Annotated in this window: 55 protein-coding genes (1 of these 55 cut by a window edge); 25 read left to right on the top strand and 30 right to left on the bottom strand. The window is 62.4% G+C overall.

From position 1 onward, the window contains the following. Positions 1 to 503, top strand: the 3' portion of a protein-coding gene (locus tag ACEK02_RS18010) for an ABC-F family ATP-binding cassette domain-containing protein (RefSeq protein ID WP_371422944.1). Its footprint begins 1360 nt before the window's first position; the window shows 503 of its 1863 coding nt (coding positions 1361-1863); the start codon falls outside the window, past its left edge; it ends in the stop codon at positions 501 to 503. A gap of 38 nt (positions 504 to 541) precedes the next feature. On the opposite strand, the gene ACEK02_RS18005 is transcribed toward ACEK02_RS18010, so the two are convergent. The 3 genes from ACEK02_RS18005 to ACEK02_RS17995 form a co-directional block, all read right to left on the bottom strand. Beyond that, positions 542 to 1051 carry a hypothetical protein gene (locus tag ACEK02_RS18005; RefSeq protein ID WP_371422943.1) on the bottom strand — a complete coding sequence of 170 codons (510 nt, stop codon included), beginning with the start codon at positions 1049 to 1051 and terminating at the stop codon, positions 542 to 544. A 167-nt stretch (positions 1052 to 1218) separates the two neighbouring features. Further along, complete coding sequence (locus ACEK02_RS18000; RefSeq protein WP_371422942.1) at positions 1219 to 1671, bottom strand: DNA polymerase III subunit chi; 453 nt, start codon at positions 1669 to 1671, stop codon at positions 1219 to 1221. A 9-nt stretch (positions 1672 to 1680) separates the two neighbouring features. After that, a complete protein-coding gene (locus tag ACEK02_RS17995; RefSeq protein ID WP_371422941.1) occupies positions 1681 to 3183 on the bottom strand; it encodes a leucyl aminopeptidase in 1503 nt (500 codons plus the stop codon). 516 nt (positions 3184 to 3699) lie between these two features. Between ACEK02_RS17995 and lptF the strand changes: the two genes are divergently transcribed. From lptF to rsmA, 6 genes are all read left to right on the top strand, one after another. Further along, a complete protein-coding gene (lptF, locus tag ACEK02_RS17990; protein ID WP_371422940.1) occupies positions 3700 to 4869 on the top strand; it encodes an LPS export ABC transporter permease LptF in 1170 nt (389 codons plus the stop codon). Then, entirely contained in the window at positions 4866 to 5963 is a 1098-nt protein-coding gene (gene lptG, locus ACEK02_RS17985) for an LPS export ABC transporter permease LptG (RefSeq protein ID WP_371422939.1), read from the top strand. Before lptF ends, lptG begins: the two co-directional genes overlap by 4 nt. 104 nt (positions 5964 to 6067) lie before the next feature. After that, positions 6068 to 8449: an LPS-assembly protein LptD gene (locus tag ACEK02_RS17980; protein ID WP_371422938.1), complete on the top strand. Its 2382-nt coding sequence runs from the start codon at positions 6068 to 6070 to the stop codon at positions 8447 to 8449. 94 nt (positions 8450 to 8543) lie between these two features. Continuing rightward, positions 8544 to 9473, top strand: a complete 930-nt coding sequence (locus ACEK02_RS17975; RefSeq protein WP_371422957.1) for a SurA N-terminal domain-containing protein — start codon at positions 8544 to 8546, stop codon at positions 9471 to 9473. A 41-nt stretch (positions 9474 to 9514) separates the two neighbouring features. Then, positions 9515 to 10519 carry a 4-hydroxythreonine-4-phosphate dehydrogenase PdxA gene (gene pdxA / locus ACEK02_RS17970; protein WP_371422937.1) on the top strand — a complete coding sequence of 335 codons (1005 nt, stop codon included), beginning with the start codon at positions 9515 to 9517 and terminating at the stop codon, positions 10517 to 10519. Further along, positions 10516 to 11388, top strand: a complete 873-nt coding sequence (gene rsmA / locus ACEK02_RS17965; protein ID WP_371422936.1) for a 16S rRNA (adenine(1518)-N(6)/adenine(1519)-N(6))-dimethyltransferase RsmA — start codon at positions 10516 to 10518, stop codon at positions 11386 to 11388. The genes pdxA and rsmA overlap by 4 nt, the downstream gene beginning before the upstream one ends. 203 nt (positions 11389 to 11591) lie before the next feature. On the opposite strand, the gene ACEK02_RS17960 is transcribed toward rsmA, so the two are convergent. Next, complete coding sequence (locus ACEK02_RS17960) at positions 11592 to 11870, bottom strand: hypothetical protein (RefSeq protein ID WP_371422935.1); 279 nt, start codon at positions 11868 to 11870, stop codon at positions 11592 to 11594. A gap of 233 nt (positions 11871 to 12103) precedes the next feature. Between ACEK02_RS17960 and ACEK02_RS17955 the strand changes: the two genes are divergently transcribed. Continuing rightward, entirely contained in the window at positions 12104 to 13162 is a 1059-nt protein-coding gene (locus ACEK02_RS17955; protein WP_371422934.1) for an alcohol dehydrogenase, read from the top strand. 53 nt (positions 13163 to 13215) lie between these two features. Here the strand turns inward: ACEK02_RS17955 and ACEK02_RS17950 are convergent, their stop codons facing one another. The 12 genes from ACEK02_RS17950 to fabD form a co-directional block, all read right to left on the bottom strand. Beyond that, positions 13216 to 14040 (bottom strand): ABC transporter permease, encoded by an 825-nt coding sequence (locus ACEK02_RS17950; RefSeq protein ID WP_371422933.1) that lies wholly within the window; start codon positions 14038 to 14040, stop codon positions 13216 to 13218. Between the two features lie 71 nt (positions 14041 to 14111). Continuing rightward, positions 14112 to 15191, bottom strand: coding sequence for an extracellular solute-binding protein (locus ACEK02_RS17945; protein ID WP_371422932.1), 1080 nt, complete (start codon positions 15189 to 15191; stop codon positions 14112 to 14114). A gap of 11 nt (positions 15192 to 15202) precedes the next feature. Beyond that, positions 15203 to 16222 carry an ABC transporter ATP-binding protein gene (locus tag ACEK02_RS17940; RefSeq protein ID WP_371422931.1) on the bottom strand — a complete coding sequence of 340 codons (1020 nt, stop codon included), beginning with the start codon at positions 16220 to 16222 and terminating at the stop codon, positions 15203 to 15205. A gap of 17 nt (positions 16223 to 16239) precedes the next feature. Then, positions 16240 to 17028 (bottom strand): ABC transporter permease, encoded by a 789-nt coding sequence (locus tag ACEK02_RS17935; protein WP_371422930.1) that lies wholly within the window; start codon positions 17026 to 17028, stop codon positions 16240 to 16242. A gap of 85 nt (positions 17029 to 17113) precedes the next feature. After that, entirely contained in the window at positions 17114 to 17737 is a 624-nt protein-coding gene (locus tag ACEK02_RS17930; protein ID WP_371422929.1) for a TIGR00725 family protein, read from the bottom strand. Between the two features lie 4 nt (positions 17738 to 17741). Then, positions 17742 to 18416, bottom strand: a complete 675-nt coding sequence (gmk, locus tag ACEK02_RS17925) for a guanylate kinase (protein WP_371422928.1) — start codon at positions 18414 to 18416, stop codon at positions 17742 to 17744. 2 nt (positions 18417 to 18418) lie between these two features. Then, positions 18419 to 19306 carry a YicC/YloC family endoribonuclease gene (locus tag ACEK02_RS17920; protein ID WP_371422927.1) on the bottom strand — a complete coding sequence of 296 codons (888 nt, stop codon included), beginning with the start codon at positions 19304 to 19306 and terminating at the stop codon, positions 18419 to 18421. Between the two features lie 119 nt (positions 19307 to 19425). Next, a complete protein-coding gene (gene mltG / locus ACEK02_RS17915; RefSeq protein WP_371422926.1) occupies positions 19426 to 20706 on the bottom strand; it encodes an endolytic transglycosylase MltG in 1281 nt (426 codons plus the stop codon). A 114-nt stretch (positions 20707 to 20820) separates the two neighbouring features. After that, positions 20821 to 22086 (bottom strand): beta-ketoacyl-ACP synthase II, encoded by a 1266-nt coding sequence (fabF, locus tag ACEK02_RS17910; RefSeq protein WP_371422925.1) that lies wholly within the window; start codon positions 22084 to 22086, stop codon positions 20821 to 20823. A gap of 141 nt (positions 22087 to 22227) precedes the next feature. After that, on the bottom strand, positions 22228 to 22467 hold the full coding sequence (locus ACEK02_RS17905; RefSeq protein WP_006020277.1) for an acyl carrier protein: 240 nt from the start codon (positions 22465 to 22467) through the stop codon (positions 22228 to 22230). Positions 22468 to 22763: 296 nt separating this feature from the next. Beyond that, positions 22764 to 23501, bottom strand: coding sequence for a 3-oxoacyl-[acyl-carrier-protein] reductase (gene fabG, locus ACEK02_RS17900; RefSeq protein WP_371422924.1), 738 nt, complete (start codon positions 23499 to 23501; stop codon positions 22764 to 22766). Between the two features lie 21 nt (positions 23502 to 23522). After that, positions 23523 to 24482, bottom strand: a complete 960-nt coding sequence (gene fabD / locus ACEK02_RS17895) for an ACP S-malonyltransferase (protein WP_371422923.1) — start codon at positions 24480 to 24482, stop codon at positions 23523 to 23525. A 369-nt stretch (positions 24483 to 24851) separates the two neighbouring features. On the opposite strand from fabD, the gene rpsF reads away from it, so the two are divergent. From rpsF to rplI, 4 genes are all read left to right on the top strand, one after another. Beyond that, on the top strand, positions 24852 to 25325 hold the full coding sequence (gene rpsF, locus ACEK02_RS17890) for a 30S ribosomal protein S6 (protein WP_068731054.1): 474 nt from the start codon (positions 24852 to 24854) through the stop codon (positions 25323 to 25325). Positions 25326 to 25330: 5 nt separating this feature from the next. Continuing rightward, positions 25331 to 25570, top strand: coding sequence for a 30S ribosomal protein S18 (rpsR, locus tag ACEK02_RS17885; RefSeq protein WP_002711478.1), 240 nt, complete (start codon positions 25331 to 25333; stop codon positions 25568 to 25570). Between the two features lie 124 nt (positions 25571 to 25694). Continuing rightward, positions 25695 to 26663 (top strand): hypothetical protein, encoded by a 969-nt coding sequence (locus ACEK02_RS17880; RefSeq protein WP_371422922.1) that lies wholly within the window; start codon positions 25695 to 25697, stop codon positions 26661 to 26663. Between the two features lie 45 nt (positions 26664 to 26708). Beyond that, positions 26709 to 27293 (top strand): 50S ribosomal protein L9, encoded by a 585-nt coding sequence (rplI, locus tag ACEK02_RS17875; protein ID WP_089263933.1) that lies wholly within the window; start codon positions 26709 to 26711, stop codon positions 27291 to 27293. 91 nt (positions 27294 to 27384) lie between these two features. Here rplI and ACEK02_RS17870 read toward each other — a convergent pair whose 3' ends face one another. Then, positions 27385 to 28581: a hypothetical protein gene (locus ACEK02_RS17870; protein WP_371422921.1), complete on the bottom strand. Its 1197-nt coding sequence runs from the start codon at positions 28579 to 28581 to the stop codon at positions 27385 to 27387. A gap of 256 nt (positions 28582 to 28837) precedes the next feature. On the opposite strand from ACEK02_RS17870, the gene ACEK02_RS17865 reads away from it, so the two are divergent. Beyond that, the gene (locus ACEK02_RS17865) at positions 28838 to 30088 is read left to right on the top strand and encodes a class I SAM-dependent methyltransferase (RefSeq protein WP_371422920.1); all 1251 of its coding nucleotides are present in this window, start codon (positions 28838 to 28840) and stop codon (positions 30086 to 30088) included. A gap of 6 nt (positions 30089 to 30094) precedes the next feature. Here ACEK02_RS17865 and ACEK02_RS17860 read toward each other — a convergent pair whose 3' ends face one another. Next, positions 30095 to 30310 (bottom strand): hypothetical protein, encoded by a 216-nt coding sequence (locus ACEK02_RS17860; protein WP_371422919.1) that lies wholly within the window; start codon positions 30308 to 30310, stop codon positions 30095 to 30097. A 358-nt stretch (positions 30311 to 30668) separates the two neighbouring features. Between ACEK02_RS17860 and ACEK02_RS17855 the strand changes: the two genes are divergently transcribed. Both ACEK02_RS17855 and alr read left to right on the top strand, forming a co-directional pair. Beyond that, positions 30669 to 32168: a replicative DNA helicase gene (locus ACEK02_RS17855; RefSeq protein ID WP_371422918.1), complete on the top strand. Its 1500-nt coding sequence runs from the start codon at positions 30669 to 30671 to the stop codon at positions 32166 to 32168. 99 nt (positions 32169 to 32267) lie between these two features. Next, positions 32268 to 33455 carry an alanine racemase gene (alr, locus tag ACEK02_RS17850; protein WP_371422917.1) on the top strand — a complete coding sequence of 396 codons (1188 nt, stop codon included), beginning with the start codon at positions 32268 to 32270 and terminating at the stop codon, positions 33453 to 33455. Here alr and ACEK02_RS17845 read toward each other — a convergent pair. Beyond that, positions 33452 to 33838 (bottom strand): tautomerase family protein, encoded by a 387-nt coding sequence (locus ACEK02_RS17845; protein WP_371422916.1) that lies wholly within the window; start codon positions 33836 to 33838, stop codon positions 33452 to 33454. The genes alr and ACEK02_RS17845 overlap by 4 nt on opposite strands. 76 nt (positions 33839 to 33914) lie before the next feature. On the opposite strand from ACEK02_RS17845, the gene ACEK02_RS17840 reads away from it, so the two are divergent. After that, positions 33915 to 34643, top strand: a complete 729-nt coding sequence (locus ACEK02_RS17840) for a sulfite exporter TauE/SafE family protein (RefSeq protein WP_371422915.1) — start codon at positions 33915 to 33917, stop codon at positions 34641 to 34643. Between the two features lie 328 nt (positions 34644 to 34971). Continuing rightward, complete coding sequence (locus tag ACEK02_RS17835) at positions 34972 to 38445, top strand: PAS-domain containing protein (protein WP_371422914.1); 3474 nt, start codon at positions 34972 to 34974, stop codon at positions 38443 to 38445. Positions 38446 to 38534: 89 nt separating this feature from the next. On the opposite strand, the gene ACEK02_RS17830 is transcribed toward ACEK02_RS17835, so the two are convergent. Next, the gene (locus ACEK02_RS17830; protein WP_371422956.1) at positions 38535 to 38897 is read right to left on the bottom strand and encodes a hypothetical protein; all 363 of its coding nucleotides are present in this window, start codon (positions 38895 to 38897) and stop codon (positions 38535 to 38537) included. A gap of 562 nt (positions 38898 to 39459) precedes the next feature. Between ACEK02_RS17830 and radA the strand changes: the two genes are divergently transcribed. From radA to ACEK02_RS17805, 5 genes are all read left to right on the top strand, one after another. Beyond that, the gene (gene radA, locus ACEK02_RS17825) at positions 39460 to 40920 is read left to right on the top strand and encodes a DNA repair protein RadA (RefSeq protein ID WP_371422913.1); all 1461 of its coding nucleotides are present in this window, start codon (positions 39460 to 39462) and stop codon (positions 40918 to 40920) included. A 237-nt stretch (positions 40921 to 41157) separates the two neighbouring features. Further along, the gene (locus tag ACEK02_RS17820) at positions 41158 to 41790 is read left to right on the top strand and encodes a CvpA family protein (RefSeq protein WP_068731040.1); all 633 of its coding nucleotides are present in this window, start codon (positions 41158 to 41160) and stop codon (positions 41788 to 41790) included. Between the two features lie 35 nt (positions 41791 to 41825). Continuing rightward, entirely contained in the window at positions 41826 to 43319 is a 1494-nt protein-coding gene (gene purF / locus ACEK02_RS17815) for an amidophosphoribosyltransferase (RefSeq protein WP_371422912.1), read from the top strand. A gap of 161 nt (positions 43320 to 43480) precedes the next feature. Then, complete coding sequence (locus ACEK02_RS17810) at positions 43481 to 44221, top strand: SDR family NAD(P)-dependent oxidoreductase (protein ID WP_371422911.1); 741 nt, start codon at positions 43481 to 43483, stop codon at positions 44219 to 44221. 218 nt (positions 44222 to 44439) lie between these two features. Beyond that, positions 44440 to 45573 (top strand): hypothetical protein, encoded by a 1134-nt coding sequence (locus ACEK02_RS17805; protein ID WP_371422910.1) that lies wholly within the window; start codon positions 44440 to 44442, stop codon positions 45571 to 45573. A gap of 24 nt (positions 45574 to 45597) precedes the next feature. Here ACEK02_RS17805 and der read toward each other — a convergent pair whose 3' ends face one another. From der to ACEK02_RS17775, 6 genes are all read right to left on the bottom strand, one after another. Continuing rightward, entirely contained in the window at positions 45598 to 46983 is a 1386-nt protein-coding gene (der, locus tag ACEK02_RS17800; protein WP_371422909.1) for a ribosome biogenesis GTPase Der, read from the bottom strand. Positions 46984 to 47036: 53 nt separating this feature from the next. Continuing rightward, positions 47037 to 47588, bottom strand: a complete 552-nt coding sequence (locus tag ACEK02_RS17795) for a hypothetical protein (RefSeq protein WP_371422908.1) — start codon at positions 47586 to 47588, stop codon at positions 47037 to 47039. 83 nt (positions 47589 to 47671) lie between these two features. Then, complete coding sequence (locus tag ACEK02_RS17790) at positions 47672 to 48325, bottom strand: tetratricopeptide repeat protein (RefSeq protein ID WP_371422907.1); 654 nt, start codon at positions 48323 to 48325, stop codon at positions 47672 to 47674. 171 nt (positions 48326 to 48496) lie between these two features. Continuing rightward, entirely contained in the window at positions 48497 to 48751 is a 255-nt protein-coding gene (locus tag ACEK02_RS17785) for a hypothetical protein (RefSeq protein ID WP_371422906.1), read from the bottom strand. Positions 48752 to 48846: 95 nt separating this feature from the next. Beyond that, a complete protein-coding gene (panB, locus tag ACEK02_RS17780; RefSeq protein WP_371422905.1) occupies positions 48847 to 49695 on the bottom strand; it encodes a 3-methyl-2-oxobutanoate hydroxymethyltransferase in 849 nt (282 codons plus the stop codon). Positions 49696 to 49699: 4 nt separating this feature from the next. Next, complete coding sequence (locus tag ACEK02_RS17775; protein ID WP_371422904.1) at positions 49700 to 50284, bottom strand: NnrU family protein; 585 nt, start codon at positions 50282 to 50284, stop codon at positions 49700 to 49702. A gap of 150 nt (positions 50285 to 50434) precedes the next feature. Here ACEK02_RS17775 and ACEK02_RS17770 point away from each other — a divergent pair, with 150 nt between their 5' ends. Further along, the gene (locus ACEK02_RS17770; RefSeq protein WP_371422903.1) at positions 50435 to 51430 is read left to right on the top strand and encodes a Bug family tripartite tricarboxylate transporter substrate binding protein; all 996 of its coding nucleotides are present in this window, start codon (positions 50435 to 50437) and stop codon (positions 51428 to 51430) included. A 59-nt stretch (positions 51431 to 51489) separates the two neighbouring features. Here ACEK02_RS17770 and ACEK02_RS17765 read toward each other — a convergent pair whose 3' ends face one another. Continuing rightward, positions 51490 to 51930, bottom strand: a complete 441-nt coding sequence (locus ACEK02_RS17765; protein ID WP_371422902.1) for a hypothetical protein — start codon at positions 51928 to 51930, stop codon at positions 51490 to 51492. After that, positions 51930 to 52535, bottom strand: a complete 606-nt coding sequence (locus ACEK02_RS17760) for a hypothetical protein (RefSeq protein WP_371422901.1) — start codon at positions 52533 to 52535, stop codon at positions 51930 to 51932. Before ACEK02_RS17760 ends, ACEK02_RS17765 begins: the two co-directional genes overlap by 1 nt. Positions 52536 to 52731: 196 nt before the next feature. On the opposite strand from ACEK02_RS17760, the gene ACEK02_RS17755 reads away from it, so the two are divergent. Both ACEK02_RS17755 and ACEK02_RS17750 read left to right on the top strand, forming a co-directional pair. Beyond that, positions 52732 to 53397: a VOC family protein gene (locus ACEK02_RS17755; RefSeq protein ID WP_371422900.1), complete on the top strand. Its 666-nt coding sequence runs from the start codon at positions 52732 to 52734 to the stop codon at positions 53395 to 53397. 45 nt (positions 53398 to 53442) lie between these two features. Continuing rightward, entirely contained in the window at positions 53443 to 53904 is a 462-nt protein-coding gene (locus ACEK02_RS17750) for an SRPBCC family protein (RefSeq protein ID WP_371422899.1), read from the top strand. A gap of 52 nt (positions 53905 to 53956) precedes the next feature. Here ACEK02_RS17750 and ACEK02_RS17745 read toward each other — a convergent pair whose 3' ends face one another. Together ACEK02_RS17745 and ACEK02_RS17740 are read right to left on the bottom strand one after the other, a co-directional pair. Then, the gene (locus ACEK02_RS17745; protein ID WP_371422898.1) at positions 53957 to 55177 is read right to left on the bottom strand and encodes a GGDEF domain-containing protein; all 1221 of its coding nucleotides are present in this window, start codon (positions 55175 to 55177) and stop codon (positions 53957 to 53959) included. Between the two features lie 381 nt (positions 55178 to 55558). Next, a partial coding sequence (locus ACEK02_RS17740; RefSeq protein WP_371422897.1) for a peptide chain release factor 3 occupies positions 55559 to 57058 on the bottom strand: 1500 nt, incomplete at its 5' end.

Genomic DNA, 57058 nt, shown 5'->3' with positions numbered 1-57058 from the left:
ACGAACCGACCAATCATCTCGATATCGACAGCCGTGCGGCGCTCGCCGAAGCGATCAACGAATTCCCAGGTGCGGTGATCATGGTCTCGCATGATCGCTATCTGATCGAGGCCTGCGCAGACCAGCTCTGGGTGGTGGCCGACCGCACCGTCACCAATTTCGATGGCGATCTCGACGACTATCGCAAGGTCGTCATGCAGGCCCGCGGCATGCGCACGCCGACGCGCGACCGCACCGGTACGGATCGCGAAAAGCTGGTGAAGCCCAAAGAGAAAAAGATTCCGCTCAAGCAGCAGGTCGCCGAGGCGGAAGCCGAAATGGAACGCATCACCGGCATCATCGCCAAGATCGATACCGCCCTGGCATTGCCCGACCTCTTCAAGAAGGATCCGAAGCAGGCCACCCAGCTCAGCAAAGCGCGCGCGGCTGCGGCAGACGCATTGCAACGCGCCGAAGAGCAATGGCTCACTGCAAGTTCGCTCCATGAGGGAGCGAACGGCTGAGAGCACAGTCGTCGCTTGCTCCTAAATCTTCAAGAGGATCAGGTCGCGGCGCGCTTCTTGGCTTTAGGACGCGCGGTCTTCGGCTGCTCGACTTCCGGCCCGCGTTCGACAACAGTCAGACGGCCTGCCGTGAATGTATAGATGCCGGCGCGCGGACCACGCAGATAGGTCAGCACGGCGACGCGATCGCCGCGCGGGTTGGTCGAGAGATTGACACTGTCGGGTGCGCCTGCACCACGCGCGACGTCGCATTCGGTATGGCCGAGCGCCACGACACCGGTTTGAGCCGGTGCACCTGCGGTACCATCCGCAAGCGCGTTGGCATCACGTGGCGCCATGCCCGGGCACGCGCCGTCCGCGCTGATGAGATCCTGCGGACTGACGGCCTGCTCAGGTGAGAGTGGCGGTGTCTCGATCGAAACGTTCTTGATGAACACGCGGCCCGGCTTGGAGAACCAGTCGGCATCCTTGGACAGCAGATCCGTGGAGAATGCGTCACCGCCCACACCAGCGCAGCCAGCGAGCAATGGCGCAGCAAGTAGCAGCACGAGCAGTCCGTTTCGATGAAGCTTTTCTTGTCGCACGATTACGCAACCCCAGACAGGCGATAAGCGCCTGTAACATCATTCATTTGCGGCACCACCATGACACAGCGGCAGATACCGGTGAGGAAATCTACAATTATCATTAATTGCAGCAGATCGCCAATCGCCAGCTAGTTCTTGCGCTGCCACCGGCCGCGTTCATCGGTCTGCCAGTAGGTGGCGGTAAAGCCCCTCGCCTTGCAGTCAGTCCAGGCTGCTCGCGCTGCAGCGAGTGCATCGGCATCATCGCCGTTGAATACCAGCACCATGCGCTCATAGCTGTCGGCATCCGCCGGCACCGGCGCGCTGTCCACAAGGAACCGGACCTGGGCACGATTCGGATTGCCCTCTTCGATCGCGAGAATGATCGGCTGATCCGCCGCGTCTGCCACACGCCAGGTGGCATGCGGCAGGAATGAATCGTCACGATAGGTCCACAGATGCGCATCGAGCGCATCGGCGCGTTCTTCCGATGTGGATTGCACCACAACGCGCCAGCCGCGCTCGAGCGACTTCTCGAGCAGCGGCGGCAGCACGCTCTCCAGCGTCATGTTCTGCAGGTGATAGAACAGGACCTCGGTCATCGTGTCGGACTACTTCTTCGCCTCGTAATAGTCGGCAACAAGCCGATCCAGCAGCCGCACGCCGTAACCCGAGCCCCAGCTCTGATTGATCTCGGTCTTCGGCGCACCCATGGCGGTGCCGGCGATATCGAGATGCGCCCACGGCGTATCGTCGACGAAACGCTGCAGGAACTGCGCCGCAGTGATCGAGCCGCCGTTGCGCGTGCCGGTGTTCTTCATGTCGGCGAATTGCGAGTCGATTTGCTTGTCGTATTCCGGACCGAGTGGCATCCGCCAGACGCGTTCGCCGGTGGCCTGTCCGACGGTGGACAGACGCTCCGCGAGCTCGTCGTTGTTGGAGAACATGCCGGCATATTCGGTACCGAGTGCGACCATGATCGCGCCGGTCAGCGTCGCCAGATCGACCATGAATTTCGGCTTGAACTTCTTCGCCACATACCAGAGCACATCGGCCAGTACGAGGCGGCCTTCAGCATCGGTGTTGATGATTTCGATGGTCTGACCGGACATCGACGTTACGATGTCGCCCGGACGCTGCGCGTTGCCGTCCGGCATGTTCTCAACGATGCCGATGGCGCCGACGACGTTGACCTTGGCCTTGCGGCCCGCGAGTGCATGCATCAGGCCAACGACGCAGGCTGCGCCGCCCATATCACCCTTCATGTCTTCCATGCTGCCGGCCGGCTTGATGGAGATGCCACCGGTATCGAAGGTCACGCCCTTGCCGATGAAGGCGACGGGCTGCTCGCCCTTCTTGCCACCGTTCCAGCGCATCACCACCATACGGCCGGGACGCACAGATCCCTGGGACACGCCGAGCAGCGCACCCATGCCAAGCCTGGTCATCGCCTTGACGTCGAGCACTTCGACCGTGACGCCGAGCTTCTTCAACTCACCGGCGCGGCGCGCGAATTCGGCGGGAAACAGCACGTTCGGCGGCTCGTTCACAAGCTCACGGGCGAGCACAACGCCGTTGACGATATGATTGCCCGGCGCGAAGGCCTTCTTGGCTGCGGCGACGTCGCTGACAGCCAACGAAAACGTGACATTGCCGGACGCCTCGTCGGCATCTTTCTTCTTGGTCTTGTAACGATCGAATTTGTAAGCGCGCAGCAATACGCCGGAAGCGACCGATGCCGCCTGCTCTGGCGTCATCGCCCCCGACGCCAGTTCCGCAATGATGGTCACCGCATCACTGCTGCCGCCGGCCTTCCCGGCGAGCACGCCGCCGAATTTAAGCAAATCGGTTTCCTTCAGATCGGTCAGCTTGCCGGTACCGATCACGATGAGACGCGACGCCTTGATGCCGTCGGGGGCCAGGATGTCGAGCACCGATGCGCTCTTCCCCTTGAACTTGCTGGTCGCGGCTGCGCGTTTCACGATCGCCGCTGCGTCCCCGAGAGCCTTGGTCGCGGCTGGGCCGAATTTCAACGCTTCGTCACAGAACACCACGAGAGCACCGCGCACGGCAGTGGCAAACGGAACGAAGCCGACCTTGACGGCGTCGGGCATGGCAAATTCCTCCAGAAAGATCAGGGCTGTCGCAGGGGTCGGCGCGGAATCCGGTCGGTGCGGCGGGGTTCAAGTGTTTTGTTGTCGTCACAGCGTGAACCGTCAAGACAGGTTCTGACCGAAACCGCAAAGGATCGATAGTTTTATTGATAGTTTTCTTGTGTCTCCCCGAAGAGAAACCGAGCGGACCCGACATCTCCGATTCGGACATTCCCAGTGTCCGAATGTGTCCGCAGCGCCCGTGCGCACCGACCTTGCCAACGAATGCGCCCCGCCAGTCCCTCTGTTCCGGCTGCCACCCATGCGGGAAGGCCGTTTCAGTGGCCCAAGGGCCACATCGGGCACATAATTAACCATATCTTGAGCGAGCCATCCCCCGGCCATTTTGTTGACCAATCAAAGGGATGCTAAGTGAGAGACTGGGCTTCTGAAGAGCGCAGTGTGTCCTCGGGGCTCCCCTTGCGGGATTGGGCATGCGGGCGACTTTAGCGGCCGGAACGGGGATTGATCGGACCGATGGGGTCTATCGATAAGTATATTTTCCGCACGACGCTGGCGTCGTTTGCGGTGGTTCTGGTCAGCCTGACAGGCGTGATCTGGATCACGCAAGCGTTGCGCGGAATCGACCTGATGACGAGCCAGGGTCAGACCATTCTGACCTTCCTCGGCGTCACCAGCCTTGCGATTCCCGTTCTCGTTCTGATCATTGCTCCGATCGCGCTGATGATCGCGGTGTCCCACACCCTGACCAAGCTCGCGACCGACTCCGAAATCATCGTGATGAATGCCGCCGGCCTGTCGCCGCGACGGCTGTTTCGTCCCTTTCTGTTCGCGACAATGGTCGTATCGCTGCTCGTGGCTTTCATCGGCTCATATCTGGCACCGGATGGTATGCGCCGGCTGAAGCGCTGGGACGCCGAGATCACGGCCGACGTGCTGGCGAATATCCTGCAGCCAGGCCGCTTCGCGCAGCTCGACCAGAACCTGACCATCCGGGTCCGGGAGCGCCAGCCCGGCGGATTGCTGGTGGGCATCTTCGTGGATGATCGTCGCGATCCCAAAGAGCGCGTCACCATCATTGCGGACCACGGCACGGTGCTGAAGAATGGCGACGGCTCATTCCTGATCCTGGAAGACGGCAATCTGCAGCGTTTCGAGACAGGCAAGACCGACCCCGCCATGGTGGCGTTCGGCCGCTATGCTTTCGATATGTCGAAGTTCTCCAATCGCAGTCAGGACGTCACCTACGGAATTCGTGAACGGTATCTCTGGGAATTGATGGCGCCGCCCGTCGACGACCCGCTTTACAAGCAAGTGCCGCGGCAGTTCAGCGCCGAGATGCACGACCGCTTGATGGCGCCGATTTATCCGCTGGCCTTTGCTGCCTTGACCTTTGCATTCCTGGGTTCGCCACGGACCACGCGGCAGAGCCGCAACTTCTCGATGGGCAGCGCGATTGCCGCGGTGTTCGGCCTGCGCATGGCGGGCTTTGCCTGCTCCGTCGTGGCAGCGAAATCGGACTTCGCCGCACCGCTTCAATATGCCCTGCTGGCGACAGCGATCGGCGTCAGCTTCTGGATCATCTCAGCCGGGATTGTGGTGGAACCGCCGGCGAAACTGGTGGAAGCAATCAACAGATCCAACGAGCGGTTGTTGCGCCTCTTCCGACGGCCAGCCGCCGCATGAGCATGATCACCAACACCATCGGCAGGTATTTCGCCGGTCGCTTCCTGGTGGCGGCCTTGGGCGTGTTCACCAGTATCTTCATGCTGCTGGTGCTGGTCGACTACATCGAGATGGTCAGGCGTACCTCCGGGCTGGCATCGGCCTCCGCTCTGATGGTGGCGCAGACATCACTGTACCGGGTGCCGCAGTTGCTTGAGAAGATGATGCCGTTTTGCATCCTGATCGGCGCCATGACCTGTTATCTCGCGCTGTCGCGGCGGCTCGAACTGGTGGTCGCCCGCGCCGCCGGCGTCTCGGCCTGGCAGTTTATCTCCCCTGCGCTGGCCAGCGCCCTCATCCTGGGCGTGCTGGCGACCGTGGGTTACAACCCCCTGTCGGCCAACCTGCGCGAGGAATCGAAGCGGATGGAGGCCCAGATGTTCGGCGATGCGCCGGGCGGCGGCGTCCAGGACGCCTCCGGCTTCTGGATCAACCAGGTCAACCGCGAGGGCCAATCCATCATCAATGCTGCCCGCAGCGAGCAGCAGGGCGTCCGTCTGACCGGCCTGACCGTGTTCCGCTTCGACATCGAATCCCAGTTCAAGGAACGGATCGAGGCTCGCGAGGCATCGCTGGAGCCCGGCCGCTGGTTGTTCAAAGGGGTGCGACGCTACACCCTCGATTCGCCCGTGGTCGAACAGGACAGCATGTATCTGGCCACAACCCTGACCCCGCTGCAGGTCAGAAACAGTTTTTCGACCCCGGAAACAGTGTCATTTTGGCAACTTCCTTCGTATATCAAATCCTCCGAAAGTTCGGGTTTCGCGACCGCGGGGTATCGCTTGCAGTATCATAAGCTTATCGCACAGCCATTTTTGCTGGTTGCGATGGTGATGCTGGCCGCTTCTGTGAGCCTGAGGTTCTTTCGGATGGGCGGTGTCCAGAAGATGGTTTTGAGTGGCGTGGGCGCAGGCTTTCTGCTCTACGTTCTGTCGAAAGTTACGGAAGATTTGAGCAAGGCTGAGTTGATGCATCCGATTGCTGCGGCGTGGCTGCCTGTGTGTGTGGGCGGTCTCACCGGCTTTTTGGCCTTGTTGTACCAGGAGGACGGGTAGTGGCTGTGTTTGCCGCCCTCCGTGCGCGGAAAATGATCTCGAAACTGCACATTTGTGCAGATTGCGGACGTGCGTCTCGCGCGATCACGTCGATCGCTGCAACTATGATGTGTGTCGCCGTGACGCTTGGCGCCGCAGCGACGACGCCTGTCCACGCCCAGAGCTTCACCTATAACCGCCCGGCCACCCGGCCGAAGCCGCCGCCGGCCGCCCAGACCGGGCAGATGCTGGTGCAGGCCACCGAGGTCAATTACGACTACAACAATTCGCGCGTCGCCGCCGTCGGCAACGTGCAGATGTATTACAACGGCACTTCGGTCGAGGCCGACAAGGTCATCTACGACCAGAAGACCAAGCGCCTGCATGCCGAAGGCAATGTCCGGATGACGGATGCCGACGGCAAGATCACCTATGCCAATCTGCTCGACCTCAGCGACGACTACCGCGACGGTTTCGTGGATTCACTCCGTGTCGACACCGCGGATGCGACTCGCATGGCCGCGACACGTGCCGAGCGCACCGCCGGCAACTACACCGTGTTCCAGAACGGTGTCTACACTGCCTGCGCCGCCTGTAAGGAAGATCCGAAGAAGCCGCCGCTGTGGCAGGTCAAGGGTGCCCGCGTCATCCACGACCAGACCGAAAAGATGATGTATTTCGAGGACGCCCGGATCGAGTTCTTCGGCGTGCCCCTCGCCTACATCCCATATTTCTCGACTCCAGATCCGACGGTGAAGCGCAAGACCGGCTTTCTGATGCCGTCGCCTTCGACTAACACCAATTACGGTTTCGGTATCGAAACCCCGTTCTATTGGGCGATCGCGCCCGATTACGATGCGACGATCTCACCGCGCTACACCACCAAGCAGGGCTTGTTGGTGCAGGGCGAATTCCGTCAGCGGCTGATGGACGGCGCCTACCAGATCCGCGCCTATGGCATTAACCAGCAGGATCGGAATGCATACGCCAACACGGTCGGCGACAAGGACTGGCGCGGCGGTGTCGAGTCCAAGGGCCAGTTCGCCATCAACGACAAGTGGGTCTGGGGCTGGGATGCGGTCGCACTGAGCGATTACAACTTCCTTCAGGACTACCGGCTGTCGATGTACCGGGATCCCTATGCCTCGTTCCTGAACCTGCAGACGGAAGCCGTTTCGCAGCTCTATCTGACGGGCGTCGGCAAGCGCAGCTTCTTCGATGCGCGCACAATCTACTATCTGAGCTTCTCCGGTAATCAGAGCCAGGTCCCGGTCATCCATCCGGTCATCGATTACAACAACGTCCTGAACCAGAACATTCTCGGCGGCGAGTTCAGCTACAAGTTCAACATGACCAGCCTGAGCCGCGATCAGGCCTCATTCACGCCGATCTCGTCTCTCGCCAACAACAATGGATTGTGCAGCCTGACTTCCGCAGATCCACTCGCGCGAACGCCAACGAACTGCCTGATGAATGGCGTTCCTGGTACCTATACCCGCGTGACTGGCGAAGCACAGTGGCGTCGTTCCTATACGGACTCGTTCGGCCAGATCTTCACGCCGTTCGCGATCCTGCGCGTCGATGCGATCGATGCCTCGATCTCGAACCAGCCCGGCGTCTCCAACTTCCTGCCGACCGGCGACACGACCGCGTTGCGGGTGATGCCGACCGTAGGCCTCGAATATCGCTATCCCTTCATCAACGTTCAGCCGTGGGGCACCACGACACTCGAGCCCATCGCTCAGGTGATCATTCGTCCGAACGAAACCTACGCCGGCAAGTTGCCGAATGAAGATGCGCAGAGCATGAGCTTCGATGCGAGCAATCTCTTCAGCGTCAACAAGTTCTCCGGTTACGACCGTGTCGAAGGCGGCGGCCGCGCCAACGTAGGCGTGCAGGCTACCACGCAGTTCGATCGTGGTGGTTCGGTCAAGGTCCTGTTCGGCCAGTCCTATCAACTCTTCGGCCTGAACTCGTTCGCAGTCGCCGATACGACCAACACTGGCGTGAACTCCGGACTGGCCACCTCGCGGTCAGACTACGTCGCCAGCCTGGCCTATTCGCCGAACCGCACCTACACGGTCAGCACCCGCGCGCGGATCGACGAAGCGACTGGCAATGTGTCCCGCTTTGAGGCTGAAGGTCGCGCCAGCTTCGACCGCTGGTCGGTCAGCCTGATGTATGGCAACTACGCACCGCAGGCTGAACTGGGCTACCTCACCCGCCGCGAAGGCCTCCTTGGCACCGGCTCGATCAAACTGGCATCGAACTGGGTGGTCACCGGTGGCGCGCGCTGGGATCTCGAAGCCAACAAGATCAACCAGTACACGGTCGGCGCGGGCTATGTGGACGATTGCTTCGTGCTCGGCGTCAATTATGTCACGTCCTACAACTACGTGAGTAACCTGAGCACACCGCCAGTCCTCAGCCATTCATTCATGTTCCAGATTGGCCTGCGGACGATTGGTAATACCACGTCAGCGAGCGGAACCGGCGGCACTTACTAGTATCGGCTATCTGTGCCGTGAAATCTCCGTTTTCCGTCGCGATGTATGCGAATTCTGCTTTCAAGCGAGCTTTGACACCGCGGTTTTGACAATGATGGGTACGATGATTTCCGGACGCGTTCTGCAAGCCACTTTGGCGACGGCAGTTACCCTTCTCATTTGCGCGGGATCACCGGCTCGGGCCCAGTCCGTCGCCGTAATGGTCAATGGCGAGCCCATCACCAATTTCGATATCGAACAGCGCACCAAGTTGAATGCGCTGTCAGGCGCGAAGACGAACAGCCGCCAGGACGTGATCGACGAGCTGATCAACGAGAAGGTGAAGATCAAGGAAGGCAAGAAATACAGCGTCGATCCGGCCGCCTCGGAAGTCGATGGTGCGTTTCAGAACATGAGCTCGCGCATGCGCCTCACGCCAGATCAGCTGGTGCAGTCGCTGGCCTCCAAAGGCATCCGCCCCGACACATTGAAAAGCCGTTTGAAGGCCGACATGGTCTGGAACGCGATCGTCCGTGGGCGCTTCAAGCAGAGCCTGCAGGTCGGTGAAAAGGAAGTCGATGCGGCCGTCCAGAGCGCCGGTGGCGATGCCACGACCGAAGCATTCGAATATCAGATGCGGCCTGTTGTGCTGGTCGTGCCCCGCGGTGCGGCGTCCGGCGTGATGGAAGCGCGGCACAAGGAAGCCGAAGGGCTGCGCGAGCGCATCCAGAGCTGCGAAGACGCCAACCGTACCTTCAAGTCGATGCAGAATGCGACCATCCGCGATACGGTCGTCAAGACCTCTGCCGATCTGCCGCCATCGCTGCGAGAATTGCTCGACAAGACCCCGATCGGACGTCTCACGCCCCCGGAAGTGACCCGCCAGGGCGTCGAAATGGTCGCCCTGTGCGCGCGCAAGCCGACCAAGGTCGATACGCCGAAGAAACGTGAAGTCCGAGACAAGATGTTCGCCGAAAAATTCGAGGCGAAATCGAAATCCTACCTGCAGGATTTGCGCAAGGCGGCGATGATCGAATATCGCTAGTTCCGATCCGGCTTAGGCCGCGACTGGCTTAGGGCGGCACCATGACCAAACCTCTTGCGCTGACATTGGGCGAACCGGCTGGCATCGGCCCGGACATCGCTATCGCCGCCTGGCTCCGTCGGCGCGAACTCGACCTGCCCCCGTTCTATTTGCGTGGTGATAGCGCCTTCATGGCGGACCGCGCGAGGACACTCGGCCTCGACGTCAAGCTGGCCGATGCAACGCCCGCCAGTGCCACTGAGATTTTCGCTGACGCATTGCCGGTGGTGTCGATCGGCCAGACTGTTACGGCGCCTCCGCGTCGGCCTGACGCCTCCAGCGCGCCTGCAGCCATTGCCTCGATCCGCCAGGCCGTCGCCGATGTCGAAGCCGGCCACGCCAGCGCCGTTGTTACCAATCCGATCGCCAAGAGTGTGCTCTACCGCGCCGGTTTCAACCACCCTGGCCACACCGAATTTCTCGCCGAACTCGCCGCGCACGACGGCAAGGTGCCGCTTCCGGTGATGCTGCTGTGGTCACCGGAACTGGCCGTGGTGCCGGTTACGATCCACGTCTCACTGCGTGACGCCATCGCACAATTGACCGCCCCGCTGATCACCGCCACCGCGCGTATCGTCGTCAACGACATGAAGACCCGCTTCGGGATCCGTCGCCCGCGGCTGGCCATCTCCGGGCTCAATCCGCATGCGGGCGAAGACGGATCGCTGGGCACCGAGGAACAGACAATCATCATGCATGCGGTCACGGTGCTGCAGAACGAGGGCATTGACGTGCGCGGTCCGTTGCCGGCCGATACGATGTTTCATCCGGCGGCCCGCTCGACCTATGACTGCGCCATCTGCATGTATCACGACCAGGCACTAATCCCGATCAAGACGATCGCCTTCGATCACGGCGTCAACGTCACGCTCGGCCTTCCCTTCATCCGCACCTCGCCGGATCACGGCACGGCCTTCGACATCGCCGGCACCGGACGCGCCAATCCGTCGAGCCTGATTGCGGCGCTGAAACTCGCAGCCCGCATGGCAGCGACACAATCCGCATGAGCGGGATCGACGATCTGCCACCGCTGCGTGACGTCATCAAACGTTTCGATCTCCAGGCGCGCAAATCGCTCGGCCAGAATTTTCTACTCGATCTCAATCTCACCGCACGCATCGCACGCGCCGCCGGCCCGCTGGAAGATTGCACGGTCATCGAGGTTGGCCCTGGTCCTGGCGGCCTCACCCGCGCATTGCTGGCGACGGGCGCCAAACGCGTTATCGCGGTCGAACGTGACGAGCGCGCACTCGGCCCGCTCAAGGAAATCGCCGCGCACTATCCTGGTCGGCTCGAGATCGTCATCGGCGACGCCCAGACCTTCGATCCGCGCCCGATGCTATCAGGCGAGCGTGCCAAGATCGTCGCCAACCTGCCCTATAATATCGGCACTCAGCTCTTGATCGACTGGCTGTGCACCGAACCGTGGCCGCCCTGGTACGACATGTTGGTGTTGATGTTCCAGCGCGAGGTCGCCGAACGCATCGTCGCCGTCGAAGATGACGAAGCCTATGGCCGGCTCGGCGTGCTGTCGAACTGGCGCGCCGAAACCAAAATCCTGTTCGACATCTCGCCGGCCGCCTTCACGCCGCCGCCAAAGGTCACGTCATCCGTCGTACGCCTCGTTCCCCGTGCGGCGCCCGAGGCCTGCGAACGCCGTTTGCTGGAACAGGTGGCGGCAGCGGCGTTCAATCAGCGCCGCAAGATGCTGCGGCAGAGCCTGAAGTCCCTCGGCGTCGATCCGGAGCGGCTCGCCGCAGCTGCCGATGTCGACGTTACCCGGCGCGCCGAGACGGTTCCGGTGTCGGGCTTTGTCGCGATGGCGCGCGAATTGTCAGAGATCAGAAAGACAAAGAGCATCACGCCAGCGCCGTGATGTCCCACGCAGGACTGTAAATCGCCGCGCACATGAAGCAGGCGTGCGCGGCTACTGAAGGTGGTGGTCGACCCCATCCCGGAACAAGCATCTCCGGACCGGTCGCGCCTCAGGCGGATCAGCATCCGCCGCGCTGCAAGGACTCGTATCCGCACGCCATCAGCGTCGGCACTCCCTTGCTACCCGCACCGACGGTCTACAGATTACTCACCGTCAAATAAGTGTAAGTCGCGCGGGATCGAATATTTTTCTTGAAACTCGAGTTCAATCTCACTCAGAGCACTCTGGACAATCGGATGGAGTCGACGACCGCCCACACGAGTACGCACGGCCCAGCCATGCTCTTTGTCCGGAGAGATGGAGAATGAGAACGACTTACCTTTACCAACCCGAGCGAGTAATTCTTGGTGGATCAGCCAGATAAGCTCATCGACATCCACCCTCTTCTTGTTGCGAGTCATTGTGGCGATGACCTGCGTCACTTGTGAATCCCCTCTTTCGGGGGGTCTTAGGACGCCAGGATTACATCAACCTTACAATCCGGGAACGCGTTCTCAATCTATTCCTCGTCGCAATGGCGACAAAGGCTGCTGGGCGCGCCCGAACGCGATGGAGCCCATATTTCCGGTCCAAGAACAGAGCTTGAACTGGCTATTGAACTTCCAATGAACTTGTGGTTGCTAAGGACAAGTAAAGTCTAGGGAATTATAAAAAAATGGCTCTTATGAAACGCCAGTCGCTGGTGAAATTCGACGCTCCGCTCTGCGAAACCATCGTCGACACGCCGAAGCCGCAGGGCAAAGAGGTGCTGGTCCGCATCGAATGCTGCGGTCTCTGTCATTCGGATCTGCACATACAGGACGGCTATGCGGATCTCGGCGGCGGCAAGAAGCTCGACACCACGCGCGGCATGACGCTTCCCTTTACACTCGGCCACGAGATCGCCGGGATTGTCGATGAAGTCGGTCCCGATGGCGATCAATCGCTGATTGGCAAGAAGAAGGCCGTCTTCCCGTGGATCGGCTGCGGCAAATGCCGCGACTGCCTCGCTGGCGACGAGAACCTCTGCGCCAAGAACCGCTTCCTCGGCGTTTCACTCGACGGCGGCTTCGCGACGCATGTGCTGGTGCCCGACGAGAAATATCTGCTCGATTACGATCCACTGCCGATCAACATGGCGGCGACTCTGATGTGCTCGGGCATTACGGCCTACGGCGCTCTCAAGCGTCTCGTCGATCGCCCGCGACAGCGCAACCTGCTGCTCGTCGGTCTCGGCGGTGTCGGCATGGCCGGTCTCGCGCTGGCACAGGCGATGTTCAAGCAGCCGATTTCGGTCGCCGATCTCAATCCGGCCGCGCGCGAAGCCGCGCTGAAGAACGGCGCCGCCTTCGCCTACGATCCGGCCGAGCCGGACGTCGCCAAGCGCATGGTCAAGGAGAATGACGGTGGCTTCGATGGCGTCGTGGACTTTGCCGGTAACGACAAGTCCATGAACTTCGCGGTGGCCACGGTGGCACGCGGCGGCAAGGTCGTCGTATCCGGCCTGATGGGCGGCAATTTCAGCCTGCCCATGGTGCAGTGGATCTACAAGCGCATGACCATCGAGGGCTTCATGGTCGGCACCCTCGAAGAGGCTAAAGAGTTGATGGCGCTGGCCCGCGCCGGCAAGCTGAAGCCCACGCCGATGAAGGCGGAGCCGATGGGCGATGCACAGAAATGGATCGACGAATTGCGTGCCGGCAAGGTCGTCGGCAGGATCATGCTGACCAACTGAGCTGAGGAACCGTTGGCCAGATGGCGCTTGGCGTCATCTGGCAGCCTTTTCTTTTACCGACTGCGCTGCGGCTGCATCGCCTCACCGATCGCCACGACGACAGCGCAGATCGCGACCAGGACGATCGACGCCGCGGACGCGGCTGGCAGGTCAGTCCCCGTCTCCGAGATCTTGCTGTAGAGCACCAGCGGCAGGATGTTCACCTGCGTGCCGGCCAGCGCCAGCGCCGTGCCATAGGCGCCGACGGCAACTGCGGCCGTCAAACAATAGGCCGCGATCAGGCTCGGCAATATCTGCGGCAGCATGACTTCGACCAGCGTCCGAAAACTGCCCGCGCCCAGCGAGCGCGAGGCCAGCATCTGGTTGCGATCGAAATTACTGATCGCCGGCAGCACGATCAAAACGACGCGGGGCACCAGATAATAGGAATAGGCCAGCCCCAGACCCAGCGGTGAAAAGATGAAGCCGCCGATGATGGCGGGATCAAAGCCCAGTTTGGCGAGCAACAGAGTCACGAAACCGGCGCGGCCAAGCAGCAGGATAAAGCCGTAGGCGACGATCAGCCCGGAAAATGTCAGCGGCAGCGAGATGGCGATCAAGGCTGCCGTCCGAAGGCCCGGCGCGAAGCGCGCCAGCGCGAGCGCCACGCAAAAGCCGACGACGAGCGAGAACAGCGGCGCCACGGTGCCCAGCACCATCGTCCCGCGCAAACCGTTCCAGAATACCGGATCATTCGCCAACCGGCCGAAGGCGCTGCCGCCATCCGCAAAGGCGCCCACAAGCACCGCACAAACGGGGATCAGGAAGAACAGTCCCAGTACCACACTGCCGGGCACGGCAAACGCAGCGAGCATGGATGTCGGGACGCGAGCGCTCATCGTGGTCCTTGTTGCAGGGGACGAAGAAGCGATCCCCGTGCTGACGCGGGGATCGCTGTGGTGAGTTCAGCCTACTGACCGAGAACGGCCTTGGCCCAGCCGGCGTCGATCTCCGCCTTCTTCGCGGTAGCCTTGGCGATATCCATCGCCTGTACCTGCGGCGCGGCTGGCATCTTGTCGGCAACGCTCGGCGGCAGGCTGACGCCGGGCACCGCCGGACGCACATAACCCTCGGCGAAGATCTTCTGGCCTTCATCGCTCATGATGAAGTTCAGCCAGAGCTTGCCGGCATTCGGGTTCGGTCCATTCTTCACCAGCGAAATCGCGTAAGGCGCGGCGGCCGATGCTTCCTTCGGGATCACAACGGCAACGCCGTCGCCGAGGCCGTCGGTGAACTTGGCTTTCAGCCCGTCGTTCTCGTAGCCGATCCAGATCGGGATCTCCCCCTTCAGGAACTGGGCGTAAGGCGTGGTGCCGACCGTGCGCAGCACGTTGCCGGCCTTGGTCAGCTTGCCCAAATAGTCGATGCCCGGCGCGACATTGTCCATGCTGCCGCCATTGCCGAATGCCGCGGCGAAAGCCACGACCTGCCCCTGCCCCGTCGAGCGCGGGTCCTGATACACAATGGCGTTCTTGTATTCCGGCTTCAGGAGATCGGCCCAGCTCTGCGGCACGGTCTTGACCAGCTTGGTATTGACAAGGAAGGCCGCGCTCAGCGTGTGGATGGTGAACCAGCGGCCTTCGGCCTCGCGCAGCGGATCGGGGAGCTTGTCAAAATTCACCGGCTTGAAGCCATCGACGACCCCGGCCTTGGCTGCATCGAGCGCGGAAGCGGCAAAGTAATAGGCTGTGTCGGCCTGCGGGCGATTGCGCGCCTTGTCGAGGGCGACGACGGTCGCGGCCGAACCGAGGTCGTTATAGACCATCTCGACGCCGGGATAGCGCTTCTGGAACGCCTTGAACTGGTTGGCCCAGTTGGCCCAGGTCGGTCCGGTATCGAACGAAACGACGAGGCCTTCCTTGCGGGCAGCTTCGTACAGCGTCTTTTCACCGGCATAGAGTTCGGGGCCTTCAAAGGCCCAGGCCGCCGGGCCGATAGCGATGGCCAGGGAAGCTATGGCAACGCGGCTCAGAAACTTGCGTCGGTTCATGTCGATCTCCTTTATGAGGTCGCGGGAAGAAGGCGGATGGCATCGTGCGGGATGGTCACGCCGGTGATCGGCCCGCGCAGATGGGTTTCGAGACGAATGGCGCCGCCGGCGACGGCCATGTCGATGCGCCTGACGGGACCGAGATAGCGGTCAGCCGACATGCTACCCGCAAAGCAGCAGGGATTGCTCGCATCGACCGGGCCGGTGATCGGCTCGACCCGCTCGGGGCGCACGAACACGGTGACCTTCGTGCCAATGCTCCTGCCCTGCGTGTCGCAGGCAAGCGGGCCAATCGGCGTTGTCACGATGCCGTCGCGAGAAACACTACCGGACCACAGATTGGATTGACCGACAAAGGCCGCGACACTGGCATCGGCCGGTGTCTCGTAAAGCTCCCGCGGCGTGCCGATCTGCACGATACGGCCGTCGCGCATCATCACGACCTTGTCGGCGATCGATAGCGCCTCTTCCTGGTCGTGCGTCACCAGCAGTGTCGCAATGCCGGCCTGACGTTGCACACGCAGGATCTCATCGCGCATCTCCAGCCGCAATCCCGCATCGAGCGCCGACAGCGGTTCGTCGAGCAGAAGACCTTGCGGCTCGAACACCAGTGCACGCGCCAGCGCCACGCGCTGCTGCTGCCCACCCGACAATTCCGCTGGATAGTCCTCTGCCCGCTTGCCCATGCCGACACGTCCAAGCATCTCGATGGCGCGCGCGCGACGCTCCTGTTTGGCAATGCCGCGCACCTTCAGTGGATAGGCAATGTTTTCCCAAAGCCGCATATGCGGGAACAAGGCATAGTTCTGAAACACGACACCCAGACGACGCGCCTCGGGCAGCGACGCGCCGACGTCCTTGCCACCGATCAGGATGGGCCCGGTGTCAGGCTTGAGGAAGCCCGCCAGCAGTTTCAGGATCGTCGATTTGCCCGAGCCAGACGCGCCGATGATGGCCAGCAATTCGCCGCGGCCGATCTCCAGAGCAATGTCGAACACCCCGGTGCTCGTGCCGGGATAGCTGTAACTCACTTGATCGTATCGCAGCGTCACGCTCCTGCCCCCACTTTACGCCGGCCCGTGACCCGCGCCGTCAATCCACTGGTCAGCGACGCGATCATCGCAAGCCCGAGCAATACGAGGGTCGCCGCGCAGGCAAAGCCAGTTGCGCCGTAGAACGCCTGCAGCAGCACCACAGGATAGGTGCGCGACAGAAAGCCAGAGACCAGATTGGATAATTGAAATTCACCGATCGACAGCGCCGCAACTGTCAGCATGCAGGACAACAGACTCGTATGCAGCTGCGGCAGCGTCACGTCCCAGATGCGTGCCGGAAACGACGCGCCGAGCGTTGCGGCTGCGTGTTCATATTCGGCGAGCCCGAGCTGATCCATGTCGGCCACCAGCGCCGTCACAGTATAGGGCAGCGTCAGTACAAGATGGCCCGCAGCGAGCAGCCAGAAACTACCGAGCCACGGCAATGCGTCCGACGAGAAGACGAGGATGAAACCGAAAGCGAGAACCAGCTCGGGCACTGCAATCGGCATCAGCGTGACGATCCGCGCCGCAAGACGCACGCCGCCTCGCGCGCCAGCGTGAATGGCATAGGCCAGCGGCAGGCCGATCAGGATGTTGAGAATGCAGGTGGTCGCGACAATCTTAAGGCTGGTGATGAAAGCGCGGCGAAAGCTCGGATCACCAGCGACTTCCTGATACCAGCGCCAGGTGAACCCCGACGGCAGAAGCGTGCCGCTCCAGACGTCTCCGAAAGAGCCGACAAATAGCAACAGGACAGGCGCCGCGAGAAAAATCAGATAGGCGATCGCGACGAACGGCACGACCCATGTCCCCTGTCAAATGTGATGCTGAAGTCTGCGCCTCAGTATAACGGTGGCATATCAGTTTTATGACATTGTGACAAAGTTATGCAGTTGCGAGAAGGCGTGCTGCAATGCGGGCGATGACCCCGTCGACATCAGCGACGCGCTCGACCGCATTCACCTCTGGCGCATCGGCCATCGCCAACACCAGACGATTGAATTGTAGTCCGAGCGCCATCTCCGAGAGCGTCCCGACACCGCCGCCGATCGCGACCAGCACGAGACATGCGCGGGCGATAATTGCATTGCGTGCGGGGCCGATGCCCGTCGCAATGGGGATGGCGACATAGGGATTGGCTGCGTGCCACTCTTCATCAGGCAGCAAGCCGACAGCCATGCCGCCCTCCAGTGCATGACCCTTGCACGCCGCTTCCATCACGCCGTTCTTGCCGCCGCACAATAGTTGCAGTCCATGGCGCGCCAATGCCGAGCCCATCTGTTCGGCGAGGTTGTATTGCGCTTGCGTGGCCTCGCGCGGGCCGATGATGCCTATCGGCACGCGTCGCAGCTTGCGCGTTGCTGCGAGCCTCAACAGCGCCTCTGAAGGAGTGACGGCGTCGCCGCTCTGCTCCGCCGCATCGTTCCGCCACGTCAAAGCGAGAGGATCGAACACCCGTACGCCATCGCTGAGCTGCTGCGTGCGCTCATTCCAGAACAATGCCTGCATGAAGTCAGCCTTCGAGTTCTTGCTGCAGTTTCCGCACAAACGACGTCAGTCCGGTGCGGCGTTCGCGCTTCAGGCGTTCGGCCTTGAGGATCGACTGCACCTCGCTATAGGCCTCCTCCACATTGTGGTTGATGACAATGTAGTCGTATTCCGCCCAGTGGCTCATCTCATGGCTGGCGCGACTCATGCGCCCGCGGATCACGTCGTCGGAATCTTGCGCACGCGTATGCAGGCGCTTTTCGAGATCGGCCGCCGAGGGCGGCAGGATGAAGACGCTGACGACGTCGGCCCGGGCTTTCTCACGCAGCTGCTGCGTACCCTGCCAGTCGATGTCGAATAACACGTCATTGCCGGCGGAGAGTGCCGCTTCTACCGGCGCGCGCGGCGTTCCGTAGCGGTTGTCGAACACGGTGGCCCATTCGAGCAATTCGTTGCCCTTGGCCATTTTCTCGAAGCGCGGCTTGTCGACGAACATATAGTCCTTGCCGTCGACCTCACCGGGCCGCATCGGACGCGTCGTCGCAGAGACCGACAATTGCAGCCCCGGCATCCGGTCGATCAGCAGCCGCGTCAGTGTCGTCTTGCCGGCACCGGATGGCGATGACAGCACGAACATCAATCCGCGCCGTTCGACTCCGTCAAAGCCAGCTTCCCCAGAATTTCGGCTGCCCCCGGACATGGTCACTCCAGATTCTGTACCTGTTCACGGAATTGCTCAACCACGTTCTTCATCTCGAGGCCGGTGCTGGTCAATTCCAGATCGTTGGATTTCGAGCAGCAGGTGTTGACCTCGCGGTTGAACTCCTGCGACAGGAAATCAAGCCGTCGGCCGACAGGGCCGCCTTTGTTGATCATCTCGCGCGATTGCGAGATGTGGGATGCAATGCGATCGAGCTCTTCGCGGATGTCGGCCCTGGTCGCCATCATCAGCGCTTCCTGGCTCAGCCGATCGGAATCGAAACGATCCGAGGCTTCCAGCAGCGTCGCGATCTGTTCAGCAAGGCGCGCGCGAATGGCCTCCGGCTTGCGGCCCGGTGCAGCCTCAGCCTTCTTCGACAGCGTCTCGATCTCGTCGAGGCGCTGCGACAGGATGTCACCGAGCGTCATGCCCTCGCGCTTGCGCATCGCGACCAGCGCCGTAAGGGCCTCTTCGAACGCTGCGGCCACGGCCGCCTTCGCCGCCTTGTCCTCGGCCTCGTCCGCCTCGGGCTCGACCACTTCGATCACGCCCTTGATATTCATCAGGCCATCGACGCTCGGCGCGACGGCGTCGATCCTGCTGGCCAGTTCGGCAGCAATACGCAGCACCGAATTCAGCACCTCTTCGTTGATCCGCACGGTCGAGGCCGCGTTGCTGCGCTTAACGGTGAGGTTCGCGTAAACAGTGCCGCGCGACAGCACTTCGGCGGCGCGTTTGCGGGCGACCGCCTCGACCTCGTCGAAACCCGGAGGCATCCGGAAGCGCAGGTCGAAGCCCTTGGCGTTGACGGACTTCAGCTCCCACTCGAAGCTGTAAGGTCCGCTGGTGCCATGGCTTCGCGCAAAGCCGGTCATGCTCGACAACGCCATCGCTGAACGTCTCCAAAGAATACGAGTAAGATTCGCAAGGTGCGAACCGGCTCAGGTTAGGGCCTTTTCAGGCCAAGGGGAATTCGAAGCAGAAGCCAGCGCGGGCTTGGTGGTACGGCCTATTGCTGAACAACCGGCGGTGTACCCGACGACTGCGCAGCGCCCTGACGAGCCGGCGCGGCTGGCGCAGGCGCCGTACGGGCCCGCTGCTTGGCCGGTGCGGGCCTGGCCGGGCTTGTACCCGTTGCGGCGCCAGGATCTGTAGCCGCTCCGGCAGGCGCAGCGGCAGCCTCTTCCGGCGGTTCCACGGCGTCGTTCTGGACGGCCTTCTCCATTGCGCGCAGCTTGCTGACGTTCTTCTGATGCGCGTCGTAGGTCTCGGTAAAGGCATGACCGCCGGTGCCATCGGCCACGAAGAACAAGTCACGCGTGCGCGCCGGATTGGCGGTCGCTTCGAGTGATGCACGGCCCGGATTTGCGATGGGCCCCGGCGGCAGGCCTTCAACCACATAGGTGTTGTAAGGCGACGGCTGCTGGATCTCGCTGCGCCTGATCGGCCGGCCGAGCGTGCCCTTGCCCCCGACGATGCCATAGATGATCGTCGGATCCGACTGCAGCTTCATCTTCTGGCGCAGGCGATTGGCGAATACGGCGGCCACACGGCTGCGCTCGTCGGCACGGCCTGTCTCCTTCTCGACGATGGATGCGAGCGTCACCAGTTGCTCCGGCGTCTTCGCGGGAATATCGGCGTTGCGACGCTCCCAGATTTCGGCGAGTATGCGCTTTTGCGCCTGCTGCATGCGCTGGATCACCTGGTCGCGCGGCGTGCCACGCGGAAATTTATAGGTCTCTGGCAGCAACGTGCCCTCACGCGGCATTTCGCGGATCGAGCCGGTAAAGATGTCGTTCTCGGTCAGGCGCGCGACGATCTGCTCGGAGGTCAGGCCTTCGGGAATCGTGATGGAGTGCTGCACGACCTTGCCTTCGACGATGGTGCCGATGACGTCGCGCAGATTGGCGTTCTTCTGGAACAGATATTCGCCAGGCTTCAGTTCGGAACTGGCCTTCAGCGCAAACACGGCACCGATGAAAACCCAGCGATTGGCGGAGATCACGCCTTCGCGCAGCAACGCTTCGGCAATGTCGCCCTTGCCCGCACGCGCGGGGATATTGACGACCTTTTCTTCCTGCAGCGGTCCCGGCGCTTCCAGCGCCTGGCGACCATAGACATAGGCGCCGCCAGCACCGAGCATGGCGATGATGATGATGGTGATGATGGCATTGCCGGCAACCACGAGCGGATTGCGCGCATGGTCGGAACGCTTCGGCGGCGGCGGAACCTGCTCCGGCTCCAGCGCGGCACGCGGACTCCTGGGCGAAATGGGCGGCCTCTCACTCATCGATAGTACCTGATCCTGTCGGTTCAATCGTGACGGGTACAAACACGATACCCGTCAATAGCATACGCCCAGTGTAGGAATTAGCGCGGAATACGGCGAAACGGTGGAGGTTCTCTAACCAACCACGCGCTGCAGGATCACGGACGCATTAGTACCGCCGAAACCGAATGAATTCGACAAGGCAATATTGATTTCGCGCTTGCGCGGGGTCAATGCGACGAGATCAATCGCGGTTTCCACCGACGGCTTGTCGAGATTGATCGTCGGCGGCGCGATGTTATCCCGAATCGCAAGGACACAGAAGATGGCCTCAACCGCACCGGCCGCGCCGAGCAGATGGCCGATCGACGACTTCGTCGACGACATCGACACTTTCGACGCGGCATTGCCGAGCAGGCGCTGAACCGCGCCAAGCTCGATCTCGTCGCCAAGCGGGGTCGAGGTGCCGTGCGCATTGATGTAGTCGATGTCAGCCGCGGAAATGCCGGCACGCTTCATCGCAGCGTTCATGCTTCGGAACGCACCATCGCCATCAGGCGTCGGCGACGTGATGTGATAGGCGTCGCCCGACATGCCGTAGCCGATAATCTCGGCATAGATACGTGCGCCGCGCGCCTTGGCGTGTTCGTACTCTTCGAGCACGACCACGCCGGCGCCTTCGCCCATGACGAAGCCATCGCGGTCCTTGTCGTAAGGCCGCGACGCCTTCTCGGGTGCATCGTTGAAATTGGTCGACAGCGCGCGCGCCGCGGCGAAACCGGCCATCGCGAGGCGGCTGATCGGCGACTCGGTGCCGCCGGCGACCATTACATCGGCATCGCCGAGCGCGATCAGACGGCCGGCATCGCCGATCGCGTGCGCGCCGGTCGAACATGCCGTGACGACGGAGTGATTGGGGCCCTTGAGGCCGTGCTCGATCGAGACGTAGCCCGAAGCGAGATTGATTAGCCGGCCGGGAATGAAGAACGGCGACACTTTGCGTGGGCCGCGTTCTTTCAGAAGCAATGCTGTATCGGCAATGCCGGACAGGCCGCCGATGCCAGAGCCGATCATCACGCCGGTGGCGCAGCGATCGTCTTCATTGTCCGGGTGCCAGTTGGCGTCGTCGAGCGCCTGCTTGGCGGCGCACATCGCATAGATGATGAAGTCGTCAACCTTGCGCTGGTCTTTCGGCTCCATCCACTGGTCGGGATTGAAGGTGCCATGGGTGCCGTCGCCGCGTGGAATCACACAGGCGATCTGGCTGGTGAGATCGGATACATCGAATGTATCGATCCGCTTTGCGCCGCTCTCACCGTTGAGGATGCGCTTCCAGGTCGGCTCGACGCCGCAGCCAAGTGGCGACACCATGCCAAGGCCTGTGACGACCACCCGCCTCATTGTCGTACCTCCACGGCCCATCCTTGAGCCGATGTGTCTTGAGCTAAAGTCTCTTGAGCAAATGCCTACGCGTCACAGCAAGAAGCCGGTGGATCGCACAAACGCGATCCGGCCGGCTTCAAAATGTGTCGCGCGAAGACGTCAGCTCTTTGCGTTCTTCTCGAGAAACTTGGTTGCGTCGCCGACGGTCAGAATCGTCTCGGCCGCGTCGTCCGGAATTTCGCAACCGAACTCTTCTTCAAACGCCATCACGAGCTCGACCGTGTCGAGGCTGTCGGCGCCGAGATCATCGATGAAGCTCGCGGCATCGACCACCTTCTCGGGTTCAACACCAAGGTGTTCCACCACGATCTTCTTCACTCGCTCGCCAATCTCGCTCATATCAACCTCGTGCTTGTTACATTGGGCCCGTCCGCAGACGATACGAGCCATCGTGGAGCGTTTAACTCGTTAAACCTTGCGCAGTTGCGCGTCTCTGGATTGACCCCGTCGTCCCGGACGGAGCCTCGCGAAAACGGCAGGCTCGTCCCCGCCAATATACAGGGTTTCAAATTCCTGCAATGGCCTTCTTTGCCCCACCGTTGGAGGTTCGGTTACCATACTTCACTTGGCTTGGCCACTTAACCCGGTGACCGTCCAAACCTCAATTAAATCACGACGTTGGGGTTCCCCCACGCTTAGATCATCGCCATGCCGCCATTGACATGAATCGTCTGGCCGGTGACGTAAGCCGCCTCATTTGAGCTCAGATAGACGGCCGCTGCCGCAATATCTTCCGGCGATCCAAGACGTCCTGCCGGCACCTTGGTCAGAATCGTTTCGCGCTGCTTGTCGTTCAGCACATCGGTCATCGGCGTTGCGATGAAACCGGGTGCAATGCAATTGGCCGTCACATTGCGCTTGGCGTATTCCGCCCCCAGCGTCTTTATCATCCCAATCAGGCCGGCTTTCGCGGCCGTGTAATTCCCCTGCCCGGGATTTCCGGTGACGCCGACCACCGAAGTAATTGCGATGATGCGACCGAAGCGCTTGCGCATCATCAGTTTGGTCGCGGCGCGCGCGAGGCGGAAGGTCGCGGTCAGATTGACGTTGATCACGCTGTCCCAATCTTCGTCGCGCAGCTGCACGAACAGATTGTCCTTTGTGATGCCGGCATTGGCCACGAGGATGTCGAGCTGTCCCATCGCCTTCTCGGCGGATGGCACGAGTTCTTCGACTTCCGCTGCATCGGACAGATTGCACGGCAGCACATGGACGCGGTCGCCGAGCTTGGCGGCAAGGGCTTCCAGCACCTCGCGGCGCGTGCCTGAGATGGCCACCGTAGCGCCCTGCGCATGCAATGCAGTGGCGATCGCGCCGCCGATGCCACCGGTCGCGCCGGTGACCAGCGCCGTACGTCCCGTCAAATCGAACATTTCGCCTTCTCCTCTGGCCGCTTACGCCGAACGCGCTGCTGCGAGCGCATCCTTGGCGGCGGCAATGTCATTGGGTCCGCCGACGGCAACGCCGACGGCGCCTTCGGCAATGCGTTTGACGAGGCCGCTCAGCACCTTGCCGGAGCCGACCTCAAGGAAACGCGTCACGCCCTGGCCTGCCATATAGGCCACGCATTCACGCCAGCGCACGGTGCCGGTGACCTGCTCGACCAGACGGCGGCGGATTTCATCGGGATCGGTGATCGGCGCGGCCAGCACGTTGGACACCAGTGGCACCGCGGGCTTATTGATCGTGACCTTGGCCAGCGCCTCTGCCATCACGTCGGCGGCGGGCTGCATCAGGCTGCAATGGAACGGCGCCGACACCGGCAGCAACATCGCACGCTTGGCGCCCTTGGTCTTGGCAATCTCCAGCGCGCGTTCGACCGCAGCCTTGTTGCCGGACACCACGACCTGTCCGCCGCCATTATCGTTGGCCGCGTGGCACACTTCGCCCTGTGCAGCTTCTTCCGCCACGGCCACGGCGGTCTCGTAATCGAGGCCGAGCAACGCCGCCATGGCACCGACGCCCACCGGCACGGCCTTCTGCATGGCCAGACCGCGGGTCCGCAGCAAGCGGGCCGCATCCGTGACCGAGAGGCTTCCGGCCGCTGCCAGCGCCGAATATTCGCCGAGCGAATGGCCCGCCACGAAGGCCGCGTCCCTGGCCAGCGAAATGCCGGCTTCGGCCTCGAGCACCCGCATGGTCGCCAGCGACACCGCCATCAGCGCGGGCTGGGCATTCTCGGTCAATTGGAGGGTTTCGGCCGGCCCATCCCAGATGATGCTGGTGAGCTTCTCGTTCAGAGCCGAATCGATCTCCTCGAACACGGCTTTGGCGGCGGGAAATGCATCCGCCAGCGCCTTGCCCATGCCGACCGCCTGGGAACCCTGCCCCGGAAAGGTAAATGCTGCGGTCATTGACGCCCCGTCATGTTTTTTGGCTTAAACTCGTTCAAACGTGCGCCGTAAGACACTGGCACGACGGGGAATGTCAAGCTGCAACGCCCAGGATACACCACGATCCGGGTCCCCGCCCGCTCCGGGAATCCGCTCATTTGGCCCCTGTTTCGCTTGCCATTACCCCAAAAATCCGTATAAGGCCCCGATCCGCAGATCCCGGCCGGGAGCTGAACGGACGGTCACAGCAAAATCACACACAGGTTTGTTGCGATAGGGCCAGTTGGTCCGTCGTCCCGTGCTCCCGCCTTCTGAGCAATATCGAGTCCTTTCCATAAGGGTTCGAAGGGCTTGCCGCCGGGAAACGCGCTAACCTTGGAAAGGACAGCCATGCCTCTTTATGAGCATGTATTTCTCGCACGTCAGGATGCGAGCGCACAGCAGGTCGAAGACCTCACCACCCAGATGACCGGCATCGTCGAAGGTCTCGGCGGCAAGGTCGTGAAGATGGAAAACTGGGGCGTGCGCTCCCTGACCTATCGCATGAACAAGAATCGCAAGGCGCACTTCGTGCTGATGAATCTCGATGCCCCCTCCGCAGCGGTCACCGAGATCGAGCGCCAGGAGCGCATCAGCGAAGACGTCATCCGTTATCTGACCGTCCGCGTCGAAGAGCACGAGGAAGGCCCATCAGCCATGATGCGCAAGGCTGACCGCGACCGTGAGCGCGATGACCGTGGCGGTGGCTTCCGTGGCGACCGCGAAGGCGGCGGTTTCCGTGGCGACCGTGAAGGCGGTGGCTTCCGTGGTGATCGTGGTCCGCGTCGTCCGCGTGACGACGAAGCAGCATCGGTTGAGGAGTAAGAACAATGGCTGAAGCTGGTGCACGTCGTCCGTTTTTCCGCCGCCGCAAGACCTGCCCGTTCACGGGTCCGAACGCGCCGAAGATCGACTACAAGGATTCCAAGCTGCTGATGCGTTACGTCTCCGAGCGCGGCAAGATCGTGCCGAGCCGCATCACGGCCGTCTCCGCCAAGAAGCAGCGTGAGCTCGCCCGCGCCATCAAGCGCTCGCGTTTCCTCGGCCTGCTCCCCTACGTTATCCGCTAAGGCGGTTTTCGACCGGCGGCCTCGTGCCGCCGGTCGGTTCTATTTCTCATAAGGCTTCCGGGTCGTCCGGTCGCCGATGGTTGGGGCAAGTGCCTCTAACCGCTCAAAGGGGGCGGGACAGCTGATGATCGCAAGTCTTCTCATCGCGTTTGCCGCCGGCGCTGCCTCAGCGCTGATGTTCGCCTCGATCATTTCGGGCGCGTTGATTTCCCTTTTGCTGTTCTATCTCGCGCCGCTGCCCTTGATGGTGGCCGCTCTCGGCTGGGGTCCAGTCACTGCTGCCATCGGCGGCATCGCGGCTGGCACCTCGCTCGGCCTGCTGTTCGGCATGCCCTATCTCGCCGCCTTCGTCTTCACCGTGGCGCTGCCCGCCTGGTGGCTCGGCCATCTCGCATTGCTCGGCCGCCCCGTCGCTGCCGAGATGCCCGGTGCGAATGGCACCGCCGCGACACCGTCCGTGGTCGAATGGTATCCGGTCGGCCGCATGTTGCTGTGGACCGCGGGCTTCGCCGCTTTCACGACCATGGGCGCATTGCTGACTCTCGGCACAGACAGCGACACCATCGTCTCATCGTTGCGACGCGCTCTGACCCGCATCCTGGGATCGCGCGACGGCGCCGGCGACTCCGAACAGATCATCAATGCGCTGGTGACGATCGCGCCGGCTGCCGCCGCCATCGTCGCGATCATGACGCTGACGCTCAATCTCTGGCTTGCCGGCCGGATCATCGTGACATCAGGCCGGCTGAATCGGCCGTGGCCCGAGCTGAAATCCGCAGCACTGCCGCCGATGACGATGGTTGCGCTGTGTCTGGCCATCGCGCTGTCCTTCATGGGCGGCATCGTCGGCATCTTTTCGCAGATCGTCACCTCGGCGCTGATGATGGCCTATGCCCTCACCGGCTTCGCCGCGCTGCATACGCTGACCATGGGCATGAAAAGCCGAGTGATGGTGCTGGGTCTGACCTACGCCATGGTGCTCGTCCTCGGCTGGCCCATCCTCACCATGGTTGGCCTCGGCCTCGCCGATGCCTTCTTCGGATTTCGCCAACGTTTTCTCGCACGCAAGCCACCTTCGTCGACGGTGGCCTGACTCACTTCAACTCAACACCTGCTCAACACCTAAAGGAGAACGATCATGGAAGTCATTTTGCTCGAACGCGTCGCCAAGCTCGGCCAGATGGGCGAAGTCGTCCGCGTCAAGGACGGCTACGGCCGCAACTTTCTGCTGAAGCGTGGCAAGGCGCTGCGCGCCACTGCCGACAACCGTGCCAAGTACGACGGCATGAAGGCTGACCTTGAAGCCAACAACATCAAGGCCAAGGCGGAAGCCACCACGGTTGCCGAGAAGATCGATGGCCGCAACGTCGTCATCATCCGTCAGGCATCGGAAACCGGCCAGCTGTTCGGCTCGGTGTCGGTGCGCGACATCATCGCCACCTTCGAAGCTGACGGCGTCACCTTTGCCCGCAGCCAGGTGCTGCTCGACGCGCCGATCAAGACCATCGGCCAGCACAAGATCTCGATCGCCGTGCATCCGGAAGTCGAAGTCAGCGTCAGCGTCACCGTTGCCCGTTCGGCCGACGAAGCCGAGCGCATCAACCGCGGCGAAGACATCTCGAGCCGTCAGGAAGATCAGGACGCAGCTGCCGAAGCACTGGCCGCCGCTGGCGAGTTCTTCGATCCGGACGCACAGGGCAACGCCGAAGAAGACAACGGCTAAATCCACAGGACAGAGCTTCTGCTCAAACGAGAAAAGCCCGGCCAATCTGGCCGGGCTTTTTTGTTCGGTCGTTGAAACGATGGTTGACCTTCTAATGCGAGACCGGCGGCACCGGCGCGCCTGACGAGGCCGGAGGCGCCGGCGGTGCAGCCGACGACGGAGGCGGTGGCGGCGCGGCCGGTGCTGGCGAAGGCGCTGCAGGCGTCGGGGCCGCAGGGGCCGGCGCAGGCGCCGGGGCCGGGGCCGACGGAGCTGCTGGAGGTGTGGCCGCGGGCGGAGGCGTCGGTGCCACAGGTGCCGGTGCCGGCGTTGCTGCTGGCGGAAACGCAGGAGCTGCCGGAGCAGGCTCCGCGGGTGCAGGAGTCGGAGTCGCCGGAGGCGGTGTCGCGGGCGCGGATGGCGCCGGACGGCTCTCGCCTTCGGGGGCCTTCGGTGCCGGCGTCACCGGCGGGACCGGATCCGGACGTAGTGTCGGCGTCTCAGGCTTGGCTTCGGGCTGAACTTCGGGCTTGGGCTCCGGCTTCGCCTCGGGCTTGCTCTCTTCAGCAGGCTTCGCTGGCTCGGTTTTCACCGGCTCCGGCTTCGGCTCGACCTTGGGTTCAGCCTTGGGTTCAGGCTTCGGCTCGGTCCTGGGTTCGACCTTGGGCTCATCCTTCACGGGTTCGGCCTTCGGCGGCTCTTCCTGATGGCGACGCCCTTTCTTGCCGAGCTTCTGCTTCGCGGCGGGACGCTCCGTTTCGGCGGCAGCCGGCGACTGGGCGTCAGCGGGCCTGGCTTCGGGATTGTCTGCAGCAGGATGGGCCAGCCGCTTGGCATTGCGGCCCCGGCGCGTACCGGGCTCGGCCTGAGCTGGCGCAACATCGGCCTCGGGCTTTGCGGCTTCCTGCGAACGGGATCGACGGCCCGGCGGCATTGCCTCGGGCGACGGTGTTGCACCCGGCTTCGCATCGGCCGGGGCCGGCTTCTGCTCGGTTGTCAGCTCCCGGCCCTGACGCGTCAGGTTATCCCCGGCTGGACGACGGTCGGCCGCCCCGTTGGACACGACATAAGCGGCCATCGAGGCCGCCATATCGGTACTCGTCGTGTAATGCTGGCGCAGGAAGGCCGGCAGCGCCCCCGGCGCCACCGTCTTTAACAGCCCGCGCGGGCTCTTATGGCAAACGGCACAGCCGCCCGCGAAAATCTGGGAGGGTGATTTTCCGGCTTCGAGGTTTTGGGCCTGTGCCGGGACCGCTGCGAAGCTAACCAGGAGCATCACCGTCGCTAAACTGAGCGCTCGGCTCAACATTTCAATCTCCTGATGTGGCTAGCTTAATCACGCGGATCACCTTGTATCCGATTGTGACGTGAATGGAAGTATCGACATATCGCAACGATGTGATCGGAACAATCGGGATAGCGGCATTGCAGCGTGCGCATTGGCACATGCGGTGCACCGCTACTATCATCTACCTTAGAGCTAGGAAGACAGTTGATCTCGTGCACGGCGGGAAGTTACGCTGTTGCTTCAGTTTGCGCGTGATCGGATCATTGGGGTGATTTCGATGGACCGTCTGTTGCGATTCTTCCTGAGTCGGTACATTCGCCGAGGGGCGATAACCTTCACCACCGCCTCCGGCCAGCAATTCACCTTCGGAGATGGCTCCGGCCCCCCCGTCTCCGCCCGCTTCGTCACCAAAGCCGCCCAACGCCGACTACTTCTAGATCCCGAACTGGCCCTCGGCGAGATTTTCATGGACGGGCTGCTCGTTATGGAGCGCGGCACCATCGCCGACCTGCTCGCCATCGCCCTGAACCAGCCGGACATGGCACCGCGCTGGGCCAGGCTGCAATGGTGGCTCCGCTACGTCCTGCGCCACGCCCAGCAATTCAATCCCCGCAAGCGCTCCCGCAACAACGTTGCCCATCACTACGATCTGGACGCCCGGCTCTACTCGTTGTTTCTGGATGCCGACAAGCAATATAGCTGCGCTTATTTCGAGGAGCCGGATGCGACGCTGGACGACGCCCAGCTCGCCAAGAAGCGCCACCTGGCGGCCAAGATGCTGGTCGAAAAAGGCCAACGCGTGCTCGATATCGGCTCCGGCTGGGGCGGGCTCGGGCTCTATCTGGCGGAGATGACAGGCGCCAATGTTACCGGCGTTACGCTGTCCACCGAACAGCTTCAGGTCGCCAATGCCCGGGCCGGCGAGAAAAACCTCAAGGACCGCGCTAAATTCCTGCTCGAGGACTATCGCGACGTCCCCGGTCCATTTCATCGCATCGTCTCGGTCGGCATGTTTGAACATGTCGGCGTCGACCACTACGATACCTACTTCAAGCGATGCGCTGAACTCCTGACCGAGGACGGCGTGATGGTGCTGCACTCCATCGGCCGCCCCGAGGGACCCGGCATCACCAATCCATGGGTCGCCAAGTACATTTTCCCCGGCGGTTACATCCCTGCCCTGTCGGAAGTCCTCCCGGCGATCGAGCGGGCCGGATTGTTGGTCTCGGACATCGAAATCCTGCGGCTGCATTATGCCGAGACGCTCAAGGCGTGGCGTGAGCGCTTCATGGCACGACGCGAGGAAGCCGTGCGGCTCTATGACGAGCGCTTCGCGCGGATGTGGGAGTTTTATCTGGCGGCGTCGGAAATGTCGTTCCGCATGCAGAACGTGATGAATTTCCAGATCCAACTTACCAAACGTCAGGACGTGGTGCCGTTCACGCGCGATTATATCAAACGGGAAGAAGATCGGCTGCGTGGCCTAGAGCGCGCTCAGCAACCGCGCCTGCAGATTGCCGGCGAATAGGCTGACCTAGTGTTGCAATAGGAGCGTCGCCTGTCGGCGGCGCAAGACAGGCCGCGGCTGCAAAACAGCGGGGCGCTGGAGGCGCGCTTTGGCGGCGGACAGCGCTTTCGTATCGCATGGGACATTTTCAAGCTGCGCGGTGCGCTCGAACGTGTCGATCAGCGTGGATAACCACGCAGAACCATCGGTTCCGGCATCAGGATGCTGGTGGCGCTGGCCCATCGATCTATCCTTCGCCTCTCATCGTTATGAAGCCAACGCCGAAGTCCCCGAGGGGTTCCGGCATCGCCGTTCCTGCGAACGGTTGGCTCTCTTGTAAGTGCGAGAGATCGCCATCCGGTTCAGGCGCGCGGGGCAATTTTTCCGGGTTCCTTAAGCAATGATTCAGGACCCTCCCCCTTGTTGCCACCAGGGCGTCAAGCGCAATGCTTGGTTCAGCCGCAAATCCCGCCGGACCAATGTGGGAATCGTGCATAAGGGCTGACCGCATCCTTTCGTTCGCCGCATGCGAAGCGCTTAGTCCAACGCCGCGCGTTACGACGCCGCTCATCCGCCCAATTCAGAAGACCCAATAAAGACCATGGCCGCATTTGATTCGAACGTTCTCAAGCTAGCGCCCGATGCCGGCACCCCGGCCTACCGAACCGCGCCCCACAATATCGAGGCGGAACAGGGCGTTCTCGGCGCCATGCTGGTCAATAACGACGCGTTCTATCGGGTCTCGGACTTCCTGAAGCCCGATCATTTCTTCGAGCCGATCCATCAGACCATTTTCGAGACCATCAGCGCCATCGTCCGCGCCGGCAAGATCGCCACACCTGTCACGCTGAAGACCTTCCTGCCGACCGATACGGATCTGGGCGGCATGACCGTGGGTCAGTACCTCGCCCGCCTCGCCGCCGAAGCCACCACCATCATCAACGCGCAGGATTACGGACGCACGATCTATGAGCTGGCAATCCGCCGGCAGTTGATCGGCGTCGGCGAAGACATGGTCAACGTCGCCTATGACGCGCCGGTCGACTTCGCACCCCGCGCCCAGATCGAGGACGCCGAGCGCCGGCTCTATGAACTCGCCGAAGCCGGCCGCTATGACGGCGGCTTCCAGCGCTTCTCCCAGGCGATGACCACCGCGCTGGACATGGCGGCCAATGCCTATCAGCGCGAGGGCAAACTGTCCGGCATCTCCACTGGCCTGCGCGACCTTGATGCCCGCATGGGCGGCCTGCAGCGCTCTGACCTCCTCGTGCTCGCCGGCCGTCCCGGCATGGGCAAGACCTCGCTCGCCACCAACATCGCCTACAATATTGCCGCGGCCTACCAGTCCGAAGTGCAGCCCGACGGCAGCATGAAGACCATCAATGGCGGCGTCGTCGGCTTCTTCTCCTGCGAAATGTCCGCCGAACAGCTCGCCACACGTATTCTCGCCGAGCAGACCGAGATTTCCTCAAGCGCGATCCGCCGCGGCGGCATCACCCAGGCCGAATTCGACAAGATCCGCGACTACACCATCAAGCTGCAGAACCTGCCGCTCTATGTGGACGAAACCGGCGGCCTGTCGATTTCGCAGCTCACCGCCCGTGCCCGCCGCCTGAAACGGCAGAAGGGCCTCGACGTCATCATGGTGGACTACATCCAGCTCTTGCAGGGCTCGGGCAAGCGCTCGGACAACCGCGTACAGGAAGTCACCGAGATCACCACCAGCCTCAAGGCGTTGGCGAAGGAATTGAACTGCCCGGTGGTGGCCCTGTCGCAGCTCTCGCGTCAGGTCGAAAATCGTGAAGACAAGCATCCGCAGCTCTCCGACTTGCGTGAATCCGGATCGATCGAGCAGGACGCCGACGTCGTAGTCTTCGTGTATCGCGAGGAATACTACCTGCAGGCCAAAGAGCCGCGGGCCGGCACGCCCGAGCACGAGAAATGGCAGCTCGATATGGATCTTGCGCACGGCAAGGCCGAAGTCATCATCGCCAAGCAGCGTCACGGACCGACCGGCACCGTCGATCTGCAATTCGAAGGCCAGTTCACACGCTTCAGCGATCTCGCCGGCGGCTCCCAGTTCCGCGCCCCCGAGGAGTGATGCGCGCGCGGTTGAACAGGCACTGACGCGGGCATATTGTGCGGCGCAGAATACCGATCGCGTGATCCCTTCGCGCGATTCCTGCGCCAGGACATTCTGATGAACAGCGTCGCCGACCCGAAACCGACAACTCCCGCCGACATGGAGTTGCCCGCAGACGCCAGTGGCATCCTGACCATCGATCTCGATGCCATCGTCGCCAACTGGCGCAAGCTCGAAAAGCATGGCGTGCCAGCCGAATGCGGCGCGGCGGTGAAGGCCGACGCCTATGGCTGCGGTATCACGCCGGTGGTGCGCGCCCTGGCGAAAGCCGGCTGCAAGACCTTCTTCGTCGCCACCTTCGAGGAAGCCCGCGCTGCGCGCGCCGCTGCGCCCGATGCGGCGATCTATCTGCTGAACGGTTTCCCGCCGAATTCCGGCGATGCGCTGGCCGCCATCAATGTGCAGCCCGTGATCGGCGATCTTAACGAACTCGCAGAATGGGACATGTTCTGCCGCCGCACCGGCTGGAAGGGTGGCGCGGCCGTGCATGTCGACACTGGAATGAACCGGCTCGGCCTCAGCCTTGTCGATGTCCAGGGACTGATCCCGCGCCTCGGTTCGGGCGACCACGGCTTCACGCTGGTGATGAGCCACCTCGCTTGCGCTGAACAACTGCACAATCCGATGAACGCGCGGCAATATTCCAGTTTCCGCGAGGCTTCGTCACTGTTCTCCGGCGTGCCGGCATCCCTCGCGAATTCGTCAGGCATCTTTCTCGGCGCGGCCTATCAGTTCGACCTGATGCGTCCGGGCGCAGCACTCTACGGCGTCAATCCGACGCCGGAAGCCGACAATCCGATGACGCCCGTGGTCGATCTCAAGGTGCGCATCCTGCAGACCCGCAACGTCGAGCGCGGCGACAGCGTCGGCTATGGCGCCACCTGGATCGCGCGGCGGCCCACCAGGCTGGCAATCGTCGCGGCCGGCTATGCGGACGGCTATTTCCGCGCGGCCGGCAGCAGCGACGGCACTCGCGGCGCCGAGGTCATCGTCGCCGGCCAGCGCTGCCAGATCGCCGGCCGCATCTCCATGGACCTGCTCGCGGTGGATATCACCGACCTGCCCCACAACGCCGCCCGCCGCGGCCATCTCGCGACGCTGATCGGCGACGGCATCACCGTCGACGAACTCGCGCATCACTACGGCACCATCGCCTATGAGGTACTGACCAGCCTCGGCCGGCGCTATCTGCGGGTCTATAAGGGCGGCGACGCGGCCGCTGCGGAGCCCGTCTCCGCGTCCTAGACGTCGACCTTGAAGCTGAGTTCGATCTCGGAGGCCGGCGCGCCGCCGCGTACGCCCCAGTTTTCCAGGGGCTGCTCGTTCAACACGATCTTGATCTCGAGTTCCGGCACGCCGAGCGTCGTCAAGTTCCGCACGATCCCCTTGTAGAGACCGCGCTTGGCCTCGATGGAGCGGCCGGCAAACATCGTGATCTCGACCCGGGTAAAGCGCTGCGAGCGCCCGGTCGGCACGATGCGCTGCGTCTCGCTATAGGTGTCCACCGTCACGTCGCGGTCCCAATCGGGAATTTTGAGCGTCGCCAGCATGGCCGATTGCACGGCCTCGATGATCTCGATCTCGCGGCCCCGCGCCCAATCTCCGGTGACAATTCTTGTGACTGGCATCGCCCTCTCCCATCGGATCGGTTGCACCTACACGACTGGAGCGCTCTTGTAACGTCCCGCTCCGGAGAGTCACGCCGTGAACTTCATCTTCGTCTGCACGGTCGGCCTACTCGCCGGCACCATTTCCGGCATCGTCGGCACCGGCTCGTCGATCATGCTGATGCCGGTGCTGGTCTACGAATTCGGCCCCAAGCAGGCCGTGCCGATCATGGCCATCGCCGCCGTGATGTCCAATCTCTCGCGCATCATGGCCTGGTGGCGCGAGGTCGACTGGCGCGCCACCGCCGCCTATTCGCTCACCGGCATTCCAGCCGCAGCCCTGGGCGCACGCACGCTGCTGGTGCTGCCGTCGCATGTGGTCGATCTCACTATCGGACTGTTCTTCATTGCGATGGTGCCGCTGCGCCACTGGCTGGCGCGGCGCTCCTTCACCATCGGCCTGGGGCAACTCGCGCTTGGCGGTGCGATCATCGGCTATCTCACCGGCATCGTCGTCTCCAGCGGTCCACTCAGCGTACCGCTGTTTCTGTTTTACGGCCTCACCAAGGGCGCCTTCCTCGCCACCGAGGCCGCAAGTTCCCTCGGCCTGTATCTCAGCAAGTCTGTCACCTTCCAGCGCTTTGGCGCGCTCGATATCGATGTGCTTGTAAAAGGGCTGATCGCCGGCGCCTCGCTGATGGCCGGCGCGTTCATCGCCAAGCGCTACGTACTGAAACTGAGCGTCGAGACGTTCCGCCTACTCATGGACGGGATCATGCTTCTGGCAGGCGTAAGCATGGTGCTGTCGGGCATGGCGTTGATCTAGGGCATGTACTCATAAATCGCGGTAAGTATGTCCGCTCCCCCGCGAGTTGCTGGCTCAAGCCGGACAGCAGGCCGCTGGAAACGGGCGCTGATTAAAGTTGTATCTATTACTTAGAAGTACGCGCGACTGAGGTTCATAGAAGGCGATCAACCAGCAACAGGTATTACTATCTCGCAAATCCGCACTTCCACCGCGCGCAGTGCAGCATAATCCTTTGCCTCGCCACGTACAGTAATGCCAATATTTCCAACCTATTATTAAGGTTCGTAATCCACGCTAAAATCCGGAACTTCATCTGTTTCCTTTGTAACGACTGCGTGGACGCTTCATGCGCGCGTTCTATGGAAGACTGGCCCGGCTGCCAGGATTTTCATTGGTGGTGCTCGGCGTCTTCTTTGCGACGTCGATCATCGTTGTCTTTTTGGTGGATCTGCAGGCGCGCCATCATGCGGCGCTCTCCGAGGCCAGAAAGGCGGCACTGAACATCGCCGAGATTCTCGCCGAACACACGGCGCTGACATTTGAGGGGATCGATCGAACACTGATCGAGGCCGAGAGAATTCGCAAAGATAGTCTTTCAGGAAAGTATGCAACGCCCGAAGACGCAAATGCCGCCTTACGTCTTCTCAAGAAGGCTTCATCGATCGTCGTTGCCGTCGGCTGGACAGATGCCGCCGGTCACCTTCTGGCGCATTCCTACGATGGCACGCCTCCGCGAAGCAATATCTCCGACATGTTGCACTTCACCGCTCAACGCGATCAGGCCGATGGCCGGCTGTTCATTGCGCCGCCCTATCCCTCGGCTGTCACCGACAAATGGCTGACGGCGGCGTCGCGCCGGCTAAACAATGCCGACGGCAGCTTCGCAGGAATTGTAACTGCACCGCTCGACCCGACCCATTTCACGCAGGTCTATCGCGCGATCGATGTCGGCAAGGGTGGATCCGTGCTGTTACTGCATCGCGCCGGCACGGGGCGCGTTCTTGCGCGAGTGCCCGCGATCAAAGGATCCATCGGAAAATCTTTCGCGGATAGCCCGCTCGTCTCCGAATATCTGCCACAATCGGAAGCGGGCTCCTACGAAACGATAGGCGTTATCGACGGAATCGCGCGGGTCGCGGGATACAAGGCTGTGCCCGGACTGCCGCTAGTGTTGGTCATCACATACGCCCGCAGCGAAGTGCTGGGACCATGGCGACAGCACCTTTACATGGTGGGCCCGCTCGTCGCCTTGATCGTTGGCGTCATCTTGTTCGGCACGTTTCGGATTGTGCGCCAGACAAATAGTCTTGCCGTGAAAACAAGAATTCTGGAACGAACGAACATGCAGTTCGACGCTGCCTTGAGCAACATGTCGCTAGGGCTCTGTCTGTTCGACGCAAATAAGAATCTTGTGGTTTCGAATGGCCGCTTCCGTGAGATGTACGGTTTCCCGGAAGAATTCGTCAGGCCCGGAACACCCCTGCCTCGCATGCTGCAGGCCCTCAAGGATCGCGGAAAGCACGATTTGACCATCGACGGGGACGTTCAGGAGATCCCGACGAAGCAAAAGCAAGTTTATATGTCTCCCGACGGTCGCGTAATATTAATTCAACGCAGGCCGATTGCGGATGGCGGATGGGTCGCAACCCATGAAGACATCACCGAGCAGAAGCGCGCACAGCGATTGTTGACTGATAAAGCCGCTGAACTCGAGCGGATCAACATGCGCTTCGACGCCGCGATGAACAACATGTCGCAGGGGCTTTCGCTGTTTGATGGCGAGCAGAGGATCATTCTTTCAAATGCGCGCTATGCGGAAATCTATCACCTGAGCGAAGAACAGGTGAAGCCGGGGACAACGCTGCGGCAAATCATTGAATACCGCCGGGCGAAGAGAACGAATTGCGAAATGGCAACGGACGTCCTTGTCGATGCCAAGCTGAAACTGGAGAAGGAGGTCCAGGAGCTTGTCGACGGACGCCTCATTTCGATGACGCGCCATCTGATGCCGAACGAAGGGTGGCTGGCGACGCATGAAGATGTCACGGCGCAAAAACACAGGGAGCAATTGCTGGCCGCGAAAGCCGCGGAGCTGGAGCAGACGAACGAACGCTTCGACATTGCGCTGAGCAACATGTCACAGGGTCTCTGCATGTTCGACGGAGCGAAGCGGCTCGTTGTCTGGAATGACCGTTATGCGGAACTATACCAGTTGCCTGCAGCTTTGTTGAAAGTCGGGACGCCTCATGAGGCTATCATCGCCGATCGCGTCTCCCGTGGCATTCTCAAGGGCGGGACGAGCGAGCCGGCCATCAGGAAAAAGATAGCTGAATTGGGTCAGCATTCGACGGATTCAAGCTCGGCCAGGGTCGATGAATTTGCGGATGGGCGATTGATACTCGTCACCCGACAGCCGATGAAGGACGGCGGTTGGGTAGCAACGCACGAAGACATCACCGAACGGCGGCGCGCAGAGGCCGAGATCGTTCACCTGGCGCGTCACGATGCGCTCACCGGACTTGCCAACCGAACACTGTTTACCGAGAAACTTGAGGAGGCGAGCAAGCGTCTTGGCCGCCATGACAGTGGCTTTGCCGTGGTCATGCTCGACCTCGATAGATTCAAGACCGTCAACGACACGCTGGGACATCTCGCCGGGGATCGTTTGCTTGTCGAGTTCGCACAACGGCTGAAGTCGTCGACTCGCGAAACCGACGTACTGGCCCGCCTTGGTGGTGACGAGTTTGCAATCATCCAGGACGGAGGACCCAATCCGGAAGAGGGTGCAATCGTGCTTGCCCTCAGGATCATCGATGCCATTGCCCAGCCATTTGATCTCAACGGCCACCAGGCCAGCATCGGGATCAGCATTGGAATTTCCCTCGCTCCGGAACAGGGCGTCGATCCTGAGGACCTGTTGAGAAAAGCGGATCTTGCGCTCTACGACGCCAAGACGGGCGGGCGAAATGATTTCCGCCTGTTCCAGTCCGAAATGATCGAGGCTGCCCACTCGCAGAAGATATTGGCAAACGAACTGCGAGACGCGATCGCGCGAAACGAATTCGAGGTGCACTATCAGCCGGTGGTTGACGCCAGGACGCGGCAGATCTGCGGCGCCGAGGCGCTGGTCCGCTGGCGGCATCCGTCGAAAGGACTCATCGCTCCCGATCAGTTTATTCCGCTCGCGGAAGCGACGGGGCTGATCCTCCCTCTTGGCGAGTGGATCCTGCACCAGGCTTGCACGGATGCAGCGTCGTGGCCGGCTCATCTCAAGATCACGGTCAACATCTCTGCGGTTCAAGTCAGCAAGGGAAAATTGCTCGACGTCATGCTGGATACTCTGATGGAAACGGGTCTTTCGCCTGAACGACTGGAGTTGGAAATTACGGAGACAGCTCTTCTTGAGAACGCGACGGCGCATCTGGGGACGATACGGCAACTGAAGAATCTCGGTATCTCCATGGCACTCGACGATTTTGGCACGGGTTACTCAACGGCGAGTTATTTGACCAATTTCCCGTTTGACAGGATCAAGATCGACAAGTCCTTCGCACAAGGCGCTCCCAATCGCCGCGATTGCGCAGCGGTGGTGTCCTCGGTGCTTGCGCTGGCCCGCGGTCTTGATATCGCAACGACGGCCGAGGGCGTCGAGACCGAAGAGCAATTTGAATATCTGCAGGCTGCAGGCGTCGACCTTGTCCAGGGCTTTCTGTTCGGCCGGCCCGTCCCGCTCTCCGAGCTCGACCTCGATGCGGCAGGTTCATTTGGAGACAGTGCTGACGGCAAGTCCTGCGCAGGGGTCATCACGGCAGGGAGATGACCGCCGCCGCCAGCGGCGGCCTCCCCCAAACGCAAATCGGCCACCCTGAGGCGGCCGATGGCAGTCCTGAAATCCGGGCTATCCGCGGCTTAGTAGCCGTATCCGTAGCTTGAGCCGAAGCTGAAGCCGCGATTGCAGGTCGAGCAACCCTGCTGCACCGGTGCGTAATAGACCTGCGCCGGAGCAACCATCTGCACGCGCTGCTGGGTGGCATATTGCGCCGGGATGTGCTCGTAGTCGACGCGCGCAGGCGCGACCATCACGGTCTTCGGCACCATCACGGTCTCATACTGGGCCGGCGTGCGATGTCGGACGGTGCGGCCGGGAGCGACCATGACCGTCTCTTCGACGGTGCGGTACTGCGGCGGCACCACCTGCTGCTGATAGCAGGTCTGGCACGGCGGCGGCGGTGCGTAGCAGTTATAGCAGCCTGCCGAGGCAACACCGGGCATCGCCATTCCGGCGACAGTGGCGAACATTGCTGCAGCAATCATTTTTTTCATGACGGGACCCCGTGGCGAGCTTGTTTGAATTCAATTCGTATCGCTCTGATACCTGACACTTAGCCAAGCACCGCCACCGGTCAACGCGGTCCTGATATTTACCTTGATGAACGTGCTTAAGAATGGATGAGGAGTGAACACGCAAATTGTCGGGCGCGACAAGGGATCGGGTGAAAAATGGTCGAACTTCGTTATCTGCCGTTTCTTTTTCTGAGCCGCGAAATCACGCTGTATCTCATCCTTCCGTTCTTCTTCGTGAGATTTATCGCCTGCCCCTCTTCGCGTTGGCTGCAGGACTCTACGTAGCCGGGAAGTTGATGAAGTCGCCTGTTATGAGCGCCACGATGGCTGGGGCGCGCCCACGCGCACGACAACCGCGCTCATCGCGTCAGGAGGGCGGCGGCCAGATCAAAGTCTCCGCACAGCGCGTCGTCATGCCGGCGTAGTGCTCTTTCGTCCGGCATTCCATGCTATCTACGGTGTTTGAACTCCGCACAGCGATTCCCTCCCCATGGCCAAAAACCTCCTGTCCTTCGTCTGCCAGAATTGCGGTGCCGCCTATAACAAGTGGCAGGGCAAGTGCGATGCCTGCGGCGAGTGGAATACGCTGGCCGAGGAGGACACCACCGGCGTCACCACGATCCCCGTCAGTGCGCGCTCCAAGCGCAAGGGACGCACCTTCAATCTCGAAAGCCTGACCGGCCAGAGCAACGACGCGCCACGTATTCCCTCGGGGATGGGCGAGCTCGACCGCGTCACCGGCGGCGGTTTCGTGCGCGGCTCGGTGCTCCTGATCGGCGGCGATCCCGGCATCGGCAAATCGACCTTGCTGACGCAGGCCACCAGCCTGATGGCGCGGGCAGGCCACCGCGTGGTCTACATTTCCGGCGAAGAAGCCGTGGCGCAGGTGCGGCTGCGCGCGTCGCGTTTGGGCCTCGCGGACGCCTCGGTGCAGCTCGCGTCGGAAACCTCGGTCGAGGACATCGTCGCCACGCTGTCGGAAGGCACGGTGCCGCGGCTGATCGTGATCGACTCGATCCAGACCATGTGGACCGACACGGTGGAATCCGCGCCGGGCACCGTGACCCAGGTCCGCGCCTCGGCGCAGGCACTTATTCGCTTCGCCAAGAAATCCGGCGCCACCATCATCCTGGTCGGCCATGTCACCAAGGACGGCCAGATCGCCGGGCCCCGCGTGGTCGAGCACATGGTCGATGCCGTGATGTCCTTCGAGGGCGAAGGCTCGCAGCAGTTCCGCATCCTGCGTGCGGTGAAGAACCGCTTCGGCCCCACCGACGAAATCGGCGTGTTCGAGATGACAGGTTTGGGTCTGCGCGAGGTCTCCAACCCGTCCGAGCTGTTCCTGTCCGACCGCGATCTCGGCTCGCCGGGCACCGCCGTCTTCGCCGGCATGGAGGGCACCCGCCCGGTGCTGGTGGAACTGCAGGCTCTAGTTGCACCGACGACCCTGGGTACCCCCCGGCGCGCGGTGGTGGGCTGGGATTCATCGCGCTTGTCCATGGTGCTGGCAGTGCTGGAAGCCCATTGCGGCGTCAAGCTGTCGGGCTACGACGTCTATTTCAACGTTGCCGGGGGATTGCGCATCAACGAGCCCGCCGCCGACATGGCCGCTGCCGCTGCCTTGGTCTCGTCGCTCTGCAACGCGCCACTGCCCACCGACGCGGTCTATTTCGGCGAAATCTCGCTATCCGGCGCCGTACGCCCGGTGGCTCAGACCTCGGCACGGCTGAAGGAAGCCGCGAAGCTCGGCTTCGGCCGCGCGGTGCTGCCGGAATCGGCGCGCGGCGACCCCGGCGGTGATGCCGGACTGTCCCTCAATACCATCGGCGGCCTCACCTCGCTGGTCGCCGATATCGCTGCGCGTGGCGTCAAACCCACGCGCGACAACAGCAAAAGCACAGATGCCGGGAAAAATACCGCATCGGCGCGATTCAAGCGCCAGGATGGCTGACACGCGGGTGACCTGCGCCGTCACGGCCGCTATACAAATCAGGCGCAGATGACTGCGCAAACCTCCACACGCTCCGTTAAGGCATTTTGCGCAAAGCGGAACAATGGTGTGATCTGGTGTACTCTTGCGGCCGATAGCGGTTTTCCGGCCTTGCGAGACATGCCATATCACCGTCACCTGAAGCGGCCGCCTGTGCCGATTCGCGGTTTCTGATTCACGAGCGGACCTGACCAGCCGATGCCGATCACGATTCTCGACCTTGTCCTGCTCGGCGTCATGCTGATCTCCGGCCTCTTGGCCATGGTCCGCGGCTTCATGCGCGAGATCCTGTCGATTGCGGCCTGGGGCGCTGCGGCGCTGGTCACCCTGTTTGCTTTCCAGAAGCTGCTCCCGACGGCTAAAACTTATTTCAACAACGACACCGTCGCCAGCATCGTGGTAGTGGCCGGCGTGTTCATCGGCACGCTGATCGTGGTCTCGATCATCACCGTCCGCATCTCCGACATGATCCTGGATTCGCGCATCGGCGCGCTGGATCGCACACTGGGCTTCCTGTTCGGCCTCGCCCGCGGCCTCCTGATCGTGGTCGTCGCCTTTCTGTTCTTCTCATGGCTGGTGCCGGACAAGCAGCGTCCCGACTGGGTCACGGGTGCAAAATCACGTGTTGTTCTGCAGGGAACCGGCGATTGGTTGATGGCGCTCTTGCCGGATGACCCTGAAAACACCATCTTGAAGAGGTTCAAGAAAAACAAACCCGATGAGGATACGACCGACGCCGAGCCCGCAGCGCCCGGCGCCGCGGATGGCTATTCCAAACCTGCCCGCGACAGCCTGAAAAAGCTGATCGATGGCAAACCGGCGGGACGCTAGGCGTTCTTAGTTTCTCGCGACACCTGAAAGGCGCGATGGATCCAATGCAGAGCCCTTCCGACGACGCGAGCACCACCATGCGAAATCCCGACCTCGACGGCGACATGCTCCGCGAAAAATGCGGAGTATTCGGTATCTACGGACATCCCGATGCGGCGGCGATCACCGCGCTCGGCCTCCACGCCCTCCAGCATCGCGGACAGGAGGCCGCCGGCATCGTCGCCTTCGACGGCAAACGCTTCCACTCCGAGCGTCGCCTCGGCCTCGTCGGCGACACCTTCTCCCGCCGCGAAGTGATCGAGCGCCTGCCCGGCACCGCCGCCGTCGGCCACACCCGTTACTCCACCACGGGCGAAACCATTCTCCGCAACGTCCAGCCGCTGTTCGCCGAACTCAATGCCGGCGGTTTTGCAGTGGCCCATAACGGCAACCTCACCAACGGTCTGACCCTGCGCCGCGAACTCGTGAAGAATGGCGCGATGATGCAGTCGACCACCGACACCGAGGTCATCCTGCACCTCGTCGCGCACTCCAAGCGCAATCGTTTCATCGACCGTTACATCGAAGCGCTGCGCGCCATCGAAGGCGCCTATGCGCTGGTGTCGCTGACCAACAAGAAGCTGGTCGGCGCGCGCGATCCGCTCGGCATCCGTCCGCTGGTGCTGGGTGAGCTCGACGGCTCCCCGATCCTCGCCTCGGAAACCTGCGCGCTCGATATCATCGGCGCCAAGTACATCCGCGACATCGAACCCGGCGAAGTGATCGTGTTCGACGAGAACGGCGCACAGAGCCACAAGCCGTTCGCGCCGCAAGCACCGCGCCCCTGCATCTTCGAATATATCTACTTCGCGCGCCCTGACTCGATCGTCGGCGGACGCTCGGTCTACGACACCCGCAAGGCGATGGGCGAACAGCTCGCCCGCGAGACCCATGTGGAAGCCGACGTCATCGTGCCGGTGCCGGACTCCGGCGTCCCTGCCGCGATCGGCTACTCCCGCGCGTCGGGCGTGCCGTTCGAACTCGGCATCATCCGCAATCACTATGTCGGCCGCACCTTCATCCAGCCGACCCAGAGCGTGCGCGAACTCGGCGTGCGCATGAAACATTCTGCCAACCGTGCCGCCATCGAAGGCAAGCGCATCGTGCTGATCGACGACAGTCTGGTGCGCGGCACCACGTCGAAGAAGATCGTCAAGATGATGCGTGACGCCGGCGCCAGCGAAGTCCACTTCCGCATCGCCTCGCCGCCGATCACCCATCCTGACTATTACGGCATCGACACGCCGGATCGCGCCGGCCTCCTCGCCGCCACCCACACCCTGGAAGAAATGCGCGACCTGATCGGCGCCGACTCGCTGGCCTTCGTCTCGGTCGACGGCATCTACCGCGCCATGGGCGAACCGGGCCGCGATCCCGCCCATCCGAAATTCGCCGACCACTGCTTCACCGGCGACTATCCGACCCCGCTCACCGACATGAGCGAGATCGACGCCCCGCGCCAGCTCTCTCTGCTGGCCGAAGCGAGCTGAGCCAGAAACGGCTATCGCCACTATCGACTAAACGCCGTCATGGCCGGGCAAAGCGCGAAGCGCGGCTTCGCTAGATGTCCCGGTCATCCACGTCTATAAAACCACGCACTAAAGACGTGGATGCCCGGAACAAGTCCGGGCGTGACGGAGTGAAGCTGTCCATGACCCAATCCCTCGCCTCCCGCATCGCCCTCGTCACCGGCGCCTCGCGCGGCATCGGCTATGCCACTGCCCTCGCATTGGCCAAGGCCGGTGCGCACATCGTCGCGGTGGCCCGCACGCAAGGCGGCCTCGAAGAACTCGACGACGCGATCCGCGCCGAGGGCGGCAGCGCCACGCTGGTGCCGCTCAACATCACCGATCTCGACGGCATCTCACGCCTCGGCGCAGCCCTGCACGAACGCCATGGCAAGCTCGACATTCTGGTCGGCAATGCCGGCGTCGCTGGTCCCTCATCGCCGCTCGGCCATATCGAGATGAAGGCATGGAACGACACCATGGCCACCAACCTCACCGCGAACTTCCAGCTCATCCGCTGCATGGAGCCGCTGCTGCAGCAGTCCGATGCCGGCCGCGCCGTGTTCATCACATCCGGTACTGCCAACAAGGCCTCCGCCTATCGCGGGCCCTATGCCGTCTCCAAGGCTGCGCTGGAAACACTGGTGCGCGTCTGGGCCAACGAGACCGCGACGACGAATATCCGCGTCAACCTGTTCAATCCCGGTCCCGTGCGCACGCATATGCGCGCCATCGTAATGCCCGGCGAGGATCCCGAGACACTCGACACACCGGCGCAGGTTGCCGAGACCATCGTGCCGCTGTGCCTGTCATCCTGGACGCAGACCGGGAAGTTCGTCGATTACAAGACCGGCAAGGTCATGAGCTTCCACGCACCGTCGTAGTGCTGATCAGTCGGATGGGTAAAGCGCAGCGAAACCCATCGCTGTCTTTCCTATGAGTGATGGGTTTCGCTCCGGCGCCATGCTCCTCTGCTCTATCCATCCTACACAATGCGGAACGCCGCGTTTCTTCACCGCGCCGCAAGATTGACTCTTCCCCATCGCCGGACTTCACTTCCTCCCAAGCGGGACAACCCGCACCGATAATCAGGGAGGTCGTCATGGCGTCGCCAACTCATCGCGCGTGGTCGCTGCGTATACTTGCAACAGCCGCACTCGCGCTCACCGCGCTCTCCCTGTCACCCCCTCCGTCCCGCGCCGCCGATATCCCGCGCTTCGAGGTCGAAGCGTCCTGGCCGAAGCCGCTGCCGAACAACTGGATCCTCGGCCAGGTCGGCGGCATCACGACCGACAAGGACGGCCATGTCTGGGTGATCCATCGCCCGCGCTCACTCACCGATGACGAGAAAGGCGCAGCGCTCAATCCGCCGCGCTCGAAGTGCTGCGTGTCCGCGCCGCCGGTGCTCGAGTTCGACAGTGATGGCAATCTGCTGCGTTCGTGGGGTGGCCCCGGCACCGGTTATGAATGGGTCGGCCGCGAGCACGGCATCGAAGTGAGCGACGATGGCTTCGTCTGGGTCGGCGGCAACGAGGCCAACGACAACGCGATCCTGAAATTCACCCTCGACGGCAAGTTCGTGATGCAGATTGGCACAATCGCGCCATCGAAAGGCAGTAACGACACCACGCAGCTCGGCAAGCCCGCCGAGACCGCCATCGACAAGGATGCCAACGAGATCTATGTGGCCGATGGCTATGGCAATCGACGCGTCATCGTGTTCGACGCCACCACCGGCGCCTACAAGCGGCACTGGGGTGCCTATGGCAACAAGCCGAACGACGACAAGCAGGCGCCCTATGACCCCAACGCGCCGGTGTCGCAGCAATTCGCCAATCCCGTTCATTGCGTGAAGCTCGCCAATGACGGCCTCGTCTATGTCTGCGACCGCATCAACAACCGCGTGCAGGTGTTCAAGAAGGATGGCTCATTCGTGAAGGAGTGGTTCTACGAGAAGGCCACCCTCGGCAACGGCGCTGTCTGGGATCTCGCCGTCTGGCCCGATCCGAAACAGAGCTGGCTCCTGACTGCCGATGGCGAGAACAACGAAATCCGCGTCATCAATCGCGACGACGGCAAGGTTGTCGGCACGTTCGGCCGCAACGGCCGCCAGGCCGGCCAGTTCCACTGGATTCATGCCATGGCGGTGGATGCCAAGGGCAACGTCTATACGGCCGAAGTCGACACCGGAAAGCGTATCCAGAAATTCAAGCTGGTCTCGGATGCGTTGAAATAGCGAAGCCTTGCGAAGCGGTCGAACTCAGTTCGGCCGCTTCCGCTTATGCGCGAACGGATTGGCCTTTTCGCGCAGCGTGATGCGGATCGGCGTACCCGGCAGGTTGAAGGCCTCGCGCAGCGTGTTGGTGAGATAGCGCAGATAGCTCGTCGGCACCGCGTCGGCGCGCGAGCAGAACACTATGAAGCTCGGTGGACGTGCTTTCGCCTGGGTGACGTAGTTCAGCTTGAGGCGACGACCTGACACGGCGGGCGGCGGATTGTTGCCGATGGCATCCTCGAACCAGCGATTGAGGCCGGCCGTCGGGATACGGCGATTCCAGATCGAATAGGAGTCCTCGATCGCCTTCATCAGGCGATCGACGCCCTCGCCCATCAGGCCGGAAATCGCGACGATCGGCACGCCCCGGACCTGCGGCAACCAGTGATCGGCATCGGTGCGCAATTGACCGATCTGGCCACCCTGCTTCTCGACCAGATCCCATTTATTGACCGCGATCACCAATGCACGGCCTTCGCGCTCGATCAGATCGGCGATGCGCAGATCCTGTTCCTCGAACTTGTTCTGCGAGTCCATCATCAGCACGACGACTTCGGCAAAGCGCACGGCGCGCAGCGTATCGGCGACGGAGAGCTTCTCGAGCTTCTCCTCGATGCGCGAACGGCGACGCAGGCCGGCGGTGTCGAAAATGCGGAAGTCGCGGCCCTTGTAGTTGAGCTCGACCGAAATGCTGTCGCGCGTAGTGCCCGCTTCTGGCGAGGTCAGCAGGCGCTCTTCGCCGAGCAGATAATTGATCGTCGTCGACTTGCCGGCATTGGGCCGCCCGACGATGGCGACGCGGATCGGCCGCGTCTCGATCTCTTCTTCGGGAATGATGACGTCGTCATCGTCGAATTCTTCGGGCTCTTCGACCGGCTCTGGCATCAGCACGCGCAGCGCGTCATAGAGCTCACCAAGGCCTTCGCCATGTTCGGCGGAGATCTGGATGGGATCGCCGAGGCCCAGTGCATAGGATTCCATCGCGCCGACTTCGCCATGCTTGCCTTCGCTCTTGTTAGCGAGCAACAGCACCGGCTTGTTGGCGCGGCGCGCGAAATCCGCAAAGGCGCGATCGTTCGGCGTGAGCCCCGCACGCGCATCGATGACGAAGAACAGCGCATCGGCCAGCGCGATCGCCGTCTCGGTCTGCTCCTGCATGCGCGCGGTCAGCGAGCCCTTCGGGCCTTCATCGAGACCGGCGGTATCCACCAAGGTGAATTCGAGATCGCCAAGCTTGCCCTCGCCCTCGCGGCGGTCGCGGGTGACGCCGGGGGTGTCATCGACCAGCGCAAGCTTCTGCCCGACCAGACGGTTGAACAGCGTGGATTTGCCGACGTTGGGTCGGCCGATGATCGCAATGGTGTAAGACATAGGTGATCCGTGCGCCCTTTACGGACAGCCTGTCAATGAGAGGGCGCGCGATCTCAGCGCGAGAAACTACCCGACGGCACTGGTGCCGGGAATGGTGTGGTTGCCTGCTGGGCAGGTGCTGGCGTTGCTGCTGCCGGCTCATCCGCCGGCGGCGCAGTGGTGCTGCGACGACGGGCGACCTTCTTGCCTTTCGGCGGCGGCGGCGCGGCGGCGGTGCTGCCTTCTTCGGCGGCGGCGGCATCGGGCTCGGCGGCCGGCGCTGCGCCATCCTGACGAACGGTGCCGACCTGAACCGAGCCACGATTGCGCGACTTGCGGCCCTGGGGCTCCGGCGCAGGCGCCGTCGGCTGTGGCGTTGCCGTTGCGGCGTCCTGTGCGCGCTGGCGCTCGACATTCTCCTTGTAGAGATCCTTCGGCACGCCCTGCTCGAGGCCCGGGACGCCATCGGGGAACACCGGCTTGCGGTCGCCCGGCAGCTTCTTCTTGGTGTCCAGGAAGTCGAGCAAATCAGCAGGATCCCAGCCGGACATGCTGCCGCAGCCCGAGAGCGCGCTGGACAGCGCGATCAGGACGGCGGCGGAAACGAGGCGTTGCATCGGGCGCATGGACGACTTCTCACTCAACTCGTGATCTGAACGATCGGCTTCAGGTCGGCTCTAATTCAGCTCTTGTCTTGCTCGGCTCTCGCTTAGCTCTTGGCTGCGGGCGGCAACAGCGCCTGCAGCGCTTCGGCGCGAGTACGCAGGCTCGCCGGCGTCTCCGCATCGTTGGACATCATGTCCAGCCACTGTCGCGTCGCCACGGCGTTGTTGGCCTTCCAGGCCGACAGCGCCAGCAGCTCGCGCGCCGAATGGCGATAGGTGCTGGTATTGGTCGTCGCCGGCTCCAGGCGCGTCTGCATCGCCTCGTAGGGCGTGGTCTCCAGCAACAGGCTTCCGGCGCGGATACGCGCCAGATCCTGCTCCGGCGCAGGAACGGTGCGATCTGCGATGATGTCGTCGTACAGCTTCACCGCGGCCTGCGGATCGCGCGAAGCGGCCTCGGCAGCGGCGCGCAGACGGGCCAGCGCGCGGTAGCCGGACGGCGCCTCGGCAGCCAGCTTGGTGAAGGCAGCTTCGGCCTCGGCATGCTTGTTCTGCTCGGCCAGTTCAGCCGCGCGATCGAACGCCGCACCGGCCTCTCCGGCCTTCTTGGCCTCGAGATAGGTATAGCCGCGCCAGCCGCCGACACCGACCACGATCAGAATCGCGACTGCAATGATCAGGAGCGAATACTTTTCCCAGATCTTCTTGAGCTGCTCGCGACGCAGGTCTTCGTCGACTTCATTAAATAATTCAGACACTTAAAGGTATCCTGTCCCCGATGGGCCGCGCTCACCCCGAGCGGCGCCGGGCATATGCGCTCCGGCATGGCGGCGGCGATACCCTAGCGTTATGGCGCTGGCAAGGCAAAGCCAGCGCGATCAAAGCGTTATCCCGCAATGCTTAATTCGAACCGATACCTTTCAGGAGCGTCAGTTCATGCCCCCGGCGCCGCCGCTGGTGCGGCCATTGGCGTTGGACCCGGCACTGTTGTCGCCGAAGGCCGAATTGGCATTGTTACCGCCGAGCGCGGCATTGCCCCGGGTATCGTTGAGCGGGCTTGCGACCGGACGGGGTTCCTCGAGACGGTAATGGGGCTTCCGCTCCTTCTTGACCGGCTCCGCCTGCGAAATCGCGGGAAGCAGCGCCAGCACGGCGACAAAGCTCAGGAATTTCAACGTCTTCATAGTCATCATCCTTCGCATCTGCCCCTGCATTTCAACCCCGACAGACCCGCAAAATTCCTGCGGAAATCCTGCGGGCGCCTTGCGTCAAACCTGCGTCAGCCCTTCGGCTTGCCGCCATAGACATGTTCCGGTCCCGGAAATGCCCGCGAGCGCACATCGGTGGCGTAACCCTCGATGGCCGCCTCGATCATCGGACCAAGATTGCCATAGCGCTTCACAAACTTCGGCACCCGCGCCGACAGGCCGAGCATGTCTTCGAGCACCAGCACCTGACCGTCGCAGGCCGCGCTCGCGCCGATGCCGATGGTCGGGATTGCAATCGTCTCGGTGATTTTCCGCGCCAGTGGTTCGGCGACCGCTTCGATGACGACGGAGAACGCGCCGGCTTGCGCGACCGCGATTGCATCGTTCTGGATCGGACCGGGCAGGTTCTCGCCGCGCGCGAGTGCTTCGGCTTCTTCCTTGCCCTGCGAGCGGAACGAACCAAGGGCTGCGATCGACTGTGGCGTCAGACCGATATGGGCCATCACCGGAATGCTGCGCTCGGTGAGGAACGCGATGGTCTCGGCCATGCGCGCGCCACCTTCCAGCTTCACGGCGCCGCAATGGGTCTCTTTCAGAATGCGCGCGGCAGAATGAAACGCCTGCTCCTTCGAGGCCTCATAGGAGCCGAACGGCATGTCGACGACGACCAGCGCATGCTGCGAGCCGCGCATCACGGCATGGCCCTGCAGGATCATCATCTCCAGCGTCACCGGGATTGTCGTCTCGAAGCCATGCATCACATTGCCGAGCGAGTCGCCGACCAGGATGACGTCGCAATAGCGATCGACCAATGAGGCCGTATGCGCATGATACGAGGTGAGCATCACGATCGGCTCGCCGTTCTTGCGCGCGAGAATATCCGGTGCGGTCTTGCGCTTGATGGCCGACTGAACTGACATGAACTTAAGCTCCGAACACGGGGACGCCGATCACCACCGGATGAAAGGCGAAACCCAAAGCAATATAGGCGACGATACCAACCGCGACCGCAATCGCGTCATTCATCGGACCGCCCACCGGGATCGGCGGACCGCCGGCGTCGGCGCGATGTTTCATCGAGATGCGATCGATCACCGCCCAGGCCAGGAAAGATCCGAACAGGATAATCGAGCCGAGATCGCCATTGGCGAGCAGATGCGCGGCGGCCCACAATTTGATGCCGGCGAGCATCGGATGTTTCAGCGTGGTGTAGATGCGACCGCGGATATAGGACGCGGCGACCAGGATCACCGCCGGCAGCATCAGCGCGACGGTGATGTGTTTCATCGCCGGCGGCGGCGTCCAGACATTGATCCAGCCGGTCGCGCGATATTCCGCGAAGCCCCAGATGATCAGCGCGAGGCCGACGGCGGAGATCAGCGCAAAGCCGAGCTTGTAGACGCTCTCGCCCAGACGCGCGATCAACTCCGCGCGCGCCTCGCGCCTGATGATGAACAGGTGAATGCCGAGAAACAGCACGAGGCCGAGGATCATCACGATCAGTCCCATGATGTTCAGTCCTCTCGCCCGGGCGGTTGCGTGCCGGATGGGTTGCCCGCCCTGAAATTCCCACTATGGTCCCGCCCGGCCAGCGGATTTTAGCCGCCTTTGGCGCCGGTCAGACGGTTTCCGGGTATCACTTTTCAGGGGACGCACGCAATGCTGCGAAACGACACGACATCTGCCCGCTTTCGCCTTGCGCTCGCAGCGCTGCTGTTCGCGACACTGCCCTTCGCAGCGCACGCGCAGGCGCCCGTCTGGCCACCCAAGCTGGTGCGCATCATCGTGCCGTTCGGCGCCGGCGCGAGCCCGGACATCGTCGGCCGCGTGCTCGCCGACAGTCTGCAGGCGCGGCATCCCGGCACCAATTTCGTCGTGGAGAATAAGCCCGGCGCCTCCGGCAATATCGGCACCGACGCCATCGCCAAATCCACGCCGGATGGTTCGACCATCGGCATCTCGCTCGGCGGTCCCCTCGCCATCAACACGCTGCTGTTTGCCAAGCTGCCCTACAATCCCGACACCGACATCGCGCCGATCACCTTGCTGACGCAGTTGCCGAGCGTGCTCGCGGTGCCGACCAGCCTCGGCGTCAACACCGTCGCGGAATTCCTCGCCAAGGCCAAAGCCGATCCGAAGGGCCTCGGCTACGGCTCCATCGGCGTCGGCACGCTGTCTCAGCTCTGCATGGAAGCGATCGCGCGGAAGGCCGGCGCCAACATGGTGCACATCCCCTATCCATCGTCGCCCGCGGCGACCACCGCGCTGATCCGCGGCGATGTGCAGGTCGCGTGCCTCCCCGCCATCGGCGTGACGCCCCAGCTTTCGACGGGGGCCGTCAAGATCCTCGCCGTCACCACCGCGAAGCGCTCGCCATTTCTGCCGGATGTGCCGACGCTCACCGAGAGCGGCATCGACGTGCAGTCCGATGCGTGGAATGCGCTGGTCGGCCCGGGCGGGCTGTCTGGGGATGTGGTGGCGACGATCAATGCAGAAGTGACGCAGACGCTGGCAGAGCCCGGCGTGATCGAGAAGCTGAAGCTGCAACTCATCACGCCGTCGCCGACCACGCCGGAGCAGCTCCGCAAGCGGATGGCCGACGAGAAGGCGCTGTGGTCCGACGTGATCAAGGCGGCGAAGATCAGGATCGATTGAGAGCAAAGGCACGCGGTTCCTAACCTCTCCCCGCACAACGGGGAGAGGTTAGGCAGCCTTCACACGAATCTGCAGTTCCGGTCCGCCTGTGCCGAGCCGACCAGCGACGTCACGGGCACGCTGTAGCTGTTCGTCGTCGGTGTCTGGCCCCGCGGGGCGAAGACGAGCACGCCATGTTGCTTGATCGACTGTTGGGCGTTGTTGATCTGGACGTCAATCGCGCACGAGACCTTGCGGTCGCAACCATTCTCATAATCCAGCTTGAACGAGTATTTGCCGCTGCTTTCCCAGTAGCCAGCATATTTGTTGGCGACGCAGGCCTTGGCTTCCTCGGTCCAGTTGTCGGCGTCAGGCCAGAACAACAAGGCGCTGCCGCCTGTCAGCGCGCCGACCGCGCCAACAATCGTCGCAATCACTACGAACCTGCGTTTGAGCATCGCCGTCTCCGAGATGGTTTCCCCTTCGTCGCGGCGGATGGCACAGCGGTTCATGCCGCGCATTACTTCCCGGACTGCCCCTCAAGATCCCGATTATCGACATAGCGGATCATGATCGGCCGCCCCGCCAGCGCGCCCCCCAGACCCTTGGTCAGCTTCAGTGGCAGGCAACCGTCGAGCGAGGTGTTGATGGCCTTGAGATAGGTGTCGCGCATGTCCTGCGGCGCATCCTTGCTGGCAAAGGTCACGCGCGGCGATGCGATGGGCCTGCCAGACCTGTTGAACGAGAACATCACCGACATCTGCATCCCCGCACGCGCATGATCCACCGCGGGCGGCGACCAGCACGACCGCAACGCCGCGAACAGGTCGCCAAGATTGTCGAGGTCATGATCGGGCTTGCGATAGCGATCCTGCTGATCCTCAGGCGGCACGCTCATCACCGTGACCTGCAGGTTCTGGCCGATCGGATAATTGATCTCCGGAATGCACGGCCCATGATCGAACACGCTGCACGTGTATGGCGTGCACGGCCGGCCATCCAGCACGCTGCACGGCCGGTGCGAAAACGGCACCGCATCGCCGGCGCGCAGCCGCCGCGCCTCGGCCTGCCCGGCGAATGCCGTCAGGACGCCGGCGATCAGAAGCGACAACAGCCGTCCTGCCATCGGAACAATCCTTGCAAATACGCCCTCGCCTGAAATGATACGGGCGTGTGGCGTCATCAAGATCGGATGGGTCACAACCGCACGAGCAGACCAGCAACGGGAGCGCCTGTCGAACGGCTCATCGCAGAGATTGTTGCGCCTGCGTGCAGTCCGGCACCACACGTCGTCATCACACCCCCAACCTCAGGAGACCGACATGAGCAGTCCTCAGGTACATCGTGATATTTCCACGACCATGAAGCTCGAAATCGTCGTCGTTCCCGTGTCGGATGTCGACGAGGCCAAGAATTTTTACGCAAGCCTTGGCTGGAGGCTCGATGCTGACTTCGTGGCCGGCGACGACTATCGCGTGATCCAGTTCACGCCGCCAGGGTCGGATTGCTCGGTCATCTTCGGCAAGAACGTGACCGCCGCGACGCCGGGCTCGGCGCAGGGTCTGTATCTGATCGTCTCCGACATCGAGGCCGCCCGTGCGGACCTGCTCGGCCGCGGCATCCAGGTGAGCGACGCCTTCCACGCCGGAGATGTCAATAACGGGCCGGACGAACCCTATCTGTTCGGACGGCTGCGGGTGAATGGCCCGGATCCCGCGCGGGCCAGCTATCGTTCCTTCGCGTCATTCAGCGATCCGGACGGCAACGGCTGGCTGTTTCAGGAAATCACAACGCGGTTGCCCGGACGTGTCGATGCCAGTGCCACGACGTTCAAGTCTCCGGCTGACCTCGCAGCCGCCCTGCGGCGGGCGGCCATAGCGCATGGCGAGCACGAAAAGCGCAGCGGCGGCCAACATGACGAGAACTGGCCGGACTGGTATGCCGACTACCTGGTGCGCGAGCAGACGGGCGAGCCGTTGCCGACATAGCGGACGTACTGCAAGGCATATGGGAAGACACGACAAGGGGAATGTATGACCACCAACGCAGAACCGACCACTCCGTTCGAGCGCAGCCACTCCATCGTGATTGCGGCTGCGCCCGAAGCCGTGTTCGATTACGTCACCAATCCGAAATCATGGCCGGAATGGCTGCCCTCCTCGCACCAGATCGATTGCGACGACCGGCCGATGGGCTTCGGCGACACCTTTCACGAACACTGGTCGACGCGCACCGGCCCGGTGAATCTCGACTGGCTGGTGATCGCCTGCGAACACCCGAAACTGTGGATCGGCCTGACGCACACGCCGTTCATGGGCCCGATCGTGGTGCAGTATATCTGCGAGCCGACCGACGACGGCACCAAGTTCATCCGCACCATGCGCAACCCCGCGCGGCCGAAACCGCCGACGGCCGAGATGGTTCAGCGCATGGATGAGGAAGCGGTGCTGGGACTGGGGAATATCAAGAGGAATGTGGAGGGGCGAAGAACCTAGAGCGGACGGCGCAGTGTCATCCGTGAAATTGGCGAAGGCGCCGCGGTTCCGCCTATCCCAGGGATAGCTCTCCGGCGCGCCGGTCCGATACACCGGCCGGCGCATCGGCAGAGACGCTCGATAGTGCATGGGAAATCGTGCGATTACGGCCGCCCCGCTTCGCTTCGTAAAGTCGCCCATCGACCCGCTTGTACAGGCTCAGCCAGCTATCGCCCGGCTGCAGCGTCCCCACGCCGAAACTCACAGTGACGTGCCTTGCTCCGCCCGGGATGACAAATCTGTTCTGTGCGATCGCGATCCTCAGGCGTTCGGCGTAATCAACCGCATCCTGTTCATTGGTGTCCGGAAGGAACACCGCAAATTCCTCGCCGCCCAGCCGCCCGACAATGTCGCGCTTGCGCGACGCGCTGCGCAGCAGGCGTCCCACCTCTCCGAGGACATCGTCCCCGACGTCATGACCGAGGGTATCGTTGACGTTCTTGAAGTGGTCGATGTCGCACAGAGCGAGCGCAGCATGGCTCGCTCCGTGTTTGTGCAGATGGGCCGATACCCGTTCCTGAAAGCCGCGCCGATTCAGGATTCCGGTCAACGGATCAAGGTCGCGTTCGCGACGGAGATCGTCAATCATGTCGGACACTGCTGCAGCGAGGATGGCCAACGCCAGGCCGGCGCCAAGCACGGCGAGCGACAACTGGAGCGCTTGCCAGAACATCGAATTGGCAAAAGCGGTCTTGTCGGTCGGCGCCGTAAATCCGACCGTGAGCAGGGTCCGCGGAAAAAAGTGCAACCCAAACAGCAGCAGCACCCAGAACAGAGCCCGGTCCACATATCGCCCCCGCGCCAAGGCGGTGAGCCGCCACGCTGCGATCACCATCAGGAGGCCGTAACCGAAATTCTGGATGTAGACCCGGGCGATGAGATTACGGTCGATATAAAAGAAATAGGCGAGCAGAAGCACGAAGGCGGCGAGGATCGCCATATCGATGGCCGGGCCGAGCGGCTTGCTCGAACGCAGCAGGATGCCCTCCACGGCGGCGATCACCGCCGCGGTGTAGAGCGCGCCCGACACGATGGCATTGGGCCCCGCCCCGGGCGGCCAACCCAGAATCTGCGACATCGCGCCGAGGGCAAACAGGACGCACGCGCCGGCCAGCAAGAACAGGTAGTTGCGCTTCTTCTCGATGAGCCACGCGCAGACGAAGGCAATCCCGAAGACGACCAATATGCCGGGCGCAATCAGTTGGAGCGTAGTCTTGACGACGACCCCGTCCATCTCACTCAAACTTTCCCATAGGCCAGGCCGTCGTGGCGCGACTGCCTCAACACCGACGCCTCAACACCGAGTGCCTCGTAGCCAGAAAACGCTATCAAATTTGAGCAGAAATGCCTCAAATTGGAATCGATCCACCGGAAGCAGGATCCTCGCCCCGTGGATGATTGAACAGCTTGAGGATCCCGGCAGCTTCAAGAAAGCGTGAACGCCGACGCATTGAGACATCATGCGGCGCCAAAGGCCCACGCTGGGCCAAGATGGGATGGCCGGGTCAGGCTCAGGCACGACGTGGCAGTGAGTGTCGCCTCACATTCAGTCGTCATACGCGGGCTTGACCCGCCTATCCACCTTTAGGCAGCGTTCAGGAAAAGAAAAACGTTCTCACCCCTGCTTCTTCACGTCCTTGATATCCGAGAACACGATCCCTTCAGCGCGTTCCTTGGTGTAGTTCAGATAGAAGTCGTTCTTCGCCAGGAACACCGGATCGCCGTCGACGTCGTCGGCGACACCGGAATTGTTGTTCGACATGAAGGTCTCGAGCTTCTTCTTGTCCTCGGACGAAATCCAGCGCGCCAGCGAGAATTCCGAGACTTCGAAACTCACCGGGAGCTGATATTCCGCATCGAGCCGCGCCTTCAGCACGTCGAGCTGCAGCGGGCCGACCACGCCGACCAAGGCCGGCGCGCCGTCGCGCGGGCGGAACACCTGCACGACGCCCTCTTCCGACATCTGCTGCAAAGCCTCTTTCAGCTTCTTGGCCTTCATGGCATCGCCGAGGCGGACGCGACGAACGATTTCAGGCGCGAATGACGGCACGCCGATGAAGGTGATGTCCTCGCCATCGGTCAGCGTGTCGCCGATCCGCAGCGTGCCGTGATTGGGAATGCCGACCACGTCGCCGGCATAGGCTTCGTCGGCAATAGCGCGGTCCTGCGCGAAGAAGAATTGCGGCGACGACAGCGACATGTTCTTGCCGGTGCGCACCAGCTTGGCCTTCATGCCGCGCGTGAGCTTGCCGGAGCAAAGCCGCGCAAAGGCGATGCGGTCGCGGTGGTTCGGATCCATGTTCGCCTGGATCTTGAACACGAAGGCCGACATCCGGGGCTCGTCGGCCTCGACCTTGCGCAGATTGCTCTCCTGCGCGCGCGGCGACGGCGCGAAACGGCCGAGACCTTCGAGCAGATCGCCGACACCGAAATTGCGCAGCGCGCTGCCGAAATAGACCGGCGTCATGTGGCCCTCGCGGAACGACTGCAGGTCGAACGGCTTGGAGGCTTCCTTGACCAGTTCGAGTTCGTCGGCGATCTCGCCGGCATCGAGATTGGCGTTGCGGCCGGCCAGATCGGAAATCTTGATCTTCTCGGCCGCGCCCGTCTTGGCGCCGCCGCCTTCGAGCAAACGGATGCCACCGGTCTCGATGTCATAGGTGCCCATGAAATCGCGGCCACGGCCGACCGGCCAGTTGATCGGCGTGGTGTCGAGCGCCAGCGTCTTCTCGATCTCGTCGAGGAGATCGAACACGTCGCGGCTCTCGCGGTCCATCTTGTTGACGAAGGTGATGATCGGGATGTCGCGCAGACGACAGACCTCGATCAGCTTCAGCGTCCGCGCCTCGATGCCCTTGGCGGCGTCGATCACCATGACGGCCGAGTCGACCGCAGTGAGCGTGCGGTAGGTGTCTTCCGAAAAGTCCTCGTGGCCCGGCGTGTCCAGGAGGTTGAAAACATGGCCCTGGAATTCGAAGGTCATCACCGAGGTGACGACGGAGATGCCGCGGTCGCGCTCGATCTTCATCCAGTCCGAGCGGGTGTTGCGGCGCTCGCCCTTGGCCTTGACCTGCCCGGCCAGATTGATGGCGCCGCCGAACAGCAGCAGCTTTTC

The organism is Tardiphaga sp. (assembly GCF_041424195.1).
In the GTDB taxonomy this organism is placed as follows: domain Bacteria; phylum Pseudomonadota; class Alphaproteobacteria; order Rhizobiales; family Xanthobacteraceae; genus Tardiphaga.
The sequence above is the reverse complement of the archived record's forward strand: the minus strand, read 5'-3'. Positions and strand labels throughout refer to the sequence as shown.

Excerpts from the sequence above, each read along its gene's own strand:
- ACEK02_RS18000 (WP_371422942.1), bottom strand. The coding sequence starts at position 1,671 with ATGACCGAGGTCCTGTTCTATCACCTGCAGAACATGACGCTGGAGAGC.
- ACEK02_RS17995 (WP_371422941.1), bottom strand. The coding sequence starts at position 3,183 with ATGCCCGACGCCGTCAAGGTCGGCTTCGTTCCGTTTGCCACTGCCGTG.
- lptF (WP_371422940.1), top strand. The coding sequence starts at position 3,700 with ATGGGGTCTATCGATAAGTATATTTTCCGCACGACGCTGGCGTCGTTT.
- lptG (WP_371422939.1), top strand. The coding sequence starts at position 4,866 with ATGAGCATGATCACCAACACCATCGGCAGGTATTTCGCCGGTCGCTTC.
- ACEK02_RS17980 (WP_371422938.1), top strand. The coding sequence starts at position 6,068 with ATGATGTGTGTCGCCGTGACGCTTGGCGCCGCAGCGACGACGCCTGTC.
- ACEK02_RS17975 (WP_371422957.1), top strand. The coding sequence starts at position 8,544 with ATGGGTACGATGATTTCCGGACGCGTTCTGCAAGCCACTTTGGCGACG.
- pdxA (WP_371422937.1), top strand. The coding sequence starts at position 9,515 with ATGACCAAACCTCTTGCGCTGACATTGGGCGAACCGGCTGGCATCGGC.
- rsmA (WP_371422936.1), top strand. The coding sequence starts at position 10,516 with ATGAGCGGGATCGACGATCTGCCACCGCTGCGTGACGTCATCAAACGT.
- ACEK02_RS17955 (WP_371422934.1), top strand. The coding sequence starts at position 12,104 with ATGGCTCTTATGAAACGCCAGTCGCTGGTGAAATTCGACGCTCCGCTC.
- ACEK02_RS17950 (WP_371422933.1), bottom strand. The coding sequence starts at position 14,040 with ATGAGCGCTCGCGTCCCGACATCCATGCTCGCTGCGTTTGCCGTGCCC.
- ACEK02_RS17945 (WP_371422932.1), bottom strand. The coding sequence starts at position 15,191 with ATGAACCGACGCAAGTTTCTGAGCCGCGTTGCCATAGCTTCCCTGGCC.
- ACEK02_RS17930 (WP_371422929.1), bottom strand. The coding sequence starts at position 17,737 with ATGCAGGCATTGTTCTGGAATGAGCGCACGCAGCAGCTCAGCGATGGC.
- gmk (WP_371422928.1), bottom strand. The coding sequence starts at position 18,416 with ATGTCCGGGGGCAGCCGAAATTCTGGGGAAGCTGGCTTTGACGGAGTC.
- ACEK02_RS17920 (WP_371422927.1), bottom strand. The coding sequence starts at position 19,306 with ATGGCGTTGTCGAGCATGACCGGCTTTGCGCGAAGCCATGGCACCAGC.
- mltG (WP_371422926.1), bottom strand. The coding sequence starts at position 20,706 with ATGAGTGAGAGGCCGCCCATTTCGCCCAGGAGTCCGCGTGCCGCGCTG.
- fabF (WP_371422925.1), bottom strand. The coding sequence starts at position 22,086 with ATGAGGCGGGTGGTCGTCACAGGCCTTGGCATGGTGTCGCCACTTGGC.
- ACEK02_RS17905 (WP_006020277.1), bottom strand. The coding sequence starts at position 22,467 with ATGAGCGAGATTGGCGAGCGAGTGAAGAAGATCGTGGTGGAACACCTT.
- fabG (WP_371422924.1), bottom strand. The coding sequence starts at position 23,501 with ATGTTCGATTTGACGGGACGTACGGCGCTGGTCACCGGCGCGACCGGT.
- fabD (WP_371422923.1), bottom strand. The coding sequence starts at position 24,482 with ATGACCGCAGCATTTACCTTTCCGGGGCAGGGTTCCCAGGCGGTCGGC.
- rpsF (WP_068731054.1), top strand. The coding sequence starts at position 24,852 with ATGCCTCTTTATGAGCATGTATTTCTCGCACGTCAGGATGCGAGCGCA.
- rpsR (WP_002711478.1), top strand. The coding sequence starts at position 25,331 with ATGGCTGAAGCTGGTGCACGTCGTCCGTTTTTCCGCCGCCGCAAGACC.
- ACEK02_RS17880 (WP_371422922.1), top strand. The coding sequence starts at position 25,695 with ATGATCGCAAGTCTTCTCATCGCGTTTGCCGCCGGCGCTGCCTCAGCG.
- rplI (WP_089263933.1), top strand. The coding sequence starts at position 26,709 with ATGGAAGTCATTTTGCTCGAACGCGTCGCCAAGCTCGGCCAGATGGGC.
- ACEK02_RS17870 (WP_371422921.1), bottom strand. The coding sequence starts at position 28,581 with ATGTTGAGCCGAGCGCTCAGTTTAGCGACGGTGATGCTCCTGGTTAGC.
- ACEK02_RS17865 (WP_371422920.1), top strand. The coding sequence starts at position 28,838 with ATGGACCGTCTGTTGCGATTCTTCCTGAGTCGGTACATTCGCCGAGGG.
- ACEK02_RS17860 (WP_371422919.1), bottom strand. The coding sequence starts at position 30,310 with ATGGGCCAGCGCCACCAGCATCCTGATGCCGGAACCGATGGTTCTGCG.
- ACEK02_RS17855 (WP_371422918.1), top strand. The coding sequence starts at position 30,669 with ATGGCCGCATTTGATTCGAACGTTCTCAAGCTAGCGCCCGATGCCGGC.
- alr (WP_371422917.1), top strand. The coding sequence starts at position 32,268 with ATGAACAGCGTCGCCGACCCGAAACCGACAACTCCCGCCGACATGGAG.
- ACEK02_RS17845 (WP_371422916.1), bottom strand. The coding sequence starts at position 33,838 with ATGCCAGTCACAAGAATTGTCACCGGAGATTGGGCGCGGGGCCGCGAG.
- ACEK02_RS17835 (WP_371422914.1), top strand. The coding sequence starts at position 34,972 with ATGCGCGCGTTCTATGGAAGACTGGCCCGGCTGCCAGGATTTTCATTG.
- ACEK02_RS17830 (WP_371422956.1), bottom strand. The coding sequence starts at position 38,897 with ATGCCCGGTGTTGCCTCGGCAGGCTGCTATAACTGCTACGCACCGCCG.
- radA (WP_371422913.1), top strand. The coding sequence starts at position 39,460 with ATGGCCAAAAACCTCCTGTCCTTCGTCTGCCAGAATTGCGGTGCCGCC.
- ACEK02_RS17820 (WP_068731040.1), top strand. The coding sequence starts at position 41,158 with ATGCCGATCACGATTCTCGACCTTGTCCTGCTCGGCGTCATGCTGATC.
- purF (WP_371422912.1), top strand. The coding sequence starts at position 41,826 with ATGGATCCAATGCAGAGCCCTTCCGACGACGCGAGCACCACCATGCGA.
- ACEK02_RS17810 (WP_371422911.1), top strand. The coding sequence starts at position 43,481 with ATGACCCAATCCCTCGCCTCCCGCATCGCCCTCGTCACCGGCGCCTCG.
- ACEK02_RS17805 (WP_371422910.1), top strand. The coding sequence starts at position 44,440 with ATGGCGTCGCCAACTCATCGCGCGTGGTCGCTGCGTATACTTGCAACA.
- der (WP_371422909.1), bottom strand. The coding sequence starts at position 46,983 with ATGTCTTACACCATTGCGATCATCGGCCGACCCAACGTCGGCAAATCC.
- ACEK02_RS17795 (WP_371422908.1), bottom strand. The coding sequence starts at position 47,588 with ATGCGCCCGATGCAACGCCTCGTTTCCGCCGCCGTCCTGATCGCGCTG.
- ACEK02_RS17785 (WP_371422906.1), bottom strand. The coding sequence starts at position 48,751 with ATGAAGACGTTGAAATTCCTGAGCTTTGTCGCCGTGCTGGCGCTGCTT.
- panB (WP_371422905.1), bottom strand. The coding sequence starts at position 49,695 with ATGTCAGTTCAGTCGGCCATCAAGCGCAAGACCGCACCGGATATTCTC.
- ACEK02_RS17775 (WP_371422904.1), bottom strand. The coding sequence starts at position 50,284 with ATGGGACTGATCGTGATGATCCTCGGCCTCGTGCTGTTTCTCGGCATT.
- ACEK02_RS17770 (WP_371422903.1), top strand. The coding sequence starts at position 50,435 with ATGCTGCGAAACGACACGACATCTGCCCGCTTTCGCCTTGCGCTCGCA.
- ACEK02_RS17765 (WP_371422902.1), bottom strand. The coding sequence starts at position 51,930 with ATGCGCGGCATGAACCGCTGTGCCATCCGCCGCGACGAAGGGGAAACC.
- ACEK02_RS17760 (WP_371422901.1), bottom strand. The coding sequence starts at position 52,535 with ATGGCAGGACGGCTGTTGTCGCTTCTGATCGCCGGCGTCCTGACGGCA.
- ACEK02_RS17755 (WP_371422900.1), top strand. The coding sequence starts at position 52,732 with ATGAGCAGTCCTCAGGTACATCGTGATATTTCCACGACCATGAAGCTC.
- ACEK02_RS17750 (WP_371422899.1), top strand. The coding sequence starts at position 53,443 with ATGACCACCAACGCAGAACCGACCACTCCGTTCGAGCGCAGCCACTCC.
- ACEK02_RS17745 (WP_371422898.1), bottom strand. The coding sequence starts at position 55,177 with ATGGACGGGGTCGTCGTCAAGACTACGCTCCAACTGATTGCGCCCGGC.